Origin of the sequence: Peribacillus sp. Hz7, assembly GCF_042136355.1 — a bacterium.
GTDB lineage: Bacteria > Bacillota > Bacilli > Bacillales > DSM-1321 > Peribacillus > Peribacillus asahii_A.
This window is the reverse complement of record NZ_JBHHJV010000004.1, coordinates 230,687-279,441: the sequence shown is the minus strand read 5'-3', so window position 1 is coordinate 279,441 and position 48,755 is coordinate 230,687. Positions and strand designations below refer to the sequence as shown.

The following is a 48,755-nucleotide window of genomic DNA, read 5'->3' as shown; positions in this document are numbered from 1 at the left end:
TTAATGGATTATATCCATTGGTACAATCATATTAGAATCCATGGGACGCTAAACTACACGAGCCCAATTCAATATAAACTTGAACACCTTAAAAAAGTTGTTTAGTTTAGTGTTGACAGTCCACTATTTCCAAGCAATGGACAAGCATCAAGTAATACTCTTTCCATAGGTTCTGTGAAAGTAGACAAGGCAAGCGTTTTTAGTACGCCTAAATTAGGTTCTACTAGAGTAACAGTCTTAAAAAAAGGTGAGAATTTTCCTGTTATTTCTTCTGCCGTAGGAGACTCTGCAAGCCTTATTATCCATAAGGTAGTACGTGGAAATACATTATCGAGAATATCGAATCAGTATGGAGTTTCAGAAAGGGAGTTAAAGAAAGAAAACAAATTAACATCGGAGAAAATTAGTATTGGTCAAAAACTGAAGATTCCGCAAAGATATCAGATACATACTGTTAAATCAGGAGATACATTGTGGAAAGTGGCTACTAAATATGGGGTAACGACAAGTGATTTAAAGAAATTAAATAACTTGCACACCGTTAATCTTGATGTTGGTCAAAAACTGAAGCTGCCTGATTATTACTGCCAAATTCAATTGCTTGATGGTAAAAAGGGCTGGATTAAGAAATCCCATCTTAAACAAAAAAAGCAACCCCATATCGTTATGGGGTGGAAGCATAATGGAACGAAAGGGAACTACATGAAACAACCTAATTTAAATGTAGTATCTCCTCGTTTTTATACATTAACTAATTCAGGGGACTTTGTTTCCCTTTCTGTGGATACAGAGTATGTTCAAGACGCTCATCGCCAAGGGAAACAAGTTTGGCCGCTAATTGGTAATAAATTTGACCCTATTTTAACTGATTTTATACTAGGTAGTGCAGCAAATCGTCAAAAATTAGTTTCAGCTTTGCGAGATTCACTCGTACAAACTAATAGTGATGGAATAAATGTGGATTTTGAAAATATTGATCCAAAAAATGAGCGGGATTATGTGCTTTTCATAGAAGAGCTTAAAAAGGCGCTTCAACCGCATGGAATGAAACTATCTGTGGATGTCACTCGGGCAAATAATGACCCTTTTTGGTCAGGGAGTTTAGATAGGAAAGAACTTGGCAAGCTAGCAGACTATATCATCATGATGGGATATGATGAGCACTGGGGCGGAAGTCCAACAGCTGGTTCTGTTGCCTCTTTGCCTTGGGTCAAGGAGGGAATAGAGCTTTTAATGAAAGAGGTACCTTCTCATAAGATTATATTGGCTGTGCCATTTTACACGAGGGAATGGGTAACGGATTTATCGACAAGCAAAGTAAAGAGCTATGATCGTACTATGGCTGAGGTTGAGCAAATTATTTTATCTAAAGGACTTCAAAAAGTATGGGATAAAAAGACCTCACAAAATTACGTGGAATATACTTCTGATGGGAAGAGACATCAAATATGGATAGAAGATAAAAAATCGATGAAGCTTCGACTGAACCTGGTAAAACAGCATTACTTAGGCGGTGTAGCTGCTTGGTATATGGGAGCAGAAACTTCTGACATTTGGGATGTATATCATTTAATTTAATCGTAATGAACAGTTTACAGAAAAAGAGCTTATCAGACTTAACTGATAAGCTCTTTTGTAATACATGTATTTTTCATTTTACTTTGTAAAGCTTGCTTGAAAATAGTCGTGAATTTTTCGATTCTTGGTAAATCAGTAGTTTGATACATTTGCTCGACCTTTAAGGTAACGGCTAAAGAGCTATGCGCATATAGCATGTCGCGTAATAGATTAACAGCACCGCAAAAGTGATGGTAATTCGTTTCACCTGTCCCGAACACAGCTGTCGTGAGATGAGAGATATCAGTTGCTTCTAATTCCTGATAAAAGGGAATCATTTTGGCTGGTAAATCACCATCTCCCCATGTGTATGAGCCAATCAATAAGCCGTCGTAGGCAGATAGAGTTGCAGAATCGAATTCGCCTAGTTTAAAGAGCTTCGCTTCGGGTAAAAAAGAGGCAATTACTTCAGCAAGTGCTTTCGTATTTCCGCTTCCAGAATGATAGACGATTGCGATTCTCATAGTTCATCAAATCCGTTGCTCGCATTCACTTGGCTATAGGTTCTTGATTTTTGTTCGAAGAAATCCGTCTTCGTTAAACTAATGGATTCATCATCAAATGTCTTAATCCAAGGCATTGGGTTATCCGGATAGTCTTTATATAAATTATCTAGTCCAAGCATGCGAAGTCGCTTGTTGGCAATGTATTCGATGTATTCATAGAACTCTTCAAGGTCGAGGTCGGCTTTTGCTTGAATATCTTCTAACATATACTCAGACCATTCTTTTTCAAGTTCGACAGCATGTTGGAGTGTATTGTAAATGAACTGTTTGTTTTCTTCTGTATTCAGTTCAGGGTATTCGTACATTAAAATTTGAATCAGCATCCCGATAAAGTCAAAGTGAACCATCTCGTCACGGTGAATATAAGAAATCATCGTCGCTGAGCCTGTCATCAGATTTTGGCGGCCCAAGTTATAATAGAAGGCAAACGCTAAATAGAAATAGATGCCCTCGAGGTTTGTGGAGTGAATCAATGCCTCGAATAAATGTTGAGGCGTAGGGTCATCTACAAAGGTTTGATAAGCATCGACAATTGGTTGATTTCGCTTGATGACTTGTGGGTGCTGCTTAATTCGATCAAATAGCTGTTTTTGTTTATCTAAAGGGATTAACGAAGCAAGAATATACGAGTAAGACTCATTATGAATCGATTCTTGCTGCGCCATATTCGCTAAAATGGCTTTAACGGCCGGGTCTTTTACATAGCGTAAAAATTCCACTAATGTAGGTGTTTGTAAACTGTCCATTCCCGCAATCATCGTTAAAATATCTAGAAATACATCTTGAATATCTTCATCCAGCTCGCCCCATTGCTTCTTATCTTGAATCATATTGACACTTGAGGGCTTCCAAAAGTTATTAATCAGCTGGGTGTAGGTATCATAAAATTTCTCATATTGAATGTCATTCCAAAGGAGAAAGCCTGAAGCTTCTCCTTTGAATACGCCGGTTGCCTTTGTCGGATACGTTGGTTCTAACATTCGGATTTTTTTAATGTGAGTTGTCATATGTTTAAGCTCCTTTTCTTGATAGATAGAGAAGCAGGTAGTTTTTCAGCTAATATTGGTGTCTAGCTCTACCGGCTCCGCTTTTAAGATGAACAGCTTTCACAAGCATTGTTAAATTCCGAAGAAGTCGAACGAACATAGTAGGTAGATTTCAGTTGGCTTTCCCAAGCGGTTAAGTGAATATCTAATAAGTCTTTCGCTTTAATCGTATTATGAACATATAAATTAAAGCTGATGGCTTGGTCTACATGGCGTTGACGAGCGGCGTTTTGTTTAATGCTTTCTTTTTGATCTAAATGGAAGCGCGTTTTTTTATAGTATTCATACGTATTTGGCGTTAAACCAGGCGCTGTCACTTTGAATTTAAAGTTCTTCTTTTCCTCATAAAATTCGATTTCGTATAATGGATCGATGCCGTCTGTTGAGTTCCCGATTTTTGCTGTGGACGAGTTCGGCGCAACAGCCATCAAATATCCATTACGAATTCCGTTTTGTTGAATGTTGTGTTTCAGTTCGTTCCATTTCTCATCATGGTAGTCGCGCAGTTCGAAATAGTGACCGGTCTGCCAGTCTGAACCTTCGAAATAGCGGTAGCTGCCTTTTTCTTTTGCTAGTTCGCATGATGCTTGAATCGTTAAGTAAGCGATTGTTTCGTATAAAGAATCAGCAAGCTGAATCGCTTCTTCAGATTCCCAGTAGATTTTTTTGACCGCGAGCAGGTGATGCCATCCGAATGTTCCAAGACCAATCGCGCGATAACGTTGATTAGAAATCTTTGCTTGTTTAACAGGTAAGGTATTGATATCAATCACATTATCAAGCATGCGTACTTGAATAGGAATTAAGCGTTCTAGAACTTTCGCTTCAACAGCACGTGGTAAATTAATAGAAGAAAGATTGCAAACGACGAAGTCTCCGCTTTTTCTTACGATAACAATGTCGCCATCTTCTGTTTCATATTCTTCTGTAATCGATGTCGGACTTAGGTTTTGGGCGATTTCGGTACATAGATTTGAGCAATAAATCATTCCTTTATGACGATTCGGATTTTTTCGATTCACCTCATCGCGATAGAACATATAAGGAGTTCCTTCTTCTAATTGTGAAATCATAATTCCTTTCATGACATCAATCGCTTGTACTTTTTCGTAAGCATAGCTTGGGAGTTTACCATGTTCGGCTGCTTCAACAGCGAGTGCGTAGTGCTTACGGAAGCTTCCGTTGCCCTTTTCCTCATCGTAAAAATCTTCAAGAGAGAAGCCGAGATTTTGCTTCACACTATGCGGATCGAATAAGTACCATTCTTTACGATCTCGAACTGCTTCCATAAATAAATCAGGAATACAAACCCCAGTAAAAATATCATGAGCTTTCAAACGGTCATCCCCGTTTTGTGTTTTTAAGTCTAGGAAACTCATAATGTCTTTATGCCAGGCATCTAAGTAAATAGCAATCGCACCTTTTCGTTGTCCAAGCTGGTCTACGCTAACCGCCGTTTGATTGAATAGGCGAATCCAAGGAGTAGTGCCAGAGCTGTTTCCAGAGAAGCCGCGAATATCTGATCCAAGAGAACGAATCTTTCCTACGTATAATCCAACGCCGCCGCCAAACTTGGATACTTTTGCGGCATCGTAGTTTGAAAGATAAATGCCATCAATGGAATCTTCTACAGCATCAATAAAACAGGAACTTAGTTGTCCGTGCGTTTTTCCTGCATTGGATAGTGTAGGTGTGGCAACCGTCATATAAAGATTAGACATCGCCCAGTAGGCTTCTTTAATTAGATCTAGACGTTTATCTTTCGGTTCATTACGCATAATTTCCATCGCGATAATCATAAAGCGTTCTTGCGGCAACTCATAGACAGCGTTTTTCTCAGGGCGAGCTAAGTAACGGTCATTTAGCAAGTAGATGCCAATATAAGAGAAAAGCTTATCCTTCTCGGGGTCAATAGATCGTCCTAATTCTTCCATTTCTGCTTTTGTATAAGATTCTAGTAATTCCGCTTTATAAACAGGGTAACGTTGCCCTTCTTGTACGCTTGATAGCTGTTTTATTAAATCGTAGAACGGGCCGTAAGAAGTGTCTGTATACCCGCGATTGATTTGCGCTTCTCGATACATAGAGTTTAATAATTCTGCAGCAGCAACGAATGTCCAGTCTGGAGCATCAATATCGACGTTCTCAAGTGCCATTTGGATAAGCTTCTTAGACGTTTGTGCAGCACCTACATCTGCTTGTCGATCCAACCATTTTTGAAAGCGTTGTTTGTATTTATCCATATGGAGTGTATGGTCGAAATCATTTGATAGGGAAGCCAACTGCAACATGCTTTGTTCTTTTGAATTTGTTAGAGTAGTCAAGGGAAGAAGCCTCCTTTTGTATTTTAGGTAAATAAAAAAATCCACCCGAGAATGAGTGGATTAAACGACTGAAATAAAAGACTAGTAAAGATAGCTTTTAGGCAATCGTTTCATCATCTCAATCCTCGAAGAATAAGAAACTAGAATGAAGTATAGGCAGGTCTCCTGACTTATGATCTCTCTACTTTGAGTCCTTCCCGTATTCCGATTAATACAGTGGCTTTCTCATTTCGTCACATTTACAGTTGCGAGGACAGTTCCGGATTCTCACCGGATTCCCTATTTAGCCATCTCTGGCACCTTTACTTTATATATCAATATATAGATGTTTTTGGTTTATTTTTGTCAATATCTAGTATTGATTGCAAGTATTATCATAATCTATCTTTTGCTAAATTTCAACTATTTATTTTTGAGCATGGAAAGGATAAATTATATTATTTAACCTATATAAAAAGTAGGAAAAAGGAATATTAGGAATTTAAAATGGCTAAAATTGTGATAGAATAGAGGGGACATATGGTATTCTTTCAAAGGAAGATTACCAATAAAATTTTACACAAAAGGAGAAATAACGTGGAAAAAGTACTTATTTTCGGACATAAAAATCCAGATACAGATACAATTTGTTCTAGTATCGCTTATGCTGATTTAAAAAAACAATTAGGTGTTGAAGCTGAACCAGTTCGTTTAGGTGAAGTAAATGGCGAAACACAATATGCATTAACACAATTTAATTTCGATGCGCCTCGCCTTGTTGAAAAAGTAGCTGGCGAAGCAGCTGGCGTTATTTTAGTTGACCATAACGAACGTCAACAAAGTGCAGATGATATCGATCAAGTACAAGTGTTAGAGGTTATTGATCATCACCGTATCGCTAACTTTGAAACAAGTGATCCGTTATATTATCGTGCTGAGCCTGTTGGATGTACAGCAACGATTTTAAATAAATTGTATAAAGAAAATGGAAAATCAGTTCCGAAAGAAATTGCTGGTTTAATGTTATCAGCTATTATTTCTGATACATTATTGTTTAAATCACCAACATGCACAGACCAAGATGTAGCAGCAGCAAAAGAATTAGCAGAGATTGCTGGTGTAGATGCTGAAGCATACGGTTTAGAAATGCTTAAGGCTGGTGCTGATTTAAGCGACAAAACAGTAGAGCAATTAATTTCTCTTGATGCAAAAGAATTCTCAATGGGAGAAGCAAAAGTAGAAATCGCTCAAGTGAATGCGGTAGACACAAATGACGTACTTGCTCGTCAAGCTGAGATCGAAGCAGTAATTAATAAAGTGATTGACGAAAAAGGATTAGATCTATTCTTCTTCGTTGTAACAGACATTTTAAATAATGATTCTGTAGGTCTTGCACTTGGTAAAGAAGCAAGCGCAGTTGAAAAAGCTTATAATGTATCATTAACAAACAACACAGCAACGCTTAAAGGTGTTGTATCTCGTAAAAAGCAAATCGTTCCAGTATTAACGGATGCTTTTACAAAATAATTTGTAGAATAAAGGCTGTTCGAAAGTTGCTTTCGGGCAGCCTTTTTACATGTAAACGTATTTTTGGGAAGGCTTAATGGTTGAAGGGACTTACTTCATCATATTTACTGCTTGTATAGTCCATTCATTGTTGCTGCCGTTGTATAAGAAGGTGTATTAAGGAAGCCAGCTGATCATATATTTGTTATCTTCTGTTGGATGTGCTTCTTTTACAATATGGAGAGGTTGGAATGTGTCGACCATGACCGCGAGTTCGAGCGTTTCTTTTTTGCCGATACTAGCTTCAATTTTCCCGGGATGCGGCCCATGCGGCAAACCGCTTGGATGCAGGGTGATAGATCCTTTTTCAACCCCGCGCCGGCTCATAAAGTTGCCGTCTACGTAATAAAGCATTTCATCGCTATCTACATTGCTATGCACATATGGAGCGGGAATGGCTTTTGGGTGATAATCATACATACGAGGTACGAAGGAACAAACAACATAATTGTGTGCTTCAAACGTTTGGTGGACTGGCGGCGGCTGATGAACGCGGCCTGTTATCGGCTCAAAATCATGGATACTGAACGCGTATGGAAACAAGTAGCCATCCCATCCGATTGCATCAAGCGGGTGGAAATCATACGTATAGGATGTAAGCATTCCTTGTGCACGGACGCGCACTTCAAATTCTCCTTTCTCATCTTTCGTCACTAATCTTTCCGGGGTGCGAAAGTCGCGCTCGCAAAATGGAGAGTGCTCAAGCAATTGTCCAAATTCGTTTCGGTAGCGTTTGGGCGGTACAATCGCCGAATTAGATTCAAGAATTAAAAATCGTGCTTCTTCTGATTCAAGCATAACGCGATAGGTTGTGCCGATTGGGATGACAAGATAATCACCGGGAGTGAAGCTTAATTCTCCGAAAATGCTTTCAATTTTGCCGATTCCTTCATGTACAAATAGCAGTTCATCTCCCTCACCATTTCGATAAAAATAATTCATCTGCCGATTGGGTCGCGCAATACCGATCGCTACATCATCATTTGCCATGAAAATGCGGCGTGCTTCAAGAAAATCCCCGCCTGCTTTCATATTCCATGTACGGAAATGTCTATGTCTAAGCGCATCTTTTTTCTCGTATTCATAACGGATATCGCAAATTTTTTCTGCTTTCTTAACCTGTGTTGGCGGATGGATATGATAAATGAGCGACTGGATGCCGGAAAATCCTTTCGTCCCCATTAACTGCTCATAATAAAGGTCCCCATTTTCTTTTCGAAACTGTGTGTGGCGTTTATGAGGAATATGGCCCATCTTTACGTAATGCGGCATGATATACACCTCTTTCTTTTATGTGGATGTTTTATGATATTTTGTGCCAGTGATTCACGCTTTGTTTTTACCTCTGTACTTTTTTGTCCCTAAAATCTCTGTTTCTGAAAAGGCTGGTAAGATGGTACCGCGCACTTCGCCAAACCCAATCTGGTAGCCATCTCCCCGGCAAGAGCCGCGAATGATCAGTTCATCGCCGTCTTCAATCCAAACGCGCTTTTCACCGCTATTGAGTTGAATAGGCTCTGCTCCGCGCCAAGTAAGTTCGAGCATACTTCCGCGTTCACTTCGTTCCGGTCCGCTGATTGTACCAGATGCGTGCATATCACCGGGGCGCATATTGCAGCCTGTAATCGTATGATGGGCGACTTGTTGAGCAATGGACCAATACATATAATTGAAATTCGTTTGAGTGATTTTTGTTTCTTCTTTCTGGTTTTCTGGTCTCAAATACACATCAAGTTCAATATTAAATGCTCCGTTTTTTGTTTGCTGTAAGTATGAAAATGGCGCCGGATCCTGGATTGGTCCAGCTTCGCGAAATGGTTCTAATGCTTCAAGCGGAACAACCCATGGTGAAATGGATGTTGCAAAATTTTTTGCTAGGAAAGGGCCAAGCGGCTGGTATTCCCACGCTTGAATATCACGGGCGCTCCAGTCATTGACAAGCACGAGTCCGAAAACATGATCTTCAACCTGATCAACTGGTATCGGTTTGCCAAGGTCGTTGCCCGGACCAATGAACCATCCAATTTCCAGTTCGAAATCAAGCTGAACAGATGGGCTAAATACGGGCTGATCTGTGTTTTTTGACTTGCGTTGTCCAAATGGACGCCGAATCTTTGTGCCACTTGGGACAATAGAGCTGGCTCGTCCGTGATAACCAACTGGGATATAGGTCCAATTTGGCATAAGCGCATGATCTTTACCTCTAAACATAGTGCCGACATTTGTTGCATGCTCTTTTGATGCATAAAAGTCCGTGTAGTCCCCAATTTTGGCTGGTAGAAGCATCTTGACATCAGTCAATCGATAAAATGCTTTTGCACGCAGCGATTCGTTATCTCTTAAATTTGGTGTGTTTGCATCCAAAAGGTGCTGAAGTTTCGTACGTACAGCTGTCCAGACCGGACGGCCAAGAGCCATAAATTTATTAAGCGACGAATGATTAAAGATATTTTTGTTCTCTGCTCCAGTTCCATTTAATAATCCTGCTTCGTCCATCACAGATAAATCAAGAACATAATCACCAATGGCTGTACCGGCACGTGGCTCTTTATCCATCGGCTGAAAAATTCCATATGGCAAGTTTTGAATGGGAAAATGTGAATCCTGTTTGGTCTCGATAAAAGAATATTTCATTCTACTTCCTCCTATGAAAAAATAACTCTCCCAGTTCTTCACGCGGCTCATCAAAACTGCAGATTCCGCATGAAGCAGCAAAGACACTGTGAGTTGTATGGATTGATAGTTATATTCTCAACTCTTCCAGTTTCGTTAAAACAAGCCTCAAAGGGTTCGAGTTCTTTTAAGCGTGTTACAGATATAACAAATGTATGAAGCATCCAGCCATTAGAGCCCTTTATATAAGATTGATAGTTTGAAATAGCCTTTGAAATCGGGAGGGAGGCCGATGGAAATAACCCTGCATAATCAATGAGTTCGGTCATAAAATGACGGACCGCTTCTCCTTTCCAATTTGCCTTTAGTTTTGTTAACACCAAATTTATCCCACACTTAACGGGCAGTAGGACCCCCACCTCAAGCGTATGAGGAAACAAAGGAGATAGGTGGGGGACAACTGCCCGTAAAGGTCCGATTGGTTCAACTAACCATCAGTGGGGGATGAAGGGAAATCCCCACTGATGGAAGTTTCACTTTATCCCGCCTTTTAAAACAGGTCATACCCGTTAATATGCAGGCATGACCGTTTAAATTAAATATTTCCACGGCGTTCTTGCTCGCGCTCAATGGATTCAAATAGTGCTTTGAAATTTCCTTCACCAAAGCCGAGTGCGCCTTTACGCTGAATGATTTCGATGAACAGGGTCGGACGGTCGACAACTGGTTTTGTGAAGATTTGAAGTAAATACCCTTCGTCATCTCGATCGACAAGAATACTCAGCTCTTGAAGTTTTTTTATATCTTCATCAATATCTCCAACACGGTTTGCTAAATCTTTATAATACGTGTCTGGTGTACTCAGGAATTCTACACCATTTTCCTTTAGCAGAGCGACTGTGCGGACAATGTCATTCGTTAATAGGGCAAGATGCTGAACGCCTGGTCCATTATAGTAGTCAAGATATTCTTGAATTTGTGATTTGCGTTTTCCTTCTGCTGGTTCGTTGATGGGGAATTTGATACGTCCTGTTCCATTTATCATTACTTTCGACATAAGTGCAGAATATTCTGTTGAAATATTCTCATCATCAAAATGTTTTAGGACGTTAAATCCAAAAACTTTTTCGTAATAATTTGTCCATTCTTCCATTACTTCTACGTTGCCGACAACGTGGTCCACGCCAATTAAACCAGAGGAAGCGTTTTCAAAACGGTGTTCGTATGCTACAAATCCTGGCATAAAGGGGCCTTTATAATCAATAGGTTCAACGAGTGTGTGAATCGTGTCACCGTATGTGCCGATAATGGCTTTTTTCACTTTTCCATTTTCATCCTCTTCGATCCAAGGCTCTTGGATTGCTATACCTCCGCGTTCAATGGCACCTGTGTATGTTTTTTCCAAATCCTTAACAAGAAGGGCGATATCTTTGACACCTTCTCCATGTTTTTTAATAAACTCGGCAATACTCGTGCTATCTGAAAGTGCTCCTGTTAAAATCAATCGGATAGCGCCTTGTTCCAGCACATATGAAACATGGTCACGCGAGCCAGTCTCAAGCCCTTTGTATGCCACAAGTTTAAAGCCGAATGCATTTGCGTAGTAATATGCTGCTTGTTTTGCATTACCTGTATAAATCTCCATGTAATGTACATTTTTAATCGGAAAAATTTCTTCTTTTTTTGTTTTTGTAGATGGTCTTTTTTTAGCCATATTTAACACTCCTTTAATGTTTTAGGGCATTGATGTTTCATTGAGCTCATGCAAGAACGAGTTTCGACATATGCCTACGTACCTTTCGAAAATCGAGTTAATATACTAGCAATATAAAAAGGGGTGCTGGAAATGGAGATAGAAGTAAAATTTTGCCCTTGTAACTTTGAGGATGATATGGAAAGTATTAAAGAACAGTTGATGGAGCGAAGCGATGTGAACGTTATTGAAGAACGCTGCCTGCTTTTTTGCGGACAATGTTTAGTAGAACCATTTGCTCTTGTAAATGGCCAAAATATTGCGGCAAATAATGTGGATGAATTGCTTGAAAAAATTGAACACCACATTGATATGTGTATTGAGGAAACGTAATAATATTCCATCTCAACAAATCGGCTGGAAGATATTTTTAGTAAAAAACAAATCGTACCGGTGTTAACAGATATTTTTATAAAATAATATGAAGAATAAAGGCTGTTCACAAAGGGGAATTTTGAACAGCCTTTTTATGTGCCGAGGAATGGAAATGAATATATTGAGTCTTTTTAGAGTTAGGAATATTTGGTATGATAGTGATATTTGCAAAAGATAATAAATATGCCTAATAAAGGCAGGGAGAGAAAGGGGGGCTTTGCATAGAATGAGCGATCCTTTTAAAGAAGACATACCGATAGAGACGCGGCGGCGGATATTTCAACAAGAGCTGCAGGTGTTGCGAGAACAAAGACTTATTCCAAAAACAGATTATATTCGAATCAGTCGTTTGTACGATCGCTATAGCATGCAAATGATTCATAAGGAGAAAACGAATCATATTGTAAAAGAAGAAAAGAAAAATGTGATGGAACCGACGATACCATCACAAGAAAAAGTGAAGGAAATTGTTTCTGAAGAACCAATCATTTCACACGAAATAGAAACACCTCAAGTACCAATCGAGCCAGTAATCGTTCCAAAAGTGACAGTAAAGCCTGAAAAAACCGCGGAGCAGCTTCGGGAGCGAAATATTTCCGTTGTGTTAATTACCGGTGTTATTTTTCTATTGTTCGGCGGTCTTATTTTGGCCACTTCCACATGGGGAGAGTTAAATGCTGTTTTAAAAGTGATGAGCATTAGCTTAGTGTCTATGTTTTTTGCCGGTATGGCTTTTATTGCTTCCAAACTGAAAATTAAACAAACAGCCTTTGCCTTTTTAACATTAGCGAGTTTGTTTATCCCCATCTCGATTTTATCTGCTTCCTATTATCAAATTTTTGGAGAATATTTGTCGCTTCAAGGGAACGGAAGAGGGTTGCTTGGGTTAATTGGGGGAGTCATTTGTTTTGCGATTTATATGAAAATTGCTCAATATTTTCAGTCAAAAGTATTTGTGTTGATTTCATTAGTTACTTTTGCGATGACAACGTACTTTGGCCTGGCCTATATCACTTTCTCAAGAGACGTGTTGTTGCTGCTGATGGCCTTATTAAACGTGTTGTTCCTATGGAATCTTGATTATGTGAAGAGCCAGACGAAGCTGATGTTATTTAAACCGTATGTTTTTCAATTTATGATGTTTAAAATAATAGCAGAAACGTTTGTCACCCTTACTTTATTTTCAAATAATAGTATGTATTCATTCACATTACTAATCCTATCTGTATTATTTTTACTATTGGCTGTTAAGCATCAAAAACTTTATTTTCATTTTGTCTTTAGTATCGTGTTTACCTATGGATTTGTTCATACGGTGTATCAATCGTTTTTGAAAGAATATTCAATTGTTGCCTTTGCCATACTGCCGTTGATATTTATCGGTTTGTCCAACTATCTGGGTAAAGGAAATCAAGCATTAGCGACAAGTCTTAGACAGACAAGTTTAGTAACAGGCGGCTTAGTCTTTATCTATGTGAATGCAATGGCGTGGACCGACCAGGAAGCTCAAATCTTTTTAGCTTTGCTCGTGCTAACTTGTCAATTTGTGTATCTTTCTTTTACAACGCAAAGAAAGGCTTACACATATCCAGCTCTTGTTTTATTTAGTTTAGCCTTTGTTTATTTAGGCTTTGCTTTGGATTTAGATTTTTCGAATACGGTAAATTTGCTGTTTGTGATTCAGCTTTTGCTCTATTTAGGTTTATATATCTATCATTCTGAGAAACTACGCTTATTTAAGGAAAGTGCGTTATATATTGCAGGCAGCAGTATGCTAGGTATGTTAACGTTGAAATTAGCTGCATTACAATGGCTTGACCTTAGTGCAGGTTTAGCGATTATTTCCGGATTACTCTATGTTACGTATCGAAAAGATCGCAGCGAAGAGATGAGAAGAGTAAGTGCTTATGGATTCCCAATTAGTTTAGTTGTCGCCTGTATGACACTGTATCCATATTTCAATCAAATAAGTCCATTATATGAAAATAATATAGAAATCAGTGTCCATACGATGATAGTCGCTATACTTTCTATTGGAATCGGCAGTTTGTTTAAGAAAACAGAAAAAGTATTCTTTCATGTGTTTTTTATTGCTGGGCAAGTGTTATCGTTTCTAGCGTTTTTATTCTTAGTTGGCAGCTCGTTGCCTCCACTAGTTATCACGCTGCTAATCACTCTAACGACCGCTATTAACGGATGGTCCGTGCATCAGTATCGTCATCACTTGCTTTGGATCCCGGTTCTTATTACGAGTGTAGGAGTCTATGGTTCACTATTTTCAGTATTCGACTTCAAGCAGCCTTCCTTCAATATTGCGTATTATTTGTTAGGTCCGTTACTTTTCTTATTGCTTGCTGAGTGGCTTGGCAAATACGCAAGGAACGGCAGGCAATATTTCTTTTGGTGGAGTCAGCTGATGAATGTGTTAGCGATTCCTATAGGGTATCTGCTCATCCGCATAGAAGGCGCAACACCTTGGCTTTATGTATTAGTCTTGGCTGTCTATATATGGAGTGCTTTACGAACAAAGATTAATTGGCAAAGATATGTGTTTACTTACGTTGGTTTCGTCACACTTTATGTCCAAGTGCTATTAGTATTTGAACGTTCTTTATTAGTGGAGTATACAATGTCTCTTACGTTAGTAACGACCGCGATTATCATCATCGTGTTGTGGAGCGCAGCTAATAGGGGATGGAAACATCTTATTGAATGGTACTTAATTCCTTTCTTACATTTGGTTACGTTCGTTCATATTGCAGAAGTATATGCCTATGGGTTTCCAGAGAAATGGACAGAAGTTTGGGCAGGGATTGTAACCGTTCTATTAGCTGGTGCTTTATATTTGTTACGGAAGAAGAAGTGGGAAAATGCTACTGTAGCACCGCTTTTATTAGCCTTCATTTATTTTGTGATGTATGCCGGAAATTTATCTCTTGTACTTGGCATGATTGTGTTATTTGTGTTAATGGCTGTCATGCTTCTACTTAGTAAACGAGACTTCTCGGGCCTCATAAAGCGGACAGAATCCACGATCATTATTGATTTTTATCGGATTTTCGGTTTGCTTTATGTAATCGCGATGAATGCGAAAGTGTTTGCGAATACAACGAGTGTGATGAGCTTAGAGATTTTTGTGTCTCTCCTAGTTGTTCTATATTTCCTTGCGATTCGAGTGTGGACCATTGATTTGAAAGAGCGAAAGATATATACGGCGGCTGCCATCACGTTATGTTTATATCCATATCAGGTGATTGTTGAGCAACTGTCTATTCCAGATGTATTTGTTACGGAAGTATATGTTGTGCCGTTATTAATCATTGTGCCGGTGTTATGTAGAAAGATTTTCGCATTTGGAAAAACAACTCAAATCGTTGAGCTCGTTATTGTTTCTTTTCTGTTTTTTGTATTAATTTTTGATGCAATGGAAGGGAATACATTAACAGATGCGTTGATTATCGGAACGATTTCTTTAATCTCTCTGTTATTCGGATTTATGATGAAATATAAATCGTTCTTCCTGGCTGGAACAGGGACGATTTTACTTAATATTTATATGAATACGAATTCGTTATGGGGGCAAATGCCATGGTGGTTTTATTTAATTATTGGTGGTATTTTGCTCATTGCTGTTGCTAGCTTTTTTGAGTGGAAAAAACAAAAAGAAAACACAACTTCGAGGGAAATATTGGAAAGGAACAAACAACGAATTAAAAATTGGTTTAATAAATGGAGTTAGACACCGAAATATGTAGAGAATTTTACTTTATCTTTCCTCAAAAAAAACGGTAAGCGAATATGCTTACCGTTTTTTTTGAGGTTTATTTGTCTTTTTCATACGCAATAACGATAACTTCTTTATTCGTTTCAGTACGTAATTTGCTTTCGAATTGTTGTAAATCTTGAAGAGCATCTTGCGATAGGCTTGCTGCAGTATAATCTTGTTCTGAGTTCATTGTTCATCGCTCCTTTTAACTGTTTACTTGTATAGGTTATCCAGTATGAGCGGATTTATACGATTTTTATCGAGCTGTTTGGCATGAGCAAGATAATAAGCTGAATTAGCAGATAAGCAAAGAAAAATCGGTGCAATGAACTAAAAATCGTTCGTTGCACCGATTGATGAGTTATTGAGTTACTAATTGTTGTAGTCTTTCTGCCACTTCTTCTTCAGTTAAGTTATGCTCAGCTACATAGCGGTTGCGTGGATGCACGCGGCATTCATGAGAACAGCTGCGCAGGTGCTTATGTTCACTTTCCTCGCTCGCTAAGATTTTCTTATTACATTCTGGGTTTGCACAGTTTACATAGCGTTCACAAGGTTCGCCAGTAAAATAGTCGCGACCAACAATGACGTGCTCTTTTTGATTAATTGGAACAGAGATTCTTTCATCAAATACATACATTTGTCCGTCCCAAAGCTCACCTTTTACTTCAGGGTCTTTCCCATACGTAGCGATTCCGCCGTGCAGTTGACCAACATCTTTAAAACCTTCACGAACGAGCCAGCCTGAGAATTTTTCGCAGCGAATACCGCCTGTGCAATAGGTTAACACTCTTTTTCCTTCAAACATTTCTTTATTGTCACGTACCCATTGCGGTAAATCACGGAAGTTTAAAATATCTGGTTTAATTGCTCCGCGGAAATGACCTAAGTCATATTCATAGTCATTACGAGCATCGAGTACAACTGTATTTTCATCCTGCATTTCTTCAAAAAATTCTTTTGGACTTAAATGGCGGCCTGTTAGCTCATTCGGGTTAATATCATCTTCTAAGCGAAGTGTAACAAGTTCTGGACGAGCGCGAACTTTCATTTTAGGGAAAGCATGCTCATCTGCTTCGTCTATTTTGTAAACCATATCCGCAAATCGCGGATCGTTTTTCATCATTTCAATATATTGATTTGTTTGTTCAACTGTACCAGAAACAGTACCATTGATTCCTTCCTTCGCAATTAAAATACGGCCTTTTAACCCGTGCTGGATACAAAATGCTCGATGTTCAGCCGCATATTCCTCAGGATTTTCAATCGTTACATACTTATAATACAGTAATACTCTGTATGGTTTATTTTCTGTCATCATTTTTTTACCACCTATTGGTTATATTTGCAAGGTATAATGTATTTAGGCAGATGATCTATTTAAAACATTTCTCTTACAGACCATTATTGTATCAAATTATTGCGTAAAAGATAAGAAAACAGCTTATTTTCCAAAAAGTGACCAAGAGGTGAAGGAAATGTTACAAAACTTAGTGAAATATCCGATTATTCAAGCTCCAATGGCAGGAGGAGCATCCAATCCTGTATTAGCCGCTGCAGTATCAAATGCAGGGGGCTTAGGTTTTCTAGCTGCTGGTTATAAAACAGCCGAAGATGTGCGAAAAGAAATTGTCCAAACCAGACAAATGACAGAAAAGCCTTTCGGTGTAAATGTATTTGTCCCAAGCGATGAATCAGTGGATGAAGGCGTTTTAGCGGAGTATCGGCAAAAAATTGAACAAGAAGCTTTAAAGATTGAAACAACCATTGGAGAAGCATACAGTGATGATGATGAGTGGAGTCAAAAAATAGCTGTTTTAAAAGAAGAAAAAGTACCGGTTGTCAGCTTTACATTTGGGTGCCCAGCGGAAGAAGTCATTCGTGAACTCCAACAGGCAGGCTCAATTGTTATCGTGACCGTTACAAATGTAGAGGAAGCAAAAATTGCGCAAGAGCGAGGAGCGAATGCCGTTTGTGTACAAGGAATAGAGGCAGGGGGTCATCGTGGTTCTTTTAAGAATGAAACAGAAGAAGACTATGGGCTACTCGTATTAATTCGCCTAATCCAACAAGAAATAGACCTGCCGATTATTGCAGCAGGTGGAATTATGAATGGGAAAGACGTTGCCGCGGTACTAACAGCAGGTGCAACGGCCGCTCAATTAGGAACCGCTTTTCTTCGTTGTCCAGAGAGTGGAGCGAGTTCTGTTCATAAAGCAGCACTCGTTGATTCTCGATTTGAAAAAACTGCTTTGACACGTGCTTTTAGCGGCCGACGTGCACGCGGGTTAGTCAATTATTTTTTAACAACTTATAGTGCTGAAGCGCCAGCGGCTTATCCACATCTTCACCATATGACGAAGACGATGCGAAAGGTAGCCGGGCAAAAAAATGAACCAGAGCTTATGGCATTGTGGGCAGGGCAGGGGCATAGACTAGCCAAGGAGCTGCCAGCAGGAGAAGTCGTTCGAGAAATCGTACAGATGGCTAATTTAAAATTTTAGGCATGAAAATAGCCCCTAAGGTTAATCTATTATTGATTACATTTACGTAAAGGGGTTTTTATAGTTATGACGCAATCCAAACGACAACAAGAAAGACAGTGGACAAAAAGAAAACAATCGCAAAATCCTCATGGAAAAGTTAACTCTTTTGAGCAATTAGCTGAGGGGACATTAAAAAGTGAAGCTAATAAGGAATAACATGATTTCCGCAGGAATTTGAAAATATTAATTAAACGATAAACATGCCATTCTATACGGTATAGAATGGCATGTTTATTTGTGTGATTAAAAAGAAGTAAGGTTTTGTTGGTCAGCAACAAAACCTTATTTGAATATAAAACAAAAGGATGACGAAAGATACTGGACTTCCTCACATACATATAAGAAGGGATGGCTAAATAGAGGAGTGTTAAAGTGAATCGTTCTATATGGATTCTTTGGATGTGGAGGATAGGATTTCTTCTCCTTTTATTCTGGTTAATACCGTATTCATGGGCATTAATTTTAGCTTTGTTTACAGCGCTTTTATTAAATGGGATTGTAGATTGGTTGTGTAAAAGTTTTTCGATGAAACGGTTATGGGCAGTTTTTATTGTATTCGTTTTGTATGTGGGGAGTTTAACGACTTTAACTTTTCTGTTAATCTCTGTTCTAACGAGGCAAATGATTACTGTTTCGGAAAAGGTGCCAGATATTGCGAGAGAGTTGTATCAAACGGTGATGCTCCCATTCATTAAACAGTGGGAGCAATATTCCAAAACTCTTCCGGCTGATACGATTTGGTCTATTGAAAATGCAATGGAAAGAGGAATTCGTTCGTTAGAAGGCTTTACGCAAAACTTTGTACAAGGAACGGTTCAGTTTGTTACATCAGTGCCGGCTTTATTTATTGATTTGTTAATTTATTTAATTGCCGTGTTTTTAATTTGTTTAGAACTGCCGGTTATCAGGGAAAGGGTGAAACAGTTTTTTAGAGATTCCACTTACCAAAAGATTTCTTTCGTGTATCAAGATTTAAGTATAGCAGCCGTTGGTTTTTTGAAAGCACAGGTGTTGCTTAGTTTACTTACGTTTGTTATGGCGTACGCAGGCTTATGGTTATTAAACGTTCCTTATACCTTATTACTTACTTTGTTAATTGTTATTGTGGATATTTTGCCTATTCTAGGAACAGGTTCCGTGCTTGTGCCATGGGCAATCATCGTTTTCTTTCAAGGGAATCAGCATTTGGCAATTGGTTTATTGCTTCTCTTTCTTGTCATTACAATAGTGAGAAGAACGGTCGAACCAAAAGTTTATTCGGCTAATATGGGATTAACACCGTTAGCCGCTTTAATCAGTTTATATTTAGGATTTAAGCTGCTCGGATTTATTGGGCTTTTTGTTGGTCCCGCTTTAGTGATTGTCTATGAAACATTAAAAAAGGTAGGGGTAATTAAGCCTAATTTTAAACTTTAGAAGCTTTTAAACTTTTGATTAACGTCGTTTATGTTTTTTACCTTTTTGCCTTTTCCCTGACAGTGGGAACAACTGCGTGAGAAGAATTGGAGAAATTTCTTTTTTCCTCTTCCTTTGCAGTGTTGACAGATTGAGATGACTTTCATGTTTCTACCTCCTTGAAGTCGTTTTTACTAACAGTATCGAGCAAGAAGGGAATAATTATACTTAATTACAATAATTTAGGATGAATAAAGATATCTGTTAAATTATAGTATATGTGCAATAGAGCAGAAATGAGCACAACAAAAACCCCGCGCTTATAAAAGTGCGGGGTTTTTGTGTTTATGAAACAATCTCTGTTTTGGAGATGATTGGGAAATCCTTCACCTCTGCCACTTCCGTAATGACTGTAGCTGGTTTGTAAATTTCAATATAGTGAATATGATGATCTTCCATTTCTTTTATTTTAAAATGATAATCACCATACTTGAGAACATCGCCTTGCTTAGATTCATAGTTCTCCGTTAAAATCCAGCCGCCCATTGTATCGATATCTTCATCATCAATATCAATTTTGAGTAAATCATTGATCTCGCTAATTAATACTTTTGCATCGATGATATAGTGATCGTCTTTGAGTTTACGAATATCTGGAACCTCGTCTAAGTCGAATTCGTCGCGAATATCGCCGACAATCTCTTCTAGAATATCTTCAACTGTAACGAGTCCTGATGTACCGCCATATTCATCCATTAAAATAGCCATATGAATTCGTTCTTTCTGCATTTTGACTAATAAGTCATGAATAGGGATGCTATCGATCACTCGAATGATTGGACGAATATACTGTTCAATCGTTTGAGTTGACTGGTTGCTCTTATCAATCATTTGCGTAAATAGTTCTTTCATGTTGACCATCCCGATGACATGGTCTTTATCCCCATCAATAACAGGATAACGTGTGTATTTCTCTTCTGATAAAACTTCAAAAAATTGTTGAATCGTATCTGTTTTAGATAATGTGGCAATCTCTGTACGAGGTACCATGATTTCTTTTGCAATCCGATCATCGAATTCGAAAATTTTGTTTACATATTTAAACTCAGATTGGTTAATTTCACCACTCTTATAACTTTCTGAAACGATAATACGAAGCTCTTCTTCTGTATGAGCGATATCATGTTCAGATACAGCTTTTAAACCAAACATTCTTGTAAGCATTCGCGCGCTTCCATTCAGTATCCAAATAAATGGGTACATGATTTTGTTAAACCAAATTAATGGTTTCGATACGAGTAAAGTTACTTGCTCGGCTTTTTGGATCGCTAACGTTTTTGGTGCCAATTCTCCGACAACTACGTGAATAAAGGTAATAAGGGAAAAGGCAATGATAATTGATAAAATATGAGCAACAGAATTAGGGATATGAAGTTGAGTTAGAAGCGGTCCTAAAATTCTTTCAACAGTCGGTTCTCCCAGCCAACCAAGACCAAGTGCGGTAATCGTAATACCAAGCTGACAGGTGGATAAATACTCATCCAAATTAGAGGTTACTCGTTTTGCCTGAATGGCATTCGCTTTTCCTTCTTCAATTAATTGGTCAATTCTTGTACTCCTTACTTTAACAATTGCAAACTCTGAAGCTACAAAAAATGCTGTCAAAGCAATTAGAATGGCAATCAAAACCAAGTTTATTATGTCCAAATAAGTCTCCCTTAACTCGCCTTTAAGGCGAATCAGGAGTCCACCTCCTAGATTTTTAAAATATACTGAATTTTTGTTCATTAAATATGTGATGCTGGATTACGACGAGACGGGAGCTACAAGAACTTTTTCCGTGAATAAGTGCTGTAAGATTAGTAGCTTCTTCCGTATACACTTTTGCATCGGAATACGTAGTATCCGCTCGTCACTACGAATATCCTTTAATGCCCCATCCAATCACCTCGAATTCTAATTAATTAAATATCTTCATTATAGAAACAGTCATAAATTTCGTCAAACCGACTAGAAGGGCTAATTTGACGATTATTGCTTAATATATGAATGTTTTAAAGGAATATTAGCGTTTTTTAGCCGTTTTCTTTACTTCTCTCTTAATATTATAGAATATTCAGTCAATTTTTCCTCTTTTTGAAATAGTCACTTACAGTATATGGTTGCTTGTTCATTCATTCCTGTATCGTTGAAAAAAATAGAAGCATGAAGATTAATTTTTTTATTCTTTCTGACATATTGTGTAGAAACGGACGGGCTCATGATGGGGGGATTTATATATCATATATTGAAAAGGTAGCGGCGACGATTGTTGGCAGCTTGCTTCTTGGAATTGCTATCAACTTTTTTTTGGTTCCTTATCATTTATTAGATGGCGGATTGATTGGACTTGGGCTTATTATTCATTATTATTTTCAGCTTCCTGCTGGATTGAGCATTATTTTACTTAGTGCACCCCTTTATGCCTATGTTTGGTTCTTTGAAAGGAGTTGGCTCTTTCGCAGTTTAAATGGTTTACTCGTTTCTTCCTTGTGTATCGATCTTTGTTCAAACATTATTATACATTGGAAGGTGCCAATTGCGCTTAGTGCTATATTAGGCGGTTTATTAATTGGGTTAGGTATTGGTCTTATGCTTCGTTATGAAACATCAACAGGAGGAACAGATATGCTGGCTCACATTATTTCTAAAAAAAGCGGATGGAATGTCGGGTTAATTATTTTGTTCCTAGATAGTTGTGTACTCGTATCAGGTATTAATATTGTTGGTGTAACCATCTTTTGTTATTCTGTGCTCACCATTATTGCTGGAGCTTTTATGACGTCGATTACGGTGAGGAGGTCCTGGTGATTTTTTTGTATAAAATCATCCCTTTTGGGTAAATATGGAATTTAGTGGGAGGTTGGTAAAGACGAATATTCCACTATATTTCATTTTAACATAAAGGAAGTTATGCGATGAAGAAATTACCAGCGTTTAGTATACTGCTCGTACTTGTACTATTAGCAGGATGTCAAGAAACAGAAATGCCAGAGGGGAAGGAAGTAAATAGTACGGTTACTACTCCGTTAGTCGCTTCAATTTCAAGTGTGGGCGATCTTGTAGCAGGCAAGGAGATTATTATTGAGGCTTCAGTGAAACAAGGAAAGGAAGTCATTCAGGAAGCGGATGAAGTGCTTATTGAAATTCGAAAATCTGGAAGCGATGAGCGAACGATGTTAGGTGCGAAAAATATTGGAGAAGGTAAGTATCAAGTATTACATACGTTTCCGGATAGCGGAAAATATTTTGTAATCGCTCATGTAACGACAAAGGGTCTTCATGTTATGCCAGAGAAAGAATTTGTAATCGAAGAGCATAAGCCTTCAGAAACATCGGCTCATCCAAGTTCGGACTTTTCTATTGAGTTCTTTAATAACCGGGCAAAAGCTGGACAAAAGTCTGATGTGGAAGCAGCTATAATCTTAGATGGAAAACCGTTAACAGCGGCGAATGTGAGCTTTGAAGTTTGGAAAGAGGGAAGCGAAGAAAGCCATTTTATTAAAGCGATTGAAAAAGAGAGCGGGAAATATCAAAATAAAGTATCCTTCCAAGAGGAAGGTACTTATAAAATCCAAGTACATGTGGAAAAAGGCGAGCTCCATGAGCATCAATTACAAACGATTGAAGTGGAGTAAGACAGGGAAGAGACTGACTGTAAAGTTGGTCTTTTTTTTGTGAAGTTGAAATAACTATTATGAATAGAGGGACGAGCGATTTCGAAAATACAATAAGGGAGAACGGGCTAATTATGTCAGAATGGATTATGTTAGCTTTGCAGTTTTTTTCGGATTTAGGGTACATAGGCATTATGTTAGGGTTGATGGTGGAAGTCATCCCAAGTGAGTTAGTACTAGGGTACGGTGGATATTTAGTAGGAATTGGACAATTGACTTTTAGTGGAGCTTTAATTGCAGGGGTAATTGGGGGGACATTAGCCCAGCTCTTTCTATATTGGGCCGGTTATTTTGGAGGCAGGCCATTTTTATTGAAATATGGTAAATATGTATTGATTAAAGAAAAGCATATAACGATGGCAGAGGAGTGGTTTGAGCGTTATGGGGTAGCGGTAATTTTTACGGCACGCTTCATTCCTGTTGTGCGCCATGCCATTTCCATCCCGGCAGGCATTGCGAAAATGTCTCATTGGAAGTTCCTTATTTATACTGTTGCGGCAATTATTCCATGGACCGTTTTATTTTTGCTATTAGGGAAATTGCTTGGGGAAAATTGGCAAGAGGTGAGAAGTTTTGCGACGCCATATATTATTCCGCTAACTGTCCTATCTGTATTGTTTATTAGTGGATATATTATGTGGAGTCAGAAACGCACACCTCCGATTATAACCGTGAAGAAAATGAACGATTATAATCGGAAGAGCTAGAGGAAGAAGGGGTTCCTAAAAGTGAAAATATCCTTCAAAGGAGTTATGAAGGACAAAATCCAGGAAACAAGCAAAGGAGCTGTCCGTTTTTAGACAGCTCCTTTTGTCAGGATTCTTCTAGTTGATTGTCTACTTGTAATATCGGTTGTTTCACTTTCTGTACTTCAATAAATTTAATTGTATGATCTTCCATTTCGATAACTTTAAAAGCAAAATCTTGTTTTTGAATGATATCACCAAGAGATACATCATAATTTTCTGTTAAAATCCAGCCGCCAATCGTATCGATATCTTCATCATCAATTTCTAGGTCTAGTAAATCATTGACTTCCTTAACGAGTAATTTTGCATCAAGAATATAATGTCCATCTGAAAGAACTTGTATAGACGGTACTTCGTCATTGTCAAACTCATCACGAATTTCACCGACAATTTCTTCGAGTATGTCTTCCACTGTAACAAGCCCAGCGGTCCCGCCGTATTCGTCCATAACAATAGCCATATGAATCCGTTCTTTCTGCATTTTTAGCAGCAGATCATGAATCGGGATATTTTCCATTACTCGGATGATAGGGCGAGTATATGTTTCAATTTTGTTAAAGCGATTATCTTGTTTTTTGATTAAATCAGCGAACACTTCTTTTAGGTTAACTAAGCCAATTACATGGTCTTTATCGCCTTCCACAACAGGATAGCGTGTATACCGTTCTTGCTTCGCCATGTTGACGAAATCTTCAAGTATTTCGTCCTTTGAAATGGTCAAAATTTCTGTTCGCGGTACCATAATTTCCTTGGCAAGACGATCATCAAACTCAAAGATATTACTTACATATTTGAATTCCGACTGGTTGATTTCTCCATTTTCATAACTATCGGATAAGATAAATCGTAACTCTTCCTCAGAATGGGCTTCATTTTCATTCGTTTGCTTAAATCCAAGCATTTTTACTACGGCACGAGCTGAATGATTCAGCAGCCAAATAAAAGGAAAGGCAATTTTATGAAAGAATAGTAACGGTTTAGCAAGCAGCAGCGTCACTTGTTCTGCTTTTTGGATAGCGACCGTTTTTGGCGCTAATTCACCTACAACAACGTTTAAAAAAGTAATAAGCGAAAAGGCAATAATAAATGATAAAATTTCGGCTGCTTGAGCTGGAATATGTAATAAATCAAACCAAGGTTTAATGAGATGTAGAACAGTAGGTTCACCAAGCCAACCTAATCCCAAAGCTGCAATGGTAATCCCAAGTTGTGTTGCCGACAAATATTCATCCAGATTGGATATCACTTTTTTTGCGGCCATTGCATTTTTATTTCCTTCTTCGATGAGCTGATCAATTCTAGAGCTGCGAACTCGGATAATAGAAAATTCCGAAGCAACGAAGAAAGCTGTTAATGCAATTAAAAGAATAACTAGTATTAAATTAAAAGTGTCCAATTAGTGCGAGATACAAATCAAATCTATGGAGTTTGATCGATCTCAGTCACCTCCCAAAATACAATAAAATTTATAAAGTCATACCTCTGCCTCAATAACGGTACGAAAGTAGTTCTAACTATTTATTATTTTATCGCTTATTCATTTTAATTGAAAGCTTCGTTAAATCTTATTCATAGCCTAATGGAAAGTTAATATTAGTATACGGAAATAGGATTCATTCCATTAAAAAATTAATAGTGTCCTTCTATGAAATAATGCCCATAAAAAAATTCACCTTCAAATAGGAAGATGAATCGTAAAGGTTGTTAAGAAATTTGAAGAATTACATGTAAGAGAGCCGCCATGTTTTTCAATAATTTCTTTACAAACAAATAAGCCAAGTCCAGTTCCTTTTGTTTTGGTGGTGACGAAAGGATCAAAAATAGTTGGCAATACATCGTCTGGGATTTTTGGACCGTTATTAGCAATCGTTAAGAGTAATCCTTCTCTAGATTGTGTACCAGAAATAGTAATAGTCGGTACAGAGGTTGTGGGAATGACATCTAGTGCGTTTAAGATAATATTTAACAATACTTGACGTATTTCTTCCTTAGAGCCGCTAATCATTATATCGTCTGGAATGGCATACGAAACGGTAGCATTTGCATCTAATATGCTTGGATAAAGAAATTCAATAACATCATCGACAAGCTTTGAAATAGAAAAGGAATCAATATATTCACTTGCTTTTTCTTTCTTTGATAAATTTAGAAATTGTGTGATTCGACTGTTTAGTTGATTAAGTTCACTTGAGATAATATCTAAATATTTTACTTCTGGATGTTCCGATTGTAGCAATTGGATAAATCCCATAATGGATGTTAATGGATTTCTAAATTCATGAACAAAGCTAGATGTCATTTGACCGAGCAGAGTCAAGCGGTCTTTATGTGTCTGACTAATGAAATAGTACTGTTCTTCTAGCGATTTTGTTTGTAATTTTGCGTAATAAGTAATGGTCTGTTGAACCAATTGATCGAGTGAACGGTTAATTTCGTTAATGAGACGAAGTGAATCACAGGGTGTTAAATGTAAGGTAAGTACTTCTTCTATCATAATGGATCTTCCAGCCGTAATCGTTTTAGTGAATTCCTCCATACTCATAATCTGAAGCAATTGTTCTGTCGCAATATTTTCCGATAATGAATCTAAACACTCTTCAAGCGTTGATTGCTGCTTTTTCATTTTTTCTATAAATAGTTTGAAAAAATGTTCGACTTTTTCTCCGGAAAGGGAGAATTGCGTCCACTGGCTAATAATACGATCTTTATGATCCATTAAGAAATCAATTGCTGTAGCGTTATTAAATAGCATCTCGCCCTCCATTGACAGGAAAAGATTTTTTCGTTGATTATTCCTATTTCGCTAATAGGAAACGAAAATCCTTTAACTTCTAAAGAAAATTATGCAAAAATTCTAAAAAAAACGATTTTTCGTATCTTTATAACTAGTAAAAAGGCTGTATTCAATAATAAGCCAGTAATCAACAAAGTCATATAATAGAGCCAATTATTTCGCTAATAGGAAACGAAAATCCTTTAACTTCTAAAGAAAATTATGCAAAAATTCTAAAAAAACGTTTTTTTTGTGTCTTTATAACTAGTAAAAAGGCTGTATTCAATAATAAGCCAGTAATCAATAAAGTCATATAATAGAGCCAATAAAAAAGTAACCAACAAAATAGCTGTTGGTTACTGTTGTGAAGTCGTATAAGGTTCTATATGAATGATTGCATATTTAACATTATGTTCCGATAGTAAGTTTTGTTCGACTTTGACCGTGATTTCATGGCTTTCAATAACCGTTAAAAGCGGGTTTACATGAACGGTTGCTTCAACAAGAATTTCATTTCCGTGCATACGAGCTTTAATTTCGCTCATTTCCTTAACGCCTTCTGTTTTTGAAATGGTCACGCCAATTTTTTGTAATAACTCTTCATCAAATCCATCTGTTAAGGAGTGGGAAGCGTCTAGGAAAATCTCGACAGCTGTTTTACAAATAATAATTCCGACAACGATAGCAGCGACTCCATCGAGCCATGCGATGCCGATATAGGTTCCTAAAATTCCAACTAAAGCACCTACACTAACGAGCGCATCCGATCGATTATCTTGTGCAACCGCATAAATGGAAGCACTATTTATTTTTCGACTAAGCGCTGCATTATAACGATAAATAACGTACATAAATACCGCGGAGAATAATGCTGTAACCGCTGTCAAGATGTTAGGTGATTGCGTATCTTCTGTAAAAAAATCTTCAATAGCACCGGTAATGACATCAATACCGACCGTAATCATGATAAAAGCAGCGATTAAAGAAGCAATTGTTTCTGCACGCAAATGGCCATATGCATGATTTTTATCTGGCGGGATTTTTGAAATTTTTAATCCAATTAATACGGCAACCGAAGCGACAATATCCGTCGCATTATTTAATCCATCTGCCCATAAACCTTTGGAGTGACCGAAATAGCCCACCGTTAATTTCAGGGCTGATAAAAATATGTAAGCAAGGATGCTAATATAAGCCCCTCTTTCAGCTGAAATAGAATTTTGATCTGTATGCATAATTGTACCCCCATTGCAAACTTGCGTATTAACGATATCAGATGAAACCGTAGTGGGTCTATAGAAACAATGTCTCCTTCATCCATTTAAATTGTATCTTTGCATTTGTATTGTAGGGCCAAAAATAAGTTGGTCACAGCTAAAAATACATCCTTAATTAGGAAGGAAGAGAAGATTAGTACTTGTTTTATGAGCAAACTAGTAGTATATTCTAACCTAGGATAAAAATTAAATACGTCCACAAGGGGAGCCGAAGAGGCTGAGAGTGAGCGAATGAGTTCTGACCCTATGAACCTGTTAGTTAATGCTAGCGTAGGGATGTGGTTTTGGATATAAAGCAATACGGGCCATCCATTACCGCCCTAGTATTGCTTTTTTGTTTGGAAAAAGCAATTCGGGCAGCTCATCTCGCTTCTCTAATTAGGAGAAGGAGGAAGTACAATGAATAACAAAACACTATTTTTAGTGGAAGTAGCTATTTTTGCGGCTTTGGCGTTGCTGCTTGATTTTGTATCAGGTGCGATTATGGGAAGGTTTTGGCCGCAAGGAGGTTCTATTTCCCTTGCGATGGTTCCTGTTTTTTTAATGGCCTTTCGTTGGGGAGTTAAAGGCGGAGTCCTTACTGGAGTTTTATTAGGAGGATTGCAAATTATAACGGGAGCCATTCCTTATCATTTTGCTTCATGGATTATAGATTATTTCTTAGCTTTTGGAGTCGTAGGGTTCGCTGGTGTATATGTGAATAAGGTAAATGTGAGCTTAAGGGAAGGAAACTATTCGAAAGCTAACTTTTACATTATAAGCGGAGTGTTGTTAGGAAGCTTTTTACGATTTTTATGTCATTTTGCTTCTGGTATTATTCTTTATGGAGAGTATGCGCCGCCAGGCCAACCAGTCGCGCTTTACTCGCTCGTTTATAATGGTACGTATATGCTAGGATGCTTTGTACTATCTGCTATTATCGTGGCCATGCTTTATTCAACGGCAAGAAATGTATTAATGAGAAAAGCGTATTAAATCTTCAGTCGGATCTGTTATAGGTCCGGCTTTTTCTATCGTTTAATTTTTAAGTGTTCGTGAATATGGTTGTTCCATTTGATTTGCGGCTTAAATGAGCCGTAAATTAATCTATGAAAAAAGCTGAGCAAGTATGAAAGTCTCTCGCTCAGCTTGGTATGAAAAAATCCTATGGATATGGTTGACTATCCAGGGTGCTTAAAAGCTTTTAATACACTTTATCACCGTTAAAGATAGAGTTTTTAACGATAACGTAATCTACATTGCGGATTGCTTCTAACTTATTTCCACCTGCATAAGAGATAGAGGACTGAAGATCTTGCTCCATTTCTGTTAATGTATCTTGCAAAGAACCTTTGTGCTCGACGAACATTTTCTTGCCTTCTACGTTTTTCTTTTCGCCTTTTTGAAATTCTGAAGCAGAACCAAAGTATTCTTTATAGAGTTTTCCATCTTTCTCAAACGTTTCTCCTGGTGATTCTTCATGTCCAGCAAATAATGAACCAATCATGACCATAGTTGCACCAAATCTAATCGATTTAGCGATATCGCCGTGTGTACGAATTCCTCCGTCAGCAATAATCGGCTTGCTTGCTGCCTTTGCACACCAACGCAGTGCAGCTAATTGCCAACCACCTGTTCCAAATCCGGTTTTAATTTTTGTAATACATACCTTTCCTGGCCCGATGCCTACTTTTGTCGCATCCGCACCAGCATGCTCTAATTCTCTTACGGCTTCTGGAGTGCCTACATTTCCAGCAATCACAAAACTATCAGGTAAGTATTTTTTAATATGTTGAATCATCTCTATGACTGCATTCGAATGACCGTGTGCAATATCAATTGTAATGTATTCAGGTACAAGCTGTTCCTCTGCTAATTGTTGGATAAATTCATACTCTTCATCTTTAACTCCAACGCTAATCGATGCGATTAATCCTCGTGATTGCATATCTTTAATAAAAGATACTCGCTTCTCTGGTTCGAAGCGATGCATCACATAAAAGTAGCCATTTTCTGCTAAGTAAATAGCAATCTTTTCATCTATAATAGTCTGCATATTGGCAGGTACTACAGGTAACTTAAATGTATGTTTCCCTAAAGTTACCGTTGTATCACATTCAGAACGGCTCTGTACTATACATCTTGCCGGAATTAATTGAATATCTTCATAATCAAACACATTATCCATGTTTTACACCTCTAAATACGAATATTTAATTAATGCTAAATAAAAATGTTCGTCCAATGGGTAATTTACATCATTATTATCAGTTTGTCAAAGCTTTTTATACTATAAGATTTCGCTTAGTGTTTTTTCTGATTTAAAAATTTTTTTAAAATCGAGTGAACGAAATTGGAAAGCAAAACGTCATAATAATAAATCGAAGCGGCGGAGGGAGGGAGAGCATGGAAGAAAGAGAGTGGGTTACTGCTGCAAAAAAGGGAGATGAGTACGCATTAGCTCAGTTGTTTCAACAAAATTATTCGTTTCTTGTTCATTATTTAATTAAGTTAACATATAGCCTTGAGCAGGCAGAAGATCTAGCGCAAGATACGATGGCAAAAGCGATTGAACATGTAGCGAAGTTCAATGGAAAATCGAAGTTTTCAACATGGCTGATCTCCATTGCCACACGCTTATATATCGATCAAAAACGAAGGCAAAAACGAGAACAATCGTGGCAAAAGCAGGAGCAAGCGTTAAGGATGATTCGGTGGCAGGCACAATCCGTTAATGAAGATTGGCACATGATGTTAGAGTCATTAGGAAAGTTAAAGGATGATTTTCGAATCCCCATTTTGCTAAAACATTACTATGGGTATTCGTACGAAGAAATTGCCGCTATGCTGCAAATAGCAGAAGGAACGGTAAAGTCCCGTGTTCATAAAGGAATTCAAATGGTGAGAAAGGAGTTAAATGAAGATGACAAAGGACAATATCCCGTCGGAAAAACAGTCGAGCAAAACTGAAGCAGAGTTTGTACAATCTATGAATCATAGTTTTGAAAAATTAGAGCAATCCTTTTCATTTACAACTCCAGATGTCAATTTTTTTGAACAAAAAATTGCAGAACAAAAAAAGCAAATACGGAAAAAGTGGCGTCAGGATCTTCTCCTGTTTAGTACGATAGCCATCATTATCCTTAGCCTGATGTTTACAGCGTTTTTTCAACAGCCCTATGTATTTGTCTTTTTACAAGTTATGACTGTCATTTCTTTAGTTGGCTATACAGGGTATGAATTTAGGAAGAGAAAGGAGCGGGTACATCATGAGTAAAGTCGATTTATATATACTGCCTATAGTTGCCCTGCTGCTGCTCATTCAAAGTATTTATTTGTTTACGGACGCTAGAAAAAATGGAATGAACTATTGGTTTTGGGGCATTATTGGGTTAATTCAAACACCTATGCCGCTTATCTTTTATTTATTAGTTAAACGTTCGCGAAAAAAAGAGGAGGATGAATTAAATGATTATCGTGACTACTGATTTTGTACCTGGAAAAGAAATTACAGAATTAAAGGGATTCGTTCGAGGGAACTGTGTCCAGTCTAAACATATTGGAAAGGATATTCTGGCAGGCCTTAGAACGATTGTTGGTGGTGAAATTGACGAATATACAGAAATGATGACAGAGGCGCGGCAGAAGGCTATTGGCAGGATGACAGAAGATGCAAAGGAAAAAGGGGCTAATGCGATTATTGCCGTTCGATTAGAAACTTCATCGATCATGCAAAATGCATGTGAGATTATTGCGTATGGTACGGCTGTTTATGTGGAATAGGCGTTCTTTATGAAGCTTGAAAGGGTGGAGACATATGGAAACATTTGATTTTATGTTAATTTTGCCATTAGTCATGCTGCAGCTTATTTTAATCATTATTACTTTACTAGATGTAGCGAAACGGGACGTATCGACTTTACAAGGAGAAAGTAAGCTCATTTGGGTATTAGTAATTTTGTTTATTAATATAATCGGTCCAATTATGTATTTAGTGATTGGAAAGAAAAAAGGGTAGATGGGGGAATTTTTTTATGATTTATTGTAAAGATTTAGTGAAAACTTTTCAATCATCAACCGCTGTGAAAGGCATTAATTTAGATATCAATCAATTTGGTTGTTTCGGTTTTTTAGGGGGAAATGGTGCGGGGAAAACGACAACTTTAAGAATGCTCGCGGGGCTCGCTAAACCGACATCTGGAGAAATAAAGGTAGCAGGTGTTGATGTTGTGAAAGAAAAAGATAAGATTGCTCATCTTCTTGGATATCTTCCGCAACATCCTGCTTTCTTTGACCATATGACTGGAAAACAGTGGGTGTATTGGGTTGGAGAATTATTTGGTTTGTCTAAAGAAGTGATTGCGGAGCGAACGGAATCATTATTAAAAGATTGTGGAATATGGGAAGCACGAAATCGGAAAATTGGAGAATATAGTGGAGGAATGAAACAACGCCTTGGTTTGGCTCAAGCGTTAATTAATCAACCGAAAGTGCTTATTTTAGATGAACCTGTTTCGGCTTTAGACCCTGTTGGACGCTATGAAGTATTACAGATGATTTCAAAACTAAAGAGAGATATGACGATTTTTATGTCTAGTCATATTCTAGAAGATGTCGAAAAAGTGGCGGATCATATTACGGTTATTGATAAAGGGAACATCCTGATTACATCGAGTTTAGCAGAATTAAAAAATAGGCATTCACACCCGATTATTACATTTGAACTGCTAGAGACGAATCATGAGTTTCTTCACATTTTAAATAATCAAGAGTGGATTGAAACGGTTCGAATGAATCTTAATGAATACCAAGTGACAGTGAAAGAACTAGAGATGGCTAAAAGACAGTTACCAAAACTTATCACGAATCAAAATTTGACGTTAATTAATTATCGAATTGAAACTGCGTCATTAGAGGATATTTATTTAAGGTTGGTGAGTTAATGTGTCTATGTTTTATACGTTATTAAAAAAAGAAATGAATGAATTAGTAAGCTCACATAAATTGTTAATTGTACCGATTGTATCGATTATTTTGATGATTACGTATCCAATTTCAATCAAGCTTCTTCCTACCTTGTTAGAGAGGGAATTACCAAAAGGGGCTACTGTGGATATACCGATGCCTACTGCACATGAAATTATGGCGAACGTCTTTTTGAATTTTGAAATGATGGGTGTATTAATTCTTATTCTTATTTCGATGGGAACCATTTCTGGTGAAAGAGATAAATCAATTGCACCGATGGTTTTAGTTAAGCCGGTCGGCCGAAATGTCTACTTTCTATCTAAATGGTTCACTTATTCCTTATTAGCTAGTGTAAGCTTTTTAATTGGAATGACAATAACAAGTTATTATACGAATTATCTTTTCGAGGAAAAACTAATTTGGGAAGACGTTGCTCTGGGCACCTTGTTGTATCTACCTATTTTATTATTTGTTATTACGCTTTCAATCTTTTTTTCTTCTTTTGTAAAAAATTCTGTATCAGGTGGTTTGCTTGCGTTTGTTACGTATCTTGTGATTACAAAAGTTCCTCAATATTTGCATGATTCGCTTCAATCTATTTCACCTTATAATCTGATACAAAATGCAAATCAAGTAATAAATGGAGATTCGTATGAAATTATGGTTCCTTTGTTTAGCACCTTATGTCTAATTTCCGTTTTGTTGTTGTTAGGCACATATGTATTTAGAAAACAGGAAATTTAAGATTATAATGAGATATTTTTATATTTTAAATAGGTATTTATGCACATTCCTTTTGGTTTATTTATAAATTTTATATAATTGTTCCATATACAACTAGGAGGAATGGCATGAGTATTTGCAGTTTTTCAGCTAGAAGAATGAATGGGCAGGAAGTATCTTTGGAGCAATATAAAGGAATGGTACTGGTTATTGTAAATACTGCTAGTAAATGCGGATTTACTCCGCAATATGAGGATTTACAGAAACTGTATAAACGATATGAGAATAAAGGATTAACGATTCTTGGATTCCCTTGCAATCAATTTGGAGAACAGGAACCAGGGGAAAATGAAGAAGTAGAAGCTTTTTGTCAGTTGAACTACGGTGTTTCTTTTCCGTTATTCAGTAAGGTGGAAGTAAGAGGAGAAGGTGCTCATCCTTTGTTTAAATATTTAACTTCAGTAGCGCCGTTTGAAGGTTTAACAAACAGTTTCAATGCGAAACTGTTGAAAGCAAGATTAGAGCAGGAATATCCTGAGTTATTGCCTGGAGATTCTATTAAGTGGAATTTCACCAAGTTTTTAATCGACCGCGACGGAAATGTGGTAAAGCGATTTGAATCAACGGATAGCCCCCTTGATATGGAAGGGGATATTGAAAAGTTATTATAAGCGGAAAAAAGACTGTCGAAAGCTCGACAGTCCTTTTTTTATTTCTCAAATAAATTAAAGATTCCTTTTACAACGCTTCCTTCGTCAGAAGAACCGCCATTATGCGGCATTGCTGCAAAAACGCGGCTTGATAGACGGCTGAATGGAAGGGATTGAATCCACACTTTACCAGGGCCACGCAATGTAGCGAAGAACAAGCCTTCACCGCCGAACAAGGCTGTTTTCACTCCTTTAACAAATTCAATATCATAATTCACACCGCTCGTCATAGCGACTAAGCATCCTGTATCAACGCGCAACATTTCGCCCGGAGCCAGTTGTTTTTCGTGAATAGTGCCCCCAGCATGAACGAAGGCCATGCCATCGCCTTCAAGCTTTTGCATAATAAACCCTTCACCACCGAAGAATCCGGCTCCCAGTTTACGTTGAAACTCAATCCCAATTGAAACCCCTTTGGCTGCTGCAAGGAAAGAATCCTTTTGACAAATAATTTTGCCGCCTAATTCACTTAAGTCCATTGGAATGATTTTTCCCGGATAAGGAGAAGCGAATGACACATGACTTTTGCCCGTTCCTTCGTTTGTAAAAGTCGTCATAAACAAACTTTCCCCGGTTAGGATACGTTTACCCGCACCAAACAGTTTGCCCATGATTCCACTGCTTCCCGCTGCCCCATCACCAAACACGGTTTCCATCTTAATGTTCCCATCCATCATCATAAAGCTTCCAGCTTCGGCAACGACTGTTTCTTTCGGATCTAATTCTACTTCAACAAATTGCATATCATCGCCAAAAATTTTGTAATCAATTTCATGATTATTCATCCGACTACCTCCATTTTTATACGTCTTCTTTCATTGTAAAAGAGGTTGAATAAATGTGCGAATGTTTTTTACAAAAATTGCTTTTTTAAGTGGTGGCTCTACCGATAGAGGTTTCACTCATCACTCTGATGAAGGCCATGTTCGTGGCTAGATTCTAGGCTGATGTCCTTCATGACCTTGATGAGGGACATTGCCAGGCTGGATTTCTAGAATGATATCCTTCATGACTTCGGGGACAGTCTCATTCTTATTGTATTGGGGTAAAAAGAGTAGGAGAGCAGGCAAAATCAACAACGTCCTATAACAGAAGCAAGAAGATAAACATAAACTACATTGTTCTTCAAGCTTTCAAAAGTGCTTTGCCAAAAAAATAAGATACGAATATAATTAAGCTTGGAAAGGGGCTAAAAGGTTAAAGTGTGATTACATAAATGCTTAAAAAAAGTGTAAAAACGAAAAAAGTTTGAAACGAGGACATTAAAATGAGTGCAATTACAAAGCAAAAACCCCGTAAACTTAAGGCGGTTTTACGCGCATTAATGGTTATTATTGGGGCCTTTACAACAGCATATGGACTAGAAGCGGTATTAATCCCAAACAACGTATCAGACGGTGGTGTGACAGGTCTAAGTATCGTTGGTTCACAATTAATTGGATTACCTCTGGGACTTCTAATTGCAGTATTGAATATTCCATTCGTATTTTTAGGATATAAACAAATTGGGAAAAGCTTTGCTATTTATTCGGTTATCGGTATTGCTTCACTAGCAGTCGGCACTATTCTTATGCATCATGTACCAACTATTATTCAAGGTGATACATTGTTAGTAACCGTTGTGGGTGGTATTATCATCGGTTTTGGAATGGGGCTAGCATTACGAAACGGCGGTGCATTAGATGGAATTGACATGTTAGCCGTATTACTTTCTCGAAAATTACCTTTTGGAACAAGTGATCTCATCTTATTCTTAAACATATTTGTCTTTATTGTTGTTTCCACGATATTCGGTCTTCAAGGCGCTATCTTATCGGCAATCGCTTACTTTATTGCTTCTAAAGTCATTCACATCGTTGAAGAAGGGTTAAGCGGTTCTAAAACCTTTAACATTATTACAAATCAACCTGAATTAATGGTAGAGACAATTCGTGATCGCTTAGGTCGCGGGGCAACGTATAAACTGGCTGAGGGCGGCTATTCAAACGAACAATTTAAAGAAATCACTTGTGTGATTAACCGTTTAGAAGAAAGCAAAATGAAAGAAATCATTCGTGAAATTGACCCTACTGCCTTTGTTACGGTATATGACGTAGCAGAAGTTAGGGGAGGCAACTTCAAAAAGCAGGATATTCATTAATTACATACGTGAAAATAGAACAACTAAAGTCATTAACGTGACGCTGTTACATATATGAATGGATTAAAAGGGACTTGCTGCGGCAAGTCCCTTTTTCCTTATTAGAGATGCATAGGCTCATAAAATTTATGAGTTTTAACAAAATATTTATTGATTTAAGATAGATATATCTAAAAAAATAAATATGATAACTGTCCATTTAAGCGAAGAGGCTGTCCTGAAAGCCATTTTTTATGACTTTTGGGGACGGCCTCTTGCTATTAGTATGTTTTTTATGTTCTGCATTTTAACGCCGTGAACTTCTTCTATTCGCTTTTTTTACCAGATGCTCGTTCTTCTTTTAATTTAAAATACGTATCTAAAGCTTGCTGGCCGATTCGTTTATTAATGTCGTCAGAGCCGCCGCTTTGATAGGCCCAAGGTACAACGATAGACATAGCGATTTCTGGATTATTATGAGGAGCATAACCAACGAGTGTTAAATTAGTCGTTGGTACTAGCCCGCTGAACTCATTTTTACGCGGTCCGTCATAGAAAGCTTCTGCTGTTCCTGTTTTAGCAGCTGGTCTATATGATTTTCCCATGAAATACTTAGCAGCTGTTCCACCGGCTTCTTGAGCGACTTGGCGGAATCCTTCTTGTACACGATCAATCCATACTTCCTGGCCGTTCAAATCGTTTAATACTTTCGGCTGAATTTGTTGAAAGACTGGTCCAATCGTTTCTTCATTACTAGGCTCGTGAATTTCTTTCACGATTTGCGGCTGCAGACGCTTCCCGCCATTTGCAATCGTGGAAACATATTGAGCTAATTGCATCGGAGTATAGGTATCGTATTGTCCGATTGATAAGTCTAGTAATAAACCAGGAAGAGTATCTGGTCCTCTTGCTCCAGGTGTTTCGTTTGGAAGGTCGATACCAGTTCGTACGCCAAGACCGAATTGGGCATAATGATTTCGCATAACGGAAAAGGCATTTGGATTTATTCGCAAGGCTTGACCTGGAACATAGTTTCCGCCGCCAATTTTAATCGCTGTTTGGAACATGTATACGTTGGATGATTTCTTTAAAGCTGTAATATCACTGACAGGACCTAAATTCGCATAGGAACCTTTTAACGTTCTGCCAATACGCATCTTTGTATCATAGAATGTTGTTCCTGGAGAAATGGCTCCTAGTTGAAAGCCTGTGTAGACGGTTGCTCCTTTGACAGATGACCCCATCGTATAGGACGTTGTAATATTTCCTAGTGCAAAGTCTTTAATTTCCATGGCTCCAGTTTCGCTGTTTCGTACATATTGCTTTCCTGCCATTGTTAATACTTCCCCTGTATTCGGGTCCATCAACACAACGAATGCTCGATCTAGTAAGTATGTATTTCCTTTTGCTTTTGTTCTTCGTAATTCTGTTTCGATAATTTCTTCAACAGCTAATTGCAGCTCCATATCGATTGTTAAAACTAAGTCTTTGCCTCGTTCTCCTTCGGAAAGTGGTTTTGTATCGACGACTTCTCCTTGTCGTAATACGGCTTCCATCTTCGCTTTCTTCCCATGAAGAATATCTTCATATTGTTTCTCTAGATAACTAAGCCCAACACGATCGTTACGGCTGTATCCCCGTGCTAAGTAATAGTCGATATTGTCGCGTGGGAGACCTTCGTCAGAAGAAGATACTTTCCCAATAACAGAGCGCAACGTTTCGTCATAAGGATAGTCTCTTTCCCAGTCAGTTGTAACACCTACGCCAGGCAGGGAGTCTAGTCGTTCACTCACTCTTGCGAATTCTTGCTCTGTTACGTCTTTATTTTTCACAATAGAAGGGGTGAGAGCGTAGCCGCTGTTGAATTCACGGAAAATAGCTAATATTTCAAGCTCATCAGCTGTGAATTTATCCAACTCTGTTTCTTTAATTCTCTCTAACTGAAGTTTATATAAATCTTTTTCTTCTAATTTATGGTTTTTAACTAGTTCTAAATCTTTATCAGTAATGAGAGCTTCTGCTTCTTTCTGATGTGTTAAAAGCCAAAAATCTTTTTTATCCCGTTCCGTAATTTTTTCCGTATTTTGCTCAATTAATGTAGCAAGCTTCTCTGCTGTTTCGAGCATTTCATTTGATTTAGTATTCGGATACTTCGTATAAGTAATCGCCTTAAGCGGCTTATTATCCACAATTGGATTGAAGTATCGGTCATACATTTTGCCGCGAGGAACCGGTGTGCTAATAGTATCATTTTCCGTTCGTTCAACTTCGCGTAAATATTCATCACCGTATACAATTTGTACGACTCCAAGCTTGATGATTAAACCAGAAAATAATAAAAAAACGATAAAAAATAGAAAATTCAATCGAAGAGAGACGGTTCTCCTTTTTTTCTTTTTCTTTTTCCCTTTATTCAATATTCATCATTCCTTACAAATATCGTTAGTTCCATGATATAGAAAATTCACTTTTATTTCTATGGTTTTGCAAAAATTACAGGAGTTTTACAATAAGTCAGTTTAGAAGAGAAAAAGTTTGAGTGTGCTTAAGTCTCTTTTTAAAAGTGAATCGATGTAAAAGATGGGTATATAAAACTATTAAAAAGTAAGGGATTTGTATTAATCTGCATATTAAGTAGGGGGTATGAAATAAATTAAGTCATAAGTACTATTTTTGCTTTAGTAATAAATAATCGCTAGGATGTATGAATCATCCTAGCGATTATCGATTATTGTGCAGTTATCGTGTGGCTTGCTTGGATCTTTTGCAGCGCTTGTTCAAAGTCTTGAATTAAATCATCAGCATTTTCTAATCCAACGGAAATTCGAAGTAAGCTATTAGTAATGCCGCGTTTTTCACGTTCATCAGCAGGCATAGCTGCATGAGACATTTTTACAGGATAAGATAGAATCGTTTCAACGGCCCCTAAGCTCACTGCAAAAACAGGTAATTGTACGTGATCGACAAATGTTCGGAGTGCTTCTTCATTTTCCAGTTCAAATGAAAGAACCGCGCCAGCTCCGCTTGCTTGATTATGTTGAATGTCGTATTGCGGATGATCAGCTAACCCTGGGTAATAGACGCTCTTAACAAGTGGATGCTGATTTAAATATTCCGCTATTTTTTGAGCTCCTTTTTGAGAATGCTCCATCCGTACAGATAATGTTTTTAACCCTCGCATTACTAGCCAAGCATCTTGTACGCCAAGTACTGCTCCGAATGCATTTTGAAGTGTACCAAGTCTAGCTGCTAGCTCGGGATCTTTCACAACAGCAAGTCCTGCTACAACATCGCTATGTCCAGATAGGAACTTCGTTGCACTATGAAGTACAATGTCGGCCCCTAGTTGAAGTGGTTTTTGTAAAGCTGGAGTTAGGAATGTATTGTCTACATACGTTAAGGCTCCAATTTCTTTAGCGAAATCACAAATTTGTTTAATATCGGTTACTTTAAGAGTTGGGTTTGATGGTGTTTCCATATAAATAGCTTTCGTATTCGGTCGAACCGCTGCTTTCACGCTTTCAAAATCTGTCATGTCGACAAATGTATGGTCAATGTTAAAGCGGTTTAATACAGTTGTGACCATTCGGAATGTTCCACCGTATACATCTTCTGTAACGACGATATGGTCACCTGCTGATAATAATAGGAAGGATGTTGAGATGGCCGCCATTCCTGATGCGAAAGCGAAACCATGTGTTCCCTCTTCTAGTTCAGCAATAATCGTTTCTAATGCTTCACGAGTTGGATTTAGACTGCGGCTATAATCGTATTTACCAAATTGATCAACATCAAATTGATGGAACGTAGATGCGTGCTGAATCGGAACGCTAACGGCACCAGTTGATGGGTCTACTTTATGTTCATTATGAAGCAAACGTGTTTCAAAGCTAAATTGTTCCCCGTTTTTCATTATAATACCTCCTGTTTTACACGAGCAAAAGCTTGTTCTAGGTCTTGAGTTAAATCGTTATAATCTTCAATGCCAACAGAGAAACGCAGCAGTCGATTACATACGCCAGTTGCAAGTCGCGTTTCTAACGGAATATCAGCATGTGTTTGCGTTGCAGGGTACGTAATGAAGCTTTCGACTCCGCCAAGGCTTTCAGCGAAACAAATTAATTGTAAAGATTGTAAGAATGGATTAACGGCTTTTTCATCGATAATGCGGAAGGAAAGCATGCCGCCTTTTCCTGGATAAAGTACATCTGTAACGCATTCATGATTTGTTAAATATTCAGCAAGTGCTTTAGCATTTTGTTCATGTTGTTTCATGCGCAGAGCTAAAGTCTTCATTCCGCGCATAAGAAGCCAAGAGTCGAATGGGCTCAATACAGCGCCATATCCATTATGGTGGAACGCTAACGCGTCACATAATTCTGTTCCTTTTGCGACAATCAATCCAGCTAGTACATCATTATGCCCGCCCAAATATTTCGTTGCACTGTGAATGACAATATCAGCACCTTCTAAAATTGGCTGTTGAAGGAGTGGGGTATAGAATGTGTTATCCACAATTAATATTAAGTTATATTTCTTAGCAATGTCGGCAACAGCTCGAATATCTGTTTCCTGCATAAGGGGATTTGTTGGGGTTTCTAGAAAGATGGCTTTTGTTTGCGGAGTAATTGCATCTTCAATTTCACTCAAACAACAAGTATCTACATATTTACAGCCTAAGCCCCATTTTTTAAACCCTTGTTCTAAAAGGCGGTACGTTCCACCGTATAAATCGCCGCTAACAATCCATTCATCGCCTGATTCAAATAAAGCTAAGATTGTCGCAATGGCTGCCATGCCTGAACTGCAAGCAAAGCCTCGATCGCCGGATTCAAGATCAGCGATTGCTTGTTCAAGAATTTGGCGAGTGGGATTTCCAGTACGAGTATAGTCAAATCCAGTCGATTGCCCAATTCCTTCATGTCGATAAGCAGTTGAGAAATAGACAGGAGGGTTGACTGTTCCTGTAGTTGTTTCGCTTCTATTTCCAATTTGAGCAAGATATGTTTCCTTTTTATACATCACCATCACGGCTCCTTTAAAGATACGAAATAAAAAAAAGTCTTCTTTAAGAAGAAGACTTTAATTTGAGTAAGTTGAGTCATTCTTCTTATCTGCCAAGTTACAGGAACTTGAGGAATTAGCACCTTTTCATTGATCATGGGTCAATGAAGGTTGCTGAGGTGTCAACGGGCCATTCCCTCGACCTCTCTGGATAAGAGTTGAAATAATTTGTTTTTTTTGAATTTACTATACATTTTTCTTAATGTCAATACCAATGGAAGATTTGTTCGATGATATCGTTAATCTTTATATTGTCTATTTTGTTTACAGACATACATAAACTAATGAATTTTTTCGTATAACGTACGAAAATAAGCTATTTTTTTGCTATATACATGGAAAACTTGTACAATGTAAATGAGAATCAATATCAATGAATGGCATGTGGTCTATTAAGAGAAACTAATTAACGGACTATATGATTTTATATGTAAATGGGAGGCAAGGAATAATGGAATTTAGAATTGAAAGTGACACGATGGGTGAGGTAAAGGTCCCTGCAGATAAATATTGGGGAGCTCAAACAGAGAGAAGTCGCAATAATTTTAAAATTGGTAAGGAAAAGATGCCAATTGAATTAATTCGGGCATTCGCTTATGTAAAACAAGCAGCAGCTAAAGTAAATCATAAGCTTGGAGATTTATCAGAAGCGAAGAAAAATGCTATTATAACGATTTGTAGAGAAATTTTGGATGGAACGCTTGATGAGCACTTTCCGCTTGTTGTTTGGCAAACGGGTAGTGGGACGCAAAGTAATATGAATGTCAATGAGGTTATTGCTAATAAAGGTAATAAGTGGTTGGAGGAGATTGGAGAATCGGAAAGACTTCATCCAAATGATGATGTAAATAAGGCACAAAGTTCGAACGATACGTTTCCAACGGCGATGCATATTGCTGCCTATATGGAAGTAGTCAATCAACTAATTCCAGCTATTAAAGTACTGCGTGATACGTTTAAAGAGAAGGAAAAAGAATTTTGGGATGTAGTGAAGATTGGTCGAACACATCTTCAAGATGCGACACCTCTTACATTAGGTCAAGAAATATCTGGATGGAGAGCGATGTTAGATAAGAGTTTAGCTATGGTAGAAGAGAGCAGTCAAAAATTATTGAACTTAGCTCTTGGTGGGACAGCGGTAGGAACAGGGATTAATACAGACCCTGAATTTCCAGAGGAATCAGCGAAACAAATTGCTGAGGATACGGGACATCCGTTCCAAACATCTGATAATAAATTTCATGCGCTGACAAGTCATGATGAAATGGTCTACGTCCACGGTGCGTTAAAAGCACTAGCTGCTGACTTAATGAAAATTGCTAATGATATTAGATGGTTAGCAAGTGGTCCAAGAAGCGGTATTGGCGAAATTGCGATTCCAGAAAATGAACCAGGAAGTTCTATTATGCCAGGTAAGGTAAATCCGACTCAAAGTGAAGCCTTAACGATGATTGCGACTCAAATCGTTGGAAATGATGCGACCATTGGATTTGCAGCCAGCCAAGGTAATTTCGAGCTAAATGTCTTTAAACCGGTTATTATTTATAATTTTTTACAATCGGTTAAATTATTAACAGAGGGAATTCTTTCTTTCAATAACAACTGTGCGGTTGGAATTACAGCGAATGAAGAAGCTATTAAACAAAATGTAGAACGATCTCTTATGCTTGTTACGGCGCTTAATCCATACATTGGTTATGAAAGAGCGGCGAAAATTGCGAAACACGCATTTAAGGAGAATTCTACTTTGAAAGAAGCAGCCCTTCAACTTGGTTATTTAACAGAAGAAGAGTTCGATAAATGGGTCGTCCCAGCTAATATGGTGAATAAATAAGAAAGTTTAATGTACCCTTTCGCATGATTGTGAAAGGGTACATTTGTCATGGTCTCAGAAATATGCACATGTACACTTAATATGCGAAGAAAATAAAGTAGAAATTAATGAATGATCGTAATGGAGATAACATCTATGAGGAATCAATCTATTTTTGAAGAAAAGTGATGGATTTCCCCATTCAGTACTGAATGGGCAAGTTCCATACTTCATAATTCATGGGATAATCTAAGCTTAAGACAAACAGGTGGTAATGCTTGTTGAAAGGACATCCAATGAAGGGATGCCTTTCTAAATGATGGTTTTAATTAAAAGGGAGGGTGTATTGGTGGACATTTTCAATTGGATTTGTGACGATTAAACGGTTACCAGAAAAGCTCCAATTCGCCAAATCATAGCAAAGGTATCTAGTTGGGATTTCATCATCATCTACTTCAATTGTTTTTAGACGAAGAAGCTCGCCTTCAAATGGCCGAAGTCTTTCTAATTCTTCTTCTAAGTTTATTGCTACTTCAAAACTAGGAGTCGTTTTCTGAATACCGTTACTCTCGAAGAGGACCTCTACTTGTTTCCACTCTACTGGATTAGAATCCGTCTTTTTTTCGAATAAATATACATCAGCAAACTGCATATTATCACTCCCTTTCTATATTATTCCAATTATAACATATACAGATAAAATAAAAAATACAAAAATACCTAAAAAGTTAAAATTTTACAGAAAATTCACAATTGTACGTTGTTTTTATCAGGTGAATAAATGCTTGAATATGTGAAAAAAATACTGTTTTAATCCAAATTTCAAACAAAGCTCTTTATTTAAATAAATAGGAAAATAAAAAAACCTCCTTTTTATTATTATTGTAGTAAAAGGTGTCGGCTTCTTAAAAAGGCAACTATTCTTACTTCGCTTGTGACATAATGAGCGTGAATCTTGCTTCAATCTTTAGTATGAATAATGTGAGGAATATCTATTCGTACTATAAAAAATTTTAGTTAGGGAGAAGCCTTATCTATGGATGATTTTTATTATATTCAATCCATATAAGGGGTAGTACTAATTTAGGTATCGAAAATTTTTAGTAAAGATGCATGATTCCATTAAATAGACGACTAGACAATCGATTTCTATTCATTGTAAAAAGGGAGATTTGTGTTTTTTAGATAAGGTTCCTTATAAGTAGGAAGTGGTGTGCAAGACTTAGAGATAATGGAAAATTGTAATGATTTTTTATATGTATCGAACTAAAAAAAGACGGTCTAAGGGAAAAATTCCATTTGGCCGTCTCTTTTATAACAATTATTTTACATAGTTTGTAGTAAGGCTTTCGAGTTCAGTCATTGCTTTTAGCACTTCGTCTACTGTGATGTTTGGAAAGAGGAGATAAATATCCTCACCAGGTTGAACGGCAAACTGAGCGATTTGCAGCAATTCTGCTTGTTGATTAATGGTTAATCCAATATCCGCTAATGTGCTAGGAAGGTGAACGGATTGATAGAAAGGAAGCAGTTGTTCAAGCTCCACGAATTTATTTTCGAGCACCAACTGTACGAGAATACCATAGGCTACTTTTTCTCCATGAAGCAAATGGTGTGTATGTGGAATCTTTGTCATTCCATTGTGAATGGAGTGAGCGCCTGCAATGCGAAGGTATTGATCCCCGAAACCGCCAACTAGTCCGCTTGTTACAATATTTGTTTCAATGACTCTCTTGAGTGCATTTGTCCAAGAGCCATTTTCTAAGTCTGTAAGAGCTTGCATACTATTCTCGATTAAAACTGATTTACATTGTTTGGCAGAAAGGTGGGCAAGGTCAATGCAAACGGATGTTTCCTCTAAACGTTCGACTAGTGCGTTTCCTTCGTACCATTTGGCAAGTGTATCGCCAATACCTGCTCTTAAAAAGTTTAGTGGAGAGTTAAGCAGAATGCGTGGTTCAATCATCGTAATCCATGCGCTTTTATGATGAATATCATAACGAACGTAAGCGCCGTTATCATCATAAATCACACTTAATGGAGTCCAAGCTGCACAAGTAGAGGCAAGAGTTGGGATAAGGATGGTATCTAGATTTATTTTATTCCCAATCGATTTAACAAGGTCCAGTACTTTGCCGCCACCGATGCCGATAACCGCTTCGATGTTGGATTCAACAGCAAACTGGCTGATACGTGTAATTTCTGTATCGCTGCATTCTCCGTTGTAAGCTGTGAACAAAGCCTCAATATATTCGAATTGAGGAAGGTACGGTTTTGCGACCTCTAAAGATTTTTCCCCGTGAACAAATAATACTTTTTGGATGTTCCCTGTTTGTAATTTTGTTTCCAATGTTTGAAGAATATTATATTCGCAGGCATAATTCGTCGGGCCGCTGCGAACTTCTAGTAAATGTTCCATATTTCTAACTCCTCTTTAAAGTAAGATAAAGGACCCGTCCGATAGTGGAGCAGGTCCTTTTGTCGTTTGTTTAATTATTTCTTCATCCACTCCGGTTTACCGAAGCCCTTAAACTCTTTGTCAATAACCGCTTCAAACTCATCTGATTCAACAGCTGCTTTAATATCTTTAGCAAATTGAGCGTCTACATTTTTCGTATCCACTACGACACGGTTACGATACTCATCTGGCATATTTTCAACAGCAATTGCATCTTCGATTTTCATTTTTGCTGCAATAGCAAAGTTTCCTGGTACAGCAGATAAGTCAACGCTATCTGTAGCACGTGGTAATTGAGCTGCTTCTAATGGTTTAATTTGGATGTTTTTCGGGTTACTTGTTACATCTTTTTCTGACAATGTTAACTGATTAGCAGCTGGATCAACTTCAATTAGTTTGGCATCTACTAGAATTTTTAGCGCACGAGCCATATTAGATGGATCATTTGGAACAGCGATAGATGTACCGTCTTTTATTTCATCTAAAGATTTATATTGTTTTGAATAAATTCCCATTGGTGCTGTTGGAACAACAATCAATTCAGAAAGTTGTAAGTTGTTTTCCTTTGCAAATGTTTCCATGTAGTATTTGTGTTGGAATAGATTTGCATCAATGGATCCATTGCTTAGAGCAAGGTTTGGTTGAACATAATCACTAAATTCAACGACTTCTACTTTATATCCGGCTTTTTCAAGTGATGGTTGAATCGCTTTTTTAACCATGTCAGCAAAAGGACCACTTGTTGCACCAATTTTAAGTTCTTTTTTCTCTTCAGTTGTGTTTGAAGCCGTATCTTTTTCTTCGTCTTTGTTATTGCCGCAAGCTGCTAAAGCAAGGGCAAGAACAAGAACGAGTAATAAGGATGCCCATTTTTTCATCTTGTAAATCCTCCTAAATATTGAATAATGTATTAAAACTTTCTATGAAGAAAGCAATAATTGTGCTTATCGTTTATCAACTAAATAAGAAAGCTTGTCCCCGATAATTTGAATGATTTGAACAAGGCAAATGAGAACAATAATCGTCAGAATCATAACGGTATTGTCGTAGCGGTAGTACCCGAAGCGGATGGCTAAATCGCCGATTCCTCCGCCGCCAATCGTCCCTGCCATAGCTGAGAACCCAATGAGTGAAATCGTTGTTAAGGTCAGACCTTGAATGATGCCTGGTTTTGCTTCAGCGAGCAGGACATCTTTAATGATCATCCATGGTGAAGCGCCAACGGCAATCGCCGCCTCAATAATGCCTTTATCAATTTCACGTAAAGAGGTTTCAACGATTCGAGCGAAAAACGGAATCGCTGCTACGGATAATGAAACAGAGGCAGCGATTGGTCCAATCGTTGTTCCTGTTATTAAGTTAGTGAAAGGAAGCAATGCTACTAATAGAATGATATATGGAATAGATCGTACAAGGTTTACGATGAATCCAAGCAGACTATTGATAAACGCATTTTCAAAAAATAAATTTTTTGCTGTTATAAAGAGTAAAACTCCAAGCGGTAAACCGAGAAACAGGGCGATGATAAGCGAGATGCCAACCATATACACCGTTTCTAGGAATGCTTTATTAAGATCGGGAAGTATAGCTGTAATCGATTCAAGCATGATGTATCACCTCCACATAGCTAGTTCGTTTGTTGATATAGTCTAAAGCCGCTTGAATGTCATTAGTGTTCCCGGTTAATTCAACAATAAGTATGCCTAAAGGAATGTTTTGGATATATTCGATTTTTCCGTGCAAAATATTGGCTTTTACAGGATGTTCTTGTAATAAGTCTGAAAGAATGGCCTCACTAGCGAGCTGTCCTTCAAATTTAATTTTGATAATGCTTCCTTTACTTTCCGTAATTAAATGAGAAGGAAGTTCAAAATCTAAGACGCTTTCGATAAATTGTTTCGTTAATGCTTGTTTAGGTTGAGCGAACACACCGTATACATCGCCTTCTTCAATTATGCGCCCATCTTGCATAACGGCTACCCGATGACAAAGTTCTTTTACAACCTCCATTTCATGGGTAATTAAGACGATTGTAATTCCGAACTCTTTATTAATTTTTTTCAGTAATTGTAAAATGGCTTTTGTTGTTGTTGGGTCAAGGGCAGATGTTGCCTCATCACATAAAAGAACGGTAGGATTGTTTGCTAATGCACGGGCAATTCCAACACGTTGTTTTTGTCCACCGCTTAATTGAGCAGGGTATACATCTTTTTTATCACTAAGACCAACGATTTCGAGTAATTCAAGCACACGTTTGCGAATGGCTTCAGGCGATTGATGTGCAGCTTTTAAGGCGAAAGCAACATTATCAAACACTGTTTTCGAACTGATGAGTGAAAAGTGCTGAAAAATCATTCCGATTTTCAGTCGTTGTTTTCGTAATGCTTGACCCGATAATTTCGTTAAATCAACACCATCAATAATTACTTGGCCTTTTGTCGGACGTTCTAATAAATTAATCGAACGAATTAAGGAGCTTTTACCAGCACCGCTATATCCAACAATTCCAAAAATTTCTCCTTTTTGAATCGTCAAGGATACATCATCAACTCCGACAACTCGACTTTTCTTCGTGATGTATTCCTTTCGTAACGATCGAATTTCAATCATGGACGTTCCCCCCTAAAAAAGCCTCTTTCTGAGTGAAAGAGGCGACATAATCTATATCACGACTTATCTTCCAGAATTGTATCTCTGCAGGAAGTAGCACCGTTCCTAAATAGGAGGTTGCCGGACGTCATTGGGCCTGATCCCTCGGTCACTCTTGATAAGTATTTATTATTTTGAGATATTTTAGAATATTTATATTAGAATATTATTTGTTATAGTTTGAAAAGTCAATATATTTTTTCAGTGAATAATGTAATAATATTCAAAAATCCTTGTATATTATTACATTATAGGATTTAACTTACTCTTT

Annotated in this window: 44 protein-coding genes and 4 riboswitches; of the genes, 22 read left to right on the top strand and 22 right to left on the bottom strand. The window is 37.7% G+C overall.

All coding sequences use genetic code 11. From position 1 onward, the window contains the following. Positions 1-3: 3 nt before the first annotated feature. Together ACE199_RS08900 and ACE199_RS08895 are read left to right on the top strand one after the other, a co-directional pair. A complete protein-coding gene (locus ACE199_RS08900) occupies positions 4-105 on the top strand; it encodes an IS3 family transposase (RefSeq protein WP_375349433.1) in 102 nt (33 codons plus the stop codon). 69 nt (positions 106-174) lie between these two features. Next, positions 175-1,578, top strand: coding sequence for a LysM peptidoglycan-binding domain-containing protein (locus tag ACE199_RS08895; protein WP_375349422.1), 1,404 nt, complete (start codon positions 175-177; stop codon positions 1,576-1,578). A 38-nt stretch (positions 1,579-1,616) separates the two neighbouring features. Here ACE199_RS08895 and ACE199_RS08890 read toward each other — a convergent pair whose 3' ends face one another. From ACE199_RS08890 to ACE199_RS08880, 3 genes are all read right to left on the bottom strand, one after another. Continuing rightward, entirely contained in the window at positions 1,617-2,081 is a 465-nt protein-coding gene (locus ACE199_RS08890; RefSeq protein WP_375349421.1) for a flavodoxin domain-containing protein, read from the bottom strand. After that, a complete protein-coding gene (locus ACE199_RS08885; RefSeq protein WP_375349420.1) occupies positions 2,078-3,130 on the bottom strand; it encodes a ribonucleotide-diphosphate reductase subunit beta in 1,053 nt (350 codons plus the stop codon). Before ACE199_RS08885 ends, ACE199_RS08890 begins: the two co-directional genes overlap by 4 nt. An 83-nt stretch (positions 3,131-3,213) precedes the next feature. Then, on the bottom strand, positions 3,214-5,460 hold the full coding sequence (locus ACE199_RS08880) for a ribonucleoside-diphosphate reductase subunit alpha (protein WP_375349432.1): 2,247 nt from the start codon (positions 5,458-5,460) through the stop codon (positions 3,214-3,216). Positions 5,461-5,631: 171 nt separating this feature from the next. Then, positions 5,632-5,812: riboswitch (cobalamin riboswitch) on the bottom strand. A 257-nt stretch (positions 5,813-6,069) separates the two neighbouring features. Here ACE199_RS08880 and ACE199_RS08875 point away from each other — a divergent pair. Further along, positions 6,070-6,999 (top strand): manganese-dependent inorganic pyrophosphatase, encoded by a 930-nt coding sequence (locus tag ACE199_RS08875; protein WP_375349419.1) that lies wholly within the window; start codon positions 6,070-6,072, stop codon positions 6,997-6,999. Positions 7,000-7,155: 156 nt separating this feature from the next. Here ACE199_RS08875 and ACE199_RS08870 read toward each other — a convergent pair whose 3' ends face one another. The 3 genes from ACE199_RS08870 to hppD form a co-directional block, all read right to left on the bottom strand. Then, the gene (locus tag ACE199_RS08870; protein ID WP_375349418.1) at positions 7,156-8,310 is read right to left on the bottom strand and encodes a homogentisate 1,2-dioxygenase; all 1,155 of its coding nucleotides are present in this window, start codon (positions 8,308-8,310) and stop codon (positions 7,156-7,158) included. 54 nt (positions 8,311-8,364) lie between these two features. Then, positions 8,365-9,714, bottom strand: a complete 1,350-nt coding sequence (gene fahA / locus ACE199_RS08865) for a fumarylacetoacetase (RefSeq protein WP_375349417.1) — start codon at positions 9,712-9,714, stop codon at positions 8,365-8,367. Between the two features lie 532 nt (positions 9,715-10,246). Further along, complete coding sequence (gene hppD / locus ACE199_RS08860; protein ID WP_375349416.1) at positions 10,247-11,365, bottom strand: 4-hydroxyphenylpyruvate dioxygenase; 1,119 nt, start codon at positions 11,363-11,365, stop codon at positions 10,247-10,249. A 132-nt stretch (positions 11,366-11,497) separates the two neighbouring features. Here hppD and ACE199_RS08855 point away from each other — a divergent pair, with 132 nt between their 5' ends. After that, on the top strand, positions 11,498-11,737 hold the full coding sequence (locus tag ACE199_RS08855) for a DUF1450 domain-containing protein (RefSeq protein ID WP_252289062.1): 240 nt from the start codon (positions 11,498-11,500) through the stop codon (positions 11,735-11,737). 268 nt (positions 11,738-12,005) lie between these two features. Continuing rightward, positions 12,006-15,518 (top strand): hypothetical protein, encoded by a 3,513-nt coding sequence (locus ACE199_RS08850; protein ID WP_375349415.1) that lies wholly within the window; start codon positions 12,006-12,008, stop codon positions 15,516-15,518. 82 nt (positions 15,519-15,600) lie between these two features. On the opposite strand, the gene ACE199_RS08845 is transcribed toward ACE199_RS08850, so the two are convergent. Further along, positions 15,601-15,735: a hypothetical protein gene (locus ACE199_RS08845; protein ID WP_286676612.1), complete on the bottom strand. Its 135-nt coding sequence runs from the start codon at positions 15,733-15,735 to the stop codon at positions 15,601-15,603. 171 nt (positions 15,736-15,906) lie between these two features. Then, on the bottom strand, positions 15,907-16,863 hold the full coding sequence (gene trhO, locus ACE199_RS08840) for an oxygen-dependent tRNA uridine(34) hydroxylase TrhO (RefSeq protein ID WP_375349431.1): 957 nt from the start codon (positions 16,861-16,863) through the stop codon (positions 15,907-15,909). Between the two features lie 160 nt (positions 16,864-17,023). On the opposite strand from trhO, the gene ACE199_RS08835 reads away from it, so the two are divergent. The 3 genes from ACE199_RS08835 (at position 17,024) to ytvI (ending at position 19,507) form a co-directional block, all read left to right on the top strand. Then, entirely contained in the window at positions 17,024-18,049 is a 1,026-nt protein-coding gene (locus ACE199_RS08835) for an NAD(P)H-dependent flavin oxidoreductase (protein ID WP_375349414.1), read from the top strand. Between the two features lie 66 nt (positions 18,050-18,115). After that, positions 18,116-18,247, top strand: a complete 132-nt coding sequence (locus ACE199_RS08830; protein WP_252293144.1) for a DUF6254 family protein — start codon at positions 18,116-18,118, stop codon at positions 18,245-18,247. 216 nt (positions 18,248-18,463) lie between these two features. Continuing rightward, positions 18,464-19,507 carry a sporulation integral membrane protein YtvI gene (ytvI, locus tag ACE199_RS08825; protein WP_375349413.1) on the top strand — a complete coding sequence of 348 codons (1,044 nt, stop codon included), beginning with the start codon at positions 18,464-18,466 and terminating at the stop codon, positions 19,505-19,507. A 324-nt stretch (positions 19,508-19,831) separates the two neighbouring features. Here the strand turns inward: ytvI and ACE199_RS08820 are convergent, their stop codons facing one another. After that, entirely contained in the window at positions 19,832-21,193 is a 1,362-nt protein-coding gene (locus tag ACE199_RS08820) for a hemolysin family protein (RefSeq protein WP_127759184.1), read from the bottom strand. 498 nt (positions 21,194-21,691) lie between these two features. Here ACE199_RS08820 and ACE199_RS08815 point away from each other — a divergent pair, with 498 nt between their 5' ends. From ACE199_RS08815 to uptA, 3 genes are all read left to right on the top strand, one after another. Continuing rightward, complete coding sequence (locus ACE199_RS08815; RefSeq protein ID WP_375349412.1) at positions 21,692-22,336, top strand: YitT family protein; 645 nt, start codon at positions 21,692-21,694, stop codon at positions 22,334-22,336. Between the two features lie 107 nt (positions 22,337-22,443). Further along, positions 22,444-23,163, top strand: coding sequence for a FixH family protein (locus ACE199_RS08810; protein ID WP_375349411.1), 720 nt, complete (start codon positions 22,444-22,446; stop codon positions 23,161-23,163). A 113-nt stretch (positions 23,164-23,276) separates the two neighbouring features. Further along, positions 23,277-23,909, top strand: coding sequence for an undecaprenyl phosphate transporter UptA (gene uptA / locus ACE199_RS08805; RefSeq protein ID WP_375349410.1), 633 nt, complete (start codon positions 23,277-23,279; stop codon positions 23,907-23,909). A gap of 106 nt (positions 23,910-24,015) precedes the next feature. On the opposite strand, the gene ACE199_RS08800 is transcribed toward uptA, so the two are convergent. The 3 genes from ACE199_RS08800 to ACE199_RS08790 form a co-directional block, all read right to left on the bottom strand. After that, on the bottom strand, positions 24,016-25,347 hold the full coding sequence (locus ACE199_RS08800; protein WP_375349409.1) for a hemolysin family protein: 1,332 nt from the start codon (positions 25,345-25,347) through the stop codon (positions 24,016-24,018). A gap of 279 nt (positions 25,348-25,626) precedes the next feature. Beyond that, positions 25,627-26,703, bottom strand: a complete 1,077-nt coding sequence (locus tag ACE199_RS08795) for an ATP-binding protein (RefSeq protein ID WP_375349408.1) — start codon at positions 26,701-26,703, stop codon at positions 25,627-25,629. Between the two features lie 377 nt (positions 26,704-27,080). Continuing rightward, positions 27,081-27,959, bottom strand: coding sequence for a cation diffusion facilitator family transporter (locus ACE199_RS08790; RefSeq protein WP_375349407.1), 879 nt, complete (start codon positions 27,957-27,959; stop codon positions 27,081-27,083). 233 nt (positions 27,960-28,192) lie between these two features. Next, positions 28,193-28,295: riboswitch (TPP riboswitch) on the top strand. A gap of 105 nt (positions 28,296-28,400) precedes the next feature. On the opposite strand from ACE199_RS08790, the gene thiT reads away from it, so the two are divergent. Beyond that, positions 28,401-28,976: an energy-coupled thiamine transporter ThiT gene (thiT, locus tag ACE199_RS08785; RefSeq protein ID WP_252293160.1), complete on the top strand. Its 576-nt coding sequence runs from the start codon at positions 28,401-28,403 to the stop codon at positions 28,974-28,976. Between the two features lie 208 nt (positions 28,977-29,184). Here thiT and guaC read toward each other — a convergent pair whose 3' ends face one another. Then, entirely contained in the window at positions 29,185-30,168 is a 984-nt protein-coding gene (gene guaC, locus ACE199_RS08780; protein ID WP_375349406.1) for a GMP reductase, read from the bottom strand. Between the two features lie 218 nt (positions 30,169-30,386). Between guaC and sigY the strand changes: the two genes are divergently transcribed. From sigY to ACE199_RS08740, 8 genes are all read left to right on the top strand, one after another. Next, positions 30,387-30,950 carry an RNA polymerase sigma factor SigY gene (gene sigY / locus ACE199_RS08775; protein ID WP_252293164.1) on the top strand — a complete coding sequence of 188 codons (564 nt, stop codon included), beginning with the start codon at positions 30,387-30,389 and terminating at the stop codon, positions 30,948-30,950. Continuing rightward, a complete protein-coding gene (locus ACE199_RS08770) occupies positions 30,904-31,257 on the top strand; it encodes a YxlC family protein (RefSeq protein ID WP_375349405.1) in 354 nt (117 codons plus the stop codon). Before sigY ends, ACE199_RS08770 begins: the two co-directional genes overlap by 47 nt. After that, a complete protein-coding gene (locus ACE199_RS08765) occupies positions 31,250-31,468 on the top strand; it encodes a sigmaY antisigma factor component (protein WP_252293168.1) in 219 nt (72 codons plus the stop codon). Before ACE199_RS08770 ends, ACE199_RS08765 begins: the two co-directional genes overlap by 8 nt. Beyond that, positions 31,449-31,763: a YbjQ family protein gene (locus ACE199_RS08760; protein ID WP_375349404.1), complete on the top strand. Its 315-nt coding sequence runs from the start codon at positions 31,449-31,451 to the stop codon at positions 31,761-31,763. The genes ACE199_RS08765 and ACE199_RS08760 overlap by 20 nt, the downstream gene beginning before the upstream one ends. A 34-nt stretch (positions 31,764-31,797) precedes the next feature. Next, complete coding sequence (locus ACE199_RS08755) at positions 31,798-31,998, top strand: PLD nuclease N-terminal domain-containing protein (RefSeq protein ID WP_375349403.1); 201 nt, start codon at positions 31,798-31,800, stop codon at positions 31,996-31,998. A gap of 16 nt (positions 31,999-32,014) precedes the next feature. After that, on the top strand, positions 32,015-32,923 hold the full coding sequence (locus ACE199_RS08750) for an ABC transporter ATP-binding protein (protein ID WP_375349402.1): 909 nt from the start codon (positions 32,015-32,017) through the stop codon (positions 32,921-32,923). A 7-nt stretch (positions 32,924-32,930) separates the two neighbouring features. After that, entirely contained in the window at positions 32,931-33,692 is a 762-nt protein-coding gene (locus ACE199_RS08745; protein ID WP_375349430.1) for an ABC transporter permease, read from the top strand. Between the two features lie 107 nt (positions 33,693-33,799). Beyond that, a complete protein-coding gene (locus ACE199_RS08740; RefSeq protein ID WP_375349401.1) occupies positions 33,800-34,342 on the top strand; it encodes a glutathione peroxidase in 543 nt (180 codons plus the stop codon). Positions 34,343-34,380: 38 nt separating this feature from the next. Here ACE199_RS08740 and ACE199_RS08735 read toward each other — a convergent pair whose 3' ends face one another. Next, the gene (locus ACE199_RS08735) at positions 34,381-35,166 is read right to left on the bottom strand and encodes a TIGR00266 family protein (RefSeq protein ID WP_375349400.1); all 786 of its coding nucleotides are present in this window, start codon (positions 35,164-35,166) and stop codon (positions 34,381-34,383) included. A 482-nt stretch (positions 35,167-35,648) separates the two neighbouring features. On the opposite strand from ACE199_RS08735, the gene ACE199_RS08730 reads away from it, so the two are divergent. Further along, the gene (locus ACE199_RS08730; RefSeq protein WP_127759217.1) at positions 35,649-36,521 is read left to right on the top strand and encodes a YitT family protein; all 873 of its coding nucleotides are present in this window, start codon (positions 35,649-35,651) and stop codon (positions 36,519-36,521) included. Positions 36,522-36,826: 305 nt separating this feature from the next. On the opposite strand, the gene ACE199_RS08725 is transcribed toward ACE199_RS08730, so the two are convergent. The 3 genes from ACE199_RS08725 to ACE199_RS08715 all read right to left on the bottom strand — a co-directional run bounded on the left by ACE199_RS08725 (position 36,827) and on the right by ACE199_RS08715 (position 41,522). Then, positions 36,827-38,920: a peptidoglycan D,D-transpeptidase FtsI family protein gene (locus ACE199_RS08725; protein WP_375349429.1), complete on the bottom strand. Its 2,094-nt coding sequence runs from the start codon at positions 38,918-38,920 to the stop codon at positions 36,827-36,829. Between the two features lie 308 nt (positions 38,921-39,228). Beyond that, positions 39,229-40,413, bottom strand: coding sequence for a cystathionine beta-lyase (metC, locus tag ACE199_RS08720; RefSeq protein ID WP_375349399.1), 1,185 nt, complete (start codon positions 40,411-40,413; stop codon positions 39,229-39,231). After that, positions 40,413-41,522, bottom strand: coding sequence for a methionine biosynthesis PLP-dependent protein (locus tag ACE199_RS08715; protein ID WP_375349428.1), 1,110 nt, complete (start codon positions 41,520-41,522; stop codon positions 40,413-40,415). The genes metC and ACE199_RS08715 overlap by 1 nt, the downstream gene beginning before the upstream one ends. Positions 41,523-41,607: 85 nt before the next feature. Beyond that, a riboswitch (SAM riboswitch) is annotated at positions 41,608-41,722 on the bottom strand. A 293-nt stretch (positions 41,723-42,015) separates the two neighbouring features. Between ACE199_RS08715 and fumC the strand changes: the two genes are divergently transcribed. Continuing rightward, positions 42,016-43,398: a class II fumarate hydratase gene (gene fumC / locus ACE199_RS08710; RefSeq protein ID WP_375349398.1), complete on the top strand. Its 1,383-nt coding sequence runs from the start codon at positions 42,016-42,018 to the stop codon at positions 43,396-43,398. Between the two features lie 304 nt (positions 43,399-43,702). Here the strand turns inward: fumC and ACE199_RS08705 are convergent, their stop codons facing one another. The 5 genes from ACE199_RS08705 to ACE199_RS08685 form a co-directional block, all read right to left on the bottom strand. Beyond that, a complete protein-coding gene (locus tag ACE199_RS08705; RefSeq protein ID WP_127759222.1) occupies positions 43,703-44,029 on the bottom strand; it encodes a hypothetical protein in 327 nt (108 codons plus the stop codon). Between the two features lie 669 nt (positions 44,030-44,698). Next, positions 44,699-45,796, bottom strand: a complete 1,098-nt coding sequence (locus tag ACE199_RS08700) for an iron-containing alcohol dehydrogenase family protein (protein WP_375349396.1) — start codon at positions 45,794-45,796, stop codon at positions 44,699-44,701. A gap of 74 nt (positions 45,797-45,870) precedes the next feature. Further along, positions 45,871-46,713, bottom strand: a complete 843-nt coding sequence (locus ACE199_RS08695; RefSeq protein ID WP_375349395.1) for a MetQ/NlpA family ABC transporter substrate-binding protein — start codon at positions 46,711-46,713, stop codon at positions 45,871-45,873. 66 nt (positions 46,714-46,779) lie between these two features. After that, entirely contained in the window at positions 46,780-47,442 is a 663-nt protein-coding gene (locus ACE199_RS08690) for a methionine ABC transporter permease (protein ID WP_375349394.1), read from the bottom strand. Further along, the gene (locus tag ACE199_RS08685) at positions 47,435-48,445 is read right to left on the bottom strand and encodes a methionine ABC transporter ATP-binding protein (protein WP_375349393.1); all 1,011 of its coding nucleotides are present in this window, start codon (positions 48,443-48,445) and stop codon (positions 47,435-47,437) included. Before ACE199_RS08685 ends, ACE199_RS08690 begins: the two co-directional genes overlap by 8 nt. 60 nt (positions 48,446-48,505) lie before the next feature. Next, positions 48,506-48,609, bottom strand: a riboswitch (SAM riboswitch). Positions 48,610-48,755: the final 146 nt, after the last annotated feature.

What these genes read in the sequence shown, in the direction of transcription:
- ACE199_RS08900 (WP_375349433.1), top strand. Translation starts at nt 4, where the DNA reads ATGGATTATATCCATTGGTACAATCATATTAGAATCCATGGGACGCTA.
- ACE199_RS08890 (WP_375349421.1), bottom strand. Translation starts at nt 2,081, where the DNA reads ATGAGAATCGCAATCGTCTATCATTCTGGAAGCGGAAATACGAAAGCA.
- ACE199_RS08885 (WP_375349420.1), bottom strand. Translation starts at nt 3,130, where the DNA reads ATGACAACTCACATTAAAAAAATCCGAATGTTAGAACCAACGTATCCG.
- ACE199_RS08880 (WP_375349432.1), bottom strand. Translation starts at nt 5,460, where the DNA reads ATGTTGCAGTTGGCTTCCCTATCAAATGATTTCGACCATACACTCCAT.
- ACE199_RS08870 (WP_375349418.1), bottom strand. Translation starts at nt 8,310, where the DNA reads ATGCCGCATTACGTAAAGATGGGCCATATTCCTCATAAACGCCACACA.
- hppD (WP_375349416.1), bottom strand. Translation starts at nt 11,365, where the DNA reads ATGGCTAAAAAAAGACCATCTACAAAAACAAAAAAAGAAGAAATTTTT.
- ACE199_RS08855 (WP_252289062.1), top strand. Translation starts at nt 11,498, where the DNA reads ATGGAGATAGAAGTAAAATTTTGCCCTTGTAACTTTGAGGATGATATG.
- ACE199_RS08850 (WP_375349415.1), top strand. Translation starts at nt 12,006, where the DNA reads ATGAGCGATCCTTTTAAAGAAGACATACCGATAGAGACGCGGCGGCGG.
- ACE199_RS08845 (WP_286676612.1), bottom strand. Translation starts at nt 15,735, where the DNA reads ATGAACTCAGAACAAGATTATACTGCAGCAAGCCTATCGCAAGATGCT.
- trhO (WP_375349431.1), bottom strand. Translation starts at nt 16,863, where the DNA reads ATGACAGAAAATAAACCATACAGAGTATTACTGTATTATAAGTATGTA.
- ACE199_RS08835 (WP_375349414.1), top strand. Translation starts at nt 17,024, where the DNA reads ATGTTACAAAACTTAGTGAAATATCCGATTATTCAAGCTCCAATGGCA.
- ACE199_RS08830 (WP_252293144.1), top strand. Translation starts at nt 18,116, where the DNA reads ATGACGCAATCCAAACGACAACAAGAAAGACAGTGGACAAAAAGAAAA.
- ACE199_RS08815 (WP_375349412.1), top strand. Translation starts at nt 21,692, where the DNA reads ATGAAGATTAATTTTTTTATTCTTTCTGACATATTGTGTAGAAACGGA.
- ACE199_RS08810 (WP_375349411.1), top strand. Translation starts at nt 22,444, where the DNA reads ATGAAGAAATTACCAGCGTTTAGTATACTGCTCGTACTTGTACTATTA.
- uptA (WP_375349410.1), top strand. Translation starts at nt 23,277, where the DNA reads ATGTCAGAATGGATTATGTTAGCTTTGCAGTTTTTTTCGGATTTAGGG.
- ACE199_RS08795 (WP_375349408.1), bottom strand. Translation starts at nt 26,703, where the DNA reads ATGCTATTTAATAACGCTACAGCAATTGATTTCTTAATGGATCATAAA.
- ACE199_RS08790 (WP_375349407.1), bottom strand. Translation starts at nt 27,959, where the DNA reads ATGCATACAGATCAAAATTCTATTTCAGCTGAAAGAGGGGCTTATATT.
- thiT (WP_252293160.1), top strand. Translation starts at nt 28,401, where the DNA reads ATGAATAACAAAACACTATTTTTAGTGGAAGTAGCTATTTTTGCGGCT.
- guaC (WP_375349406.1), bottom strand. Translation starts at nt 30,168, where the DNA reads ATGGATAATGTGTTTGATTATGAAGATATTCAATTAATTCCGGCAAGA.
- sigY (WP_252293164.1), top strand. Translation starts at nt 30,387, where the DNA reads ATGGAAGAAAGAGAGTGGGTTACTGCTGCAAAAAAGGGAGATGAGTAC.
- ACE199_RS08770 (WP_375349405.1), top strand. Translation starts at nt 30,904, where the DNA reads ATGACAAAGGACAATATCCCGTCGGAAAAACAGTCGAGCAAAACTGAA.
- ACE199_RS08765 (WP_252293168.1), top strand. Translation starts at nt 31,250, where the DNA reads ATGAGTAAAGTCGATTTATATATACTGCCTATAGTTGCCCTGCTGCTG.
- ACE199_RS08760 (WP_375349404.1), top strand. Translation starts at nt 31,449, where the DNA reads ATGATTATCGTGACTACTGATTTTGTACCTGGAAAAGAAATTACAGAA.
- ACE199_RS08755 (WP_375349403.1), top strand. Translation starts at nt 31,798, where the DNA reads ATGGAAACATTTGATTTTATGTTAATTTTGCCATTAGTCATGCTGCAG.
- ACE199_RS08750 (WP_375349402.1), top strand. Translation starts at nt 32,015, where the DNA reads ATGATTTATTGTAAAGATTTAGTGAAAACTTTTCAATCATCAACCGCT.
- ACE199_RS08745 (WP_375349430.1), top strand. Translation starts at nt 32,931, where the DNA reads ATGTTTTATACGTTATTAAAAAAAGAAATGAATGAATTAGTAAGCTCA.
- ACE199_RS08740 (WP_375349401.1), top strand. Translation starts at nt 33,800, where the DNA reads ATGAGTATTTGCAGTTTTTCAGCTAGAAGAATGAATGGGCAGGAAGTA.
- ACE199_RS08735 (WP_375349400.1), bottom strand. Translation starts at nt 35,166, where the DNA reads ATGAATAATCATGAAATTGATTACAAAATTTTTGGCGATGATATGCAA.
- ACE199_RS08730 (WP_127759217.1), top strand. Translation starts at nt 35,649, where the DNA reads ATGAGTGCAATTACAAAGCAAAAACCCCGTAAACTTAAGGCGGTTTTA.
- metC (WP_375349399.1), bottom strand. Translation starts at nt 40,413, where the DNA reads ATGAAAAACGGGGAACAATTTAGCTTTGAAACACGTTTGCTTCATAAT.
- ACE199_RS08715 (WP_375349428.1), bottom strand. Translation starts at nt 41,522, where the DNA reads ATGTATAAAAAGGAAACATATCTTGCTCAAATTGGAAATAGAAGCGAA.
- fumC (WP_375349398.1), top strand. Translation starts at nt 42,016, where the DNA reads ATGGAATTTAGAATTGAAAGTGACACGATGGGTGAGGTAAAGGTCCCT.
- ACE199_RS08705 (WP_127759222.1), bottom strand. Translation starts at nt 44,029, where the DNA reads ATGCAGTTTGCTGATGTATATTTATTCGAAAAAAAGACGGATTCTAAT.
- ACE199_RS08700 (WP_375349396.1), bottom strand. Translation starts at nt 45,796, where the DNA reads ATGGAACATTTACTAGAAGTTCGCAGCGGCCCGACGAATTATGCCTGC.
- ACE199_RS08695 (WP_375349395.1), bottom strand. Translation starts at nt 46,713, where the DNA reads ATGAAAAAATGGGCATCCTTATTACTCGTTCTTGTTCTTGCCCTTGCT.
- ACE199_RS08690 (WP_375349394.1), bottom strand. Translation starts at nt 47,442, where the DNA reads ATGCTTGAATCGATTACAGCTATACTTCCCGATCTTAATAAAGCATTC.
- ACE199_RS08685 (WP_375349393.1), bottom strand. Translation starts at nt 48,445, where the DNA reads ATGATTGAAATTCGATCGTTACGAAAGGAATACATCACGAAGAAAAGT.